This window comes from Paenibacillus sp. MAEPY2, assembly GCF_000499205.1.
GTDB classification, from domain to species: domain Bacteria; phylum Bacillota; class Bacilli; order Paenibacillales; family Paenibacillaceae; genus Paenibacillus; species Paenibacillus vandeheii.
Map to the genome: position 1 here is coordinate 1 of NZ_AWUK01000057.1, position 40,745 is coordinate 40,745.

Annotated in this window: 39 protein-coding genes; 9 read left to right on the forward strand and 30 right to left on the reverse strand. The window is 44.8% G+C overall.

Going from position 1 to position 40,745, the window contains the following annotated elements; genetic code table 11:
* Positions 1–37: 37 nt before the first annotated feature.
* Positions 38–1,078 carry an NAD(P)-dependent alcohol dehydrogenase gene (locus tag P364_RS0131920; RefSeq protein WP_024634063.1) on the reverse strand — a complete coding sequence of 347 codons (1,041 nt, stop codon included), beginning with the start codon at positions 1,076–1,078 and terminating at the stop codon, positions 38–40.
* Between the two features lie 257 nt (positions 1,079–1,335).
* Between P364_RS0131920 and P364_RS0131925 the strand changes: the two genes are divergently transcribed.
* Positions 1,336–1,749: a MerR family transcriptional regulator gene (locus P364_RS0131925; protein WP_024634064.1), complete on the forward strand. Its 414-nt coding sequence runs from the start codon at positions 1,336–1,338 to the stop codon at positions 1,747–1,749.
* Between the two features lie 93 nt (positions 1,750–1,842).
* Here the strand turns inward: P364_RS0131925 and P364_RS0131930 are convergent, their stop codons facing one another.
* The 4 genes from P364_RS0131930 to P364_RS0131945 form a co-directional block, all read right to left on the reverse strand.
* Complete coding sequence (locus P364_RS0131930) at positions 1,843–2,322, reverse strand: DUF6530 family protein (protein ID WP_024634065.1); 480 nt, start codon at positions 2,320–2,322, stop codon at positions 1,843–1,845.
* Between the two features lie 104 nt (positions 2,323–2,426).
* Positions 2,427–2,786: a GIY-YIG nuclease family protein gene (locus tag P364_RS0131935; RefSeq protein WP_024634066.1), complete on the reverse strand. Its 360-nt coding sequence runs from the start codon at positions 2,784–2,786 to the stop codon at positions 2,427–2,429.
* Positions 2,777–3,973 carry an MFS transporter gene (locus P364_RS0131940; RefSeq protein ID WP_024634067.1) on the reverse strand — a complete coding sequence of 399 codons (1,197 nt, stop codon included), beginning with the start codon at positions 3,971–3,973 and terminating at the stop codon, positions 2,777–2,779. The genes P364_RS0131935 and P364_RS0131940 overlap by 10 nt, the downstream gene beginning before the upstream one ends.
* A 364-nt stretch (positions 3,974–4,337) precedes the next feature.
* Positions 4,338–5,564 (reverse strand): MFS transporter, encoded by a 1,227-nt coding sequence (locus tag P364_RS0131945; RefSeq protein WP_024634068.1) that lies wholly within the window; start codon positions 5,562–5,564, stop codon positions 4,338–4,340.
* 233 nt (positions 5,565–5,797) lie between these two features.
* On the opposite strand from P364_RS0131945, the gene P364_RS0131950 reads away from it, so the two are divergent.
* Entirely contained in the window at positions 5,798–6,661 is an 864-nt protein-coding gene (locus P364_RS0131950) for a helix-turn-helix domain-containing protein (protein ID WP_024634069.1), read from the forward strand.
* A gap of 98 nt (positions 6,662–6,759) precedes the next feature.
* On the opposite strand, the gene P364_RS0131955 is transcribed toward P364_RS0131950, so the two are convergent.
* The gene (locus P364_RS0131955) at positions 6,760–7,656 is read right to left on the reverse strand and encodes a cation diffusion facilitator family transporter (protein WP_024634070.1); all 897 of its coding nucleotides are present in this window, start codon (positions 7,654–7,656) and stop codon (positions 6,760–6,762) included.
* Positions 7,657–7,923: 267 nt separating this feature from the next.
* Here P364_RS0131955 and P364_RS0131960 point away from each other — a divergent pair, with 267 nt between their 5' ends.
* Positions 7,924–8,460 (forward strand): GNAT family N-acetyltransferase, encoded by a 537-nt coding sequence (locus P364_RS0131960; RefSeq protein WP_024634071.1) that lies wholly within the window; start codon positions 7,924–7,926, stop codon positions 8,458–8,460.
* Positions 8,461–8,480: 20 nt separating this feature from the next.
* Entirely contained in the window at positions 8,481–9,299 is an 819-nt protein-coding gene (locus P364_RS0131965) for a MerR family transcriptional regulator (protein WP_024634072.1), read from the forward strand.
* Between the two features lie 140 nt (positions 9,300–9,439).
* On the opposite strand, the gene P364_RS0131970 is transcribed toward P364_RS0131965, so the two are convergent.
* Entirely contained in the window at positions 9,440–10,312 is an 873-nt protein-coding gene (locus P364_RS0131970) for a YitT family protein (protein ID WP_024634073.1), read from the reverse strand.
* Between the two features lie 122 nt (positions 10,313–10,434).
* Positions 10,435–10,791, reverse strand: coding sequence for a MerR family transcriptional regulator (locus tag P364_RS0131975; RefSeq protein WP_024634074.1), 357 nt, complete (start codon positions 10,789–10,791; stop codon positions 10,435–10,437).
* Positions 10,792–10,900: 109 nt separating this feature from the next.
* On the opposite strand from P364_RS0131975, the gene P364_RS0131980 reads away from it, so the two are divergent.
* Entirely contained in the window at positions 10,901–11,674 is a 774-nt protein-coding gene (locus tag P364_RS0131980) for an SDR family NAD(P)-dependent oxidoreductase (protein ID WP_024634075.1), read from the forward strand.
* A gap of 94 nt (positions 11,675–11,768) precedes the next feature.
* On the opposite strand, the gene nspC is transcribed toward P364_RS0131980, so the two are convergent.
* Both nspC and P364_RS0131990 read right to left on the reverse strand, forming a co-directional pair.
* Positions 11,769–12,896 carry a carboxynorspermidine decarboxylase gene (gene nspC / locus P364_RS0131985; RefSeq protein ID WP_024634076.1) on the reverse strand — a complete coding sequence of 376 codons (1,128 nt, stop codon included), beginning with the start codon at positions 12,894–12,896 and terminating at the stop codon, positions 11,769–11,771.
* Position 12,897: 1 nt separating this feature from the next.
* Positions 12,898–14,136 carry a saccharopine dehydrogenase family protein gene (locus P364_RS0131990; protein ID WP_024634077.1) on the reverse strand — a complete coding sequence of 413 codons (1,239 nt, stop codon included), beginning with the start codon at positions 14,134–14,136 and terminating at the stop codon, positions 12,898–12,900.
* 934 nt (positions 14,137–15,070) lie between these two features.
* Between P364_RS0131990 and P364_RS0131995 the strand changes: the two genes are divergently transcribed.
* Positions 15,071–15,550, forward strand: a complete 480-nt coding sequence (locus P364_RS0131995) for a hypothetical protein (RefSeq protein ID WP_024634078.1) — start codon at positions 15,071–15,073, stop codon at positions 15,548–15,550.
* Between the two features lie 194 nt (positions 15,551–15,744).
* Here P364_RS0131995 and cydC read toward each other — a convergent pair whose 3' ends face one another.
* The 12 genes from cydC to P364_RS0132060 form a co-directional block, all read right to left on the reverse strand.
* A complete protein-coding gene (cydC, locus tag P364_RS0132000; RefSeq protein ID WP_024634079.1) occupies positions 15,745–17,478 on the reverse strand; it encodes a thiol reductant ABC exporter subunit CydC in 1,734 nt (577 codons plus the stop codon).
* Positions 17,475–19,313: a thiol reductant ABC exporter subunit CydD gene (cydD, locus tag P364_RS0132005; protein WP_024634080.1), complete on the reverse strand. Its 1,839-nt coding sequence runs from the start codon at positions 19,311–19,313 to the stop codon at positions 17,475–17,477. The genes cydC and cydD overlap by 4 nt, the downstream gene beginning before the upstream one ends.
* A 69-nt stretch (positions 19,314–19,382) precedes the next feature.
* On the reverse strand, positions 19,383–20,399 hold the full coding sequence (locus tag P364_RS0132010; RefSeq protein ID WP_036665694.1) for a cytochrome d ubiquinol oxidase subunit II: 1,017 nt from the start codon (positions 20,397–20,399) through the stop codon (positions 19,383–19,385).
* Positions 20,396–21,772, reverse strand: coding sequence for a cytochrome ubiquinol oxidase subunit I (locus tag P364_RS0132015; RefSeq protein WP_024634082.1), 1,377 nt, complete (start codon positions 21,770–21,772; stop codon positions 20,396–20,398). The genes P364_RS0132010 and P364_RS0132015 overlap by 4 nt, the downstream gene beginning before the upstream one ends.
* Before the next feature lie 605 nt (positions 21,773–22,377).
* The gene (locus P364_RS0132025) at positions 22,378–22,929 is read right to left on the reverse strand and encodes a TlpA family protein disulfide reductase (protein WP_236642268.1); all 552 of its coding nucleotides are present in this window, start codon (positions 22,927–22,929) and stop codon (positions 22,378–22,380) included.
* A 26-nt stretch (positions 22,930–22,955) separates the two neighbouring features.
* Positions 22,956–23,669, reverse strand: coding sequence for a heme ABC exporter ATP-binding protein CcmA (gene ccmA, locus P364_RS0132030; RefSeq protein WP_024634085.1), 714 nt, complete (start codon positions 23,667–23,669; stop codon positions 22,956–22,958).
* A complete protein-coding gene (locus P364_RS0132035; protein ID WP_024634086.1) occupies positions 23,662–24,483 on the reverse strand; it encodes an ABC transporter permease in 822 nt (273 codons plus the stop codon). The genes ccmA and P364_RS0132035 overlap by 8 nt, the downstream gene beginning before the upstream one ends.
* 25 nt (positions 24,484–24,508) lie before the next feature.
* Positions 24,509–25,096 (reverse strand): nitrous oxide reductase accessory protein NosL, encoded by a 588-nt coding sequence (locus P364_RS0132040; protein WP_052016853.1) that lies wholly within the window; start codon positions 25,094–25,096, stop codon positions 24,509–24,511.
* A complete protein-coding gene (locus P364_RS0132045) occupies positions 25,093–26,448 on the reverse strand; it encodes a right-handed parallel beta-helix repeat-containing protein (protein WP_236642269.1) in 1,356 nt (451 codons plus the stop codon). The genes P364_RS0132040 and P364_RS0132045 overlap by 4 nt, the downstream gene beginning before the upstream one ends.
* A 184-nt stretch (positions 26,449–26,632) precedes the next feature.
* Complete coding sequence (locus P364_RS0132050; RefSeq protein ID WP_024634089.1) at positions 26,633–27,286, reverse strand: response regulator; 654 nt, start codon at positions 27,284–27,286, stop codon at positions 26,633–26,635.
* Entirely contained in the window at positions 27,283–28,128 is an 846-nt protein-coding gene (locus P364_RS0132055; RefSeq protein WP_024634090.1) for a sensor histidine kinase, read from the reverse strand. Before P364_RS0132055 ends, P364_RS0132050 begins: the two co-directional genes overlap by 4 nt.
* A 28-nt stretch (positions 28,129–28,156) precedes the next feature.
* A complete protein-coding gene (locus P364_RS0132060; RefSeq protein ID WP_052016855.1) occupies positions 28,157–28,885 on the reverse strand; it encodes a response regulator transcription factor in 729 nt (242 codons plus the stop codon).
* Between the two features lie 416 nt (positions 28,886–29,301).
* On the opposite strand from P364_RS0132060, the gene nrdI reads away from it, so the two are divergent.
* From nrdI to nrdF, 3 genes are read left to right on the forward strand one after another with little or no spacing between them, the layout of a single operon-like run.
* A complete protein-coding gene (gene nrdI / locus P364_RS0132065) occupies positions 29,302–29,661 on the forward strand; it encodes a class Ib ribonucleoside-diphosphate reductase assembly flavoprotein NrdI (protein ID WP_024634092.1) in 360 nt (119 codons plus the stop codon).
* A complete protein-coding gene (gene nrdE, locus P364_RS0132070) occupies positions 29,648–31,732 on the forward strand; it encodes a class 1b ribonucleoside-diphosphate reductase subunit alpha (protein WP_024634093.1) in 2,085 nt (694 codons plus the stop codon). Before nrdI ends, nrdE begins: the two co-directional genes overlap by 14 nt.
* Positions 31,733–31,775: 43 nt before the next feature.
* Positions 31,776–32,738, forward strand: a complete 963-nt coding sequence (gene nrdF / locus P364_RS0132075) for a class 1b ribonucleoside-diphosphate reductase subunit beta (protein ID WP_024634094.1) — start codon at positions 31,776–31,778, stop codon at positions 32,736–32,738.
* A gap of 84 nt (positions 32,739–32,822) precedes the next feature.
* On the opposite strand, the gene P364_RS0132080 is transcribed toward nrdF, so the two are convergent.
* The 8 genes from P364_RS0132080 to P364_RS0132115 all read right to left on the reverse strand — a co-directional run bounded on the left by P364_RS0132080 (position 32,823) and on the right by P364_RS0132115 (position 40,526).
* Complete coding sequence (locus P364_RS0132080) at positions 32,823–33,866, reverse strand: hypothetical protein (protein ID WP_024634095.1); 1,044 nt, start codon at positions 33,864–33,866, stop codon at positions 32,823–32,825.
* A 64-nt stretch (positions 33,867–33,930) separates the two neighbouring features.
* The gene (locus P364_RS0132085) at positions 33,931–34,734 is read right to left on the reverse strand and encodes an ABC transporter permease (protein WP_024634096.1); all 804 of its coding nucleotides are present in this window, start codon (positions 34,732–34,734) and stop codon (positions 33,931–33,933) included.
* Positions 34,735–34,746: 12 nt separating this feature from the next.
* Positions 34,747–35,556 carry an ABC transporter permease gene (locus tag P364_RS0132090; protein WP_024634097.1) on the reverse strand — a complete coding sequence of 270 codons (810 nt, stop codon included), beginning with the start codon at positions 35,554–35,556 and terminating at the stop codon, positions 34,747–34,749.
* Positions 35,553–36,536, reverse strand: a complete 984-nt coding sequence (locus tag P364_RS0132095) for an ABC transporter ATP-binding protein (RefSeq protein WP_024634098.1) — start codon at positions 36,534–36,536, stop codon at positions 35,553–35,555. The genes P364_RS0132090 and P364_RS0132095 overlap by 4 nt, the downstream gene beginning before the upstream one ends.
* A 60-nt stretch (positions 36,537–36,596) precedes the next feature.
* Complete coding sequence (locus P364_RS0132100) at positions 36,597–37,772, reverse strand: radical SAM protein (RefSeq protein ID WP_024634099.1); 1,176 nt, start codon at positions 37,770–37,772, stop codon at positions 36,597–36,599.
* Positions 37,744–38,850, reverse strand: coding sequence for a hypothetical protein (locus tag P364_RS0132105; RefSeq protein ID WP_024634100.1), 1,107 nt, complete (start codon positions 38,848–38,850; stop codon positions 37,744–37,746). The genes P364_RS0132100 and P364_RS0132105 overlap by 29 nt, the downstream gene beginning before the upstream one ends.
* Positions 38,851–38,872: 22 nt before the next feature.
* Positions 38,873–40,264, reverse strand: coding sequence for a hypothetical protein (locus P364_RS0132110; protein ID WP_024634101.1), 1,392 nt, complete (start codon positions 40,262–40,264; stop codon positions 38,873–38,875).
* Positions 40,251–40,526: a phosphopantetheine-binding protein gene (locus P364_RS0132115; protein ID WP_024634102.1), complete on the reverse strand. Its 276-nt coding sequence runs from the start codon at positions 40,524–40,526 to the stop codon at positions 40,251–40,253. The genes P364_RS0132110 and P364_RS0132115 overlap by 14 nt, the downstream gene beginning before the upstream one ends.
* Positions 40,527–40,745: the final 219 nt, after the last annotated feature.

Here is a 40,745-nt window from a genome sequence, read left to right on the forward strand (position 1 = left end):
GATTGGATTTTCTTCTTTTACTTATAGTTTAATTGACTTAAATTGTGCTCGTGTCAATGACGAATCTGTATTTCACATCCGATACCAACACACGCTTGTAAGCTTCATCAATTTGGTCGGCTGAGATGACTTCGATCATAGGAACGATACTGTGTTCTGCACAGAAATCCAGCATTTCCTGAGTCTCACGAATGCCTCCGATCAATGAGCCTGCGAACGAACGACGTTGTCCGATGAGCGACATCACGTTTACAGACAACGGCTCCCCTGGAGCACCCACGTTCACCAGAGTACCATCCAGAGTAAGCAGTGAGAAGTAAGCATTGATGTCGATACTCGCACTTACGGTGTTAATAATCAGGTCAAAATACCCTGCAAGTTTGTCGAAAGTTTCCGGTTCGTTTGTCGCGAAATAATGATCTGCCCCGAATTGCAAGCCATCATCCTTTTTCTTCAAAGATTGTGACAGTACAGTTACTTCTGCACCCATGGCATGTGCAATTTTGACAGCCATGTGACCAAGTCCGCCCATACCCACAATCGCTACTTTTTTACCAGGACCAGCTCCCCAACGATTTAGCGGCGAGTATGTTGTAATACCTGCGCAAAGCAGCGGTGCAGCTGCATCAAGCTCGATATTGTCAGGAATCCGGACGATGAAGTCCTCTGTTACGACAATGTGAGTGGAGTACCCGCCTTGTGTGGGTTCGCCATACTTGTCAACGCCCGCGTAGGTAGGAATATTTCCTTTGTGACAGTACTGCTCTTCACCTTGGCGGCAGTTTTCACATTCGCCACAAGAGTCAACCATGCATCCGACCCCTACTCGATCACCAACCTTATACTTTGAAACTTCGGCTCCTACATCTGTGACCAATCCTGCGATCTCATGTCCAGGAACGAGCGGATAGTTTACGGGTCCCCATTCGCCGTGAGCAGTATGAATATCAGAATGGCATATGCCTGCATATTTAATTTCGATCAGGACATCGTGCAAATCAAGATCACGTCGTTTAATCTCGGCTGCCCGGAACAATTGGTCCGGACCGTCAACAGCTCGTGCTTTAGCAGTTATCATCATTAAAAACCTCCTAAGATTGTCATAGTCATTCTGCCAAGAGAGTCACGCTCATAGGGTACAAGTCATGACTTGGCTTTTGAATTCCATTGAATCCAGCCCTGCTTTTTCTCCTGCAATACGATCTTAACCCCTCTAGTTAACTCGAGGTCAAATGTCATTAGAAACTTTGACATCCCACATACAGCATGATAGAATCTCCAAAAGATCCTAGAGTTAGCTCGAAGTCTATACTAGTAAGAAAAGGGGGAAAATAAATGTCATATTCGATTAGCGAAGTTGCTAAAGAATTGAATCTAACCGTATATACTTTGCGTTACTACGACAAGGAAGGACTCATGCCTTTTGTTGAACGAACCCCTGGCGGAGCACGAAACTTTAAAGAATCCGACATCGATTTTTTAAAGATTATTCAATGTCTGAAATCTACCGGAATGCCGATTAAAGATATCAAGGATTTTATTGCATGGTGCTCCGAGGGAGATTCCACCTTACAGGAGCGATATGACATGTTCACAGAACGCAAGGCTAGTGTGGAAGCGCAAATGGAAGAACTTAGAAAGACGATGGAAGTGATTGAACATAAGCGTGATTACTACAGGACTGCCCTTAATGCTGGAACGGAAGAGATTCATAAGAACCATAGAATGGGAAACTTCATCGCCAATTAATTGAATTATGCTCAACATAATAAAGAGACCTAAACGTCTTTAGGCGTTTAGGTCTCTTTATTGATCAATCCAACTTGTGTGTACGTTTTCCTTTTAATAACCCATATCCTTTAATATTTTGGATAATGTGCGTAAACGCTCACCGATCATTTCATCGTCATCACTAAGCGCTTGGCTGAACAGCTTAATGTCTTCATTAATTCTCTCATTGTCCGTACAGATCTCCACAGACATCGCATCTCCTTGCAGGCCAACCCGATCAATGACAGGCTGCTCTGGGTCATACAAATGCTCATATCTATAGGCCTCGCGAAAATGTTCCAGGGACCGACAAATGAGGATGGACAAATCAAGCACGCGATGGAGAGGCAGTTCCTCGGATTGTCTTGACCATTTTTCTCCGGTATACCTCCATACCTTGGCTGAAATATCAACCTTTCCTCTGTCGTTCCACTGAGCCAATCCCAGAGAAAGACCCTTTGCGTCGGTATTCCCAGCCATTCGGCCGTCAACCTTCTCATAATTATCCGACACGATAACCGGTTTATGTTTTAACGTTGTAGGTATTTTCAATTTTATTCCCTCATTCCGTTCACTTATTAACTAATTTACTAAACGACGGTTTCATCTTATCTTGATTTTCATCGTTAGTCAAACCTCATTAACTGCATCATCCTTTAATTCTTAGGAGGTCTATTATAGCCTTTGTCTCCATAGGGCTGTAACTTCTGGAGCCAAGACTTCAGGAGCTGCTTTTGTTCCCAGCGTATATCCGTCACCTTATCGATATCTTTCTGCTCCAGAACCTCATAAGTGAATGCATCTTCTCCAAATTCTCTCCATTCTTTTTGCAGCTGGGGATTTGCAAATCTCCCTTGATCCAGTTGCATTTGCAGAGTAAACCATTTGTTTTTCAAGTTGGGATAGCTATCAATATAGATTTTTCCGTTTATTTTGTTTTTGATTTGGGCTACGCCCATATAAGTCTTGATCTGCTTGTATTCCTCCAGCAGCTCCTTGCGCTTGTTCATATCCATGTCTCTATCTCCTTTTCCTTGACAATAGGGAGCAGTAACAGCGCTCCGATAACCACAAAAACACCACTCGTCATAAATACACTAAGCAAGGAGAAGGTATCCTTGATATATCCGGAGATAAACATGCCAATTACCATCATTCCCATAAAAATCGGCATGATCGCTCCGGATACCCGGCCAATAAATGCCCCCTCCGTGTTTCGCATAAGAAGCGTCTGAATTCCACCTTGGATACAAGGAAAGAACAGACCACTAATCACGAGCAGAACAATTGTTAGCCAAACTTGCTTAGACGCACCCATTCCGACAGTACAGACAGCATTAACAAGTAAACCAACCAAAAGCAATAATTGTGGCTTTACTTTTTTAGAGATTGCGATGATCGCAGCACCACCAACCAACATAGCGCCCCCATTAGCCATCACCAGCCATTGCAAAAAAGGTTTATCCCGTCCCAAATTCTCAATGACAAGGAAAATTTGAAGCGGCTGAGTCAATCCTGATGCTAATCCGACTGCCGAGAAGGTTAATCCCAGTGTTCTCAAGGATTTATTGGCCCCAATATAGCGCAGTCCGTCGGTCATCTCTTTGACGAAGCTGCCGGTATTCCCTGACCCAGCTTCCTCTACATCCCGGGGAAGAGAGGATAATACAAGCGAGGATCCCAGAAACATAGCTGCTGTCAGGATCAGGGATACGTTAATGCCAAACTTAATAAAAATAAAAGTACCAATCACCGGTCCAAGCACCATGAAGACAGCGACCAGCGTTTGGGACATCGCCATAACACCCTGCAATTGTTCGGCTGGTACATGCCGTTTATACAGTTTCATCGCCGAAGGCTGAGAAAATTGCGATAAGCTGGCAGAAACAAATGATCCGATCAGAAGTGCAATCCATCCGCCATTCATAACTGCAAGCAGTACGGCCCCGACAGACAAGCCGGATAACACATCGCTCCAGACCATGGTTCTCTTCGGCCTCCATCGGTCGGCAAAGGTCCCGCCAATCAGGCCAAATATAAAGATCGGTGCAAATTCCGCAACCGAAATCAGTGATATATCAACCGGATTGTTATGTGTCAATTCGGAAACATAAAGAAGTACAGCATAATTCCGAATCCATATTCCCAGTTGTAGCAGTACCCTGGAGAGGATAATGGTTCGAACATATCGATTCGCAAACATTTTCAATTCCCCTTATCCTTTAAGATTTTTACTACCGTGTGCAGCCGATCCCTATTTATTTCATCATTCTGCAAGGCCAGAACTGAACAATTTTCCCCTCCTATCCACAAAGTTTAGATTTACTAATTTACTAAATTACTAATTTACTAAATCACGGCTTCATTTTATACAGGATCACTTCCTTCGTCAACCGTTTTCTTTAATTCCGTCTTTCCTCAGCTCATTCTTACCGTAATTTCCGGGTAAACAATTGATCCGTAAAAACAAAAAAAGCCGCTAGATTAGCGACTTTCATACTCGAACATGTATGATTATGTTGGTTTCACTCAATGAAAAGATACAATCGTGGATCAAAGAGCAGACTTCATGGATCTACTAATGGGTACTTGCTGTAATCCAGTTTAGGAGAAACTGCTTCTTCCGGCTTCAATTGAATGGAACGTTGGCACACCACTGTAATAACAAAGGCTAATAAAGCGAGCACCACAGCTACAGGAGGCACCCACTCTACACCACCCAAATCGACAGCAAGACCCCCGAATCCAGAGCCAAGCGCTATACCCACATTTGCCGCTACGGGCAGTAAGGTGGAAGCAAACGGTCTGGAATTTGGCGCTATCGCTCCGGAGACATCAAACAAATAGAGTTGAGAAGCCGCGCTCATCGAGGATGACAGGCAACCGATCAGGAACAGAAACGCCAAGCCCAGCCATAGATGAGATACGGTGAAACTCAGCCCCAAAAAGATAGCGGCTTGAATAACGAAAAGCCATTTGAGCTTGGGTAAGAAATCTCCCTTTGCTATTTTGGCCCCAATCCAGTTGCTCAGTATGCTGCACGCACCATAGATGAGGAGTACAGCACTAATCCAACCTGCGGGTATGCCCATGGACTGTCCCAGCAACGGAGTAATATACGTAAAGATCACAAAAATACAACTGTTTCCAAGGACCGGAATCAAACAGGCCAGTAGTATGCGAGGCTTCATAAATAGAGCCATCTGGTCGCTGAATGAACCGGCAATGGTCATCGTTTGTCGTGGAAGAATACGGAACATGAATATGAATGGCATCACACCGATGCAGGCCGTAACAACAAACGTCATGGACCAGTTCAGATGCTGTCCGATGAAGGTCCCGAGCGGGACGCCAAGCACATTAGCGATGGAAAACCCGCCCAGTATCCAAGCAATTGCTTCCCCTCTTCGTTCCCGGTTGACTGCATCGCTTGCAATTGAAATCGAAAGCGATATCGTAAGTCCGCAAGCGACAGCCGAGACGATCCGAATAATCATCAGGGAAAAGAATGTTGTTGAGAAGATGGTTAATACATTTAAGGCAAGCACGACTGCAAATCCAATTAAAATGGAGTTTCTCCGGGGAATTTTGGCCAAGAATGCAACGGCAAACGGTGTTCCAATCGCATAGGCAATGGCGAAGCCGGATACGAGCGCACCTGCGGCAGCCAGCGATACTTTCATATAGGTTTCGATTTCCTTCAATACGCCCACAATCACGTATTCGGTTGTTCCCAAAACAAAGCTAACGAATGTAAGTGTTAAAATAAGTAAATTCTCTCTTTTTCTAGTCATGCATAAGCCCTCACAATTCTCTCTAATGTTGCAAGCGTTTCATTTTCTTAAACTAGAATCCATTCCTATCAAATTTTGCTTCCACATCCCTTCCGATCGATATATAGTACATATTATTAATAGTGAAATTGTACTGTCAGACATGCCAAGCGACAATAAAGGTTGTTGTGGTCTTCTTCCAAAACATTATGCATGTTGTCATTTCACCACAGAATCTTGAAGGGAAGACATTAATGAATACACGCCATGAATCCGAACCAATGGATGAAGATCAAGATTGCATCATTATTTATGTTGGGAAGTTGGCAGACAACCCCCATTGGAGTTTTCCAACCCATAAGCATGACGATGTGCATGAGATTATTTACGTGAATGACGGCCGTGGCTCGTTCACGATTGATGGGATCAAGCACTCCGCCCAAAAGGGAGATCTTCTTGTATATAACAAAGGAACACTTCACGAGGAAAAATCGGATCCCGAATTCCCTTTATCCACCTTCTATTGTGGCTTTCGTTTCAAAGAGGGTACTCGCGCCAACAGCGATTGGGTTGTTCCTCCCGGCAGTGAACCAGTTGTTCGTGCCAACCGTTATTCGGAAGAGATCCGTTCGTTAATGCAGACCATGTTTAATGAATTTTCAATCCGGGAAGACGGATACGTCTCTATTTCCCATCATCTGCTGCATGCCATTCTGCTGATTATCGATCGGATGTCGCACCATCAGCGCACAGCAAGTGAGATCGTTCCGAGCAATACCCTCGCCGAAAGCATCAAAGACTATTTGGATACGAACTACCGGCAGCATATTAAGCTGAAGGACTTGGCTGATCAATTCCATATTGATTTCTACTATTTAATTCATATGTATAAGAACTGCTACGGTACCTCCCCCTATCATTACCTCATTCAACGAAGAATGGGAGAAGCGACCCGATTGTTGGTTTCTACCAAGAAAAAAATATGGGAAATCTCCAAGTTGGTCGGGTACGAGAACCCAAACTACTTTACGATTCTTTTTACCAAAACGGTTGGTGAGTCTCCGAGAAGTTTCCGCAAGAAGAATCAAAAGGACATGTTCGGAGACCCTTTGAACTAAAAAAACAGGTAGCCATCGGCTACCTGTTCTGTCTTACATCAAGAAGAGAAAATGATATTCCTGTTTACTGGAAATTCCTTGTAGTTGTCGCTCATGTTTTATAATAAAAGCGCTTCGTTTGGAGCTTCGTCTGGTTCAACGTGAACATGAACAGTGTACACATCATGTTCTCTTAACAATTCGTCTTCTACATTTGTTGAAATATCATGAGCCTTCTGAAGATCCAGATCCGATCGTACAAGAATGACAACATCCACAACAGCATTATTACCGTAACTACGAGCTCTTAAATCTTTAACTGCCTCTACCCCATCAATATTGGCAATCGTGTTTCTGTATACCTTGATTAGTTCTTCGTCAAACCCATCCGTAAGATGGTGTGTAGCTTCCCGAAAAATGTCCCAAGCAGTTTTACATATTAGAAAGCCCACCGCTACAGCTGTTAATGGGTCGAGCCATGGCAGGCCAAATTGAGAACCGATGATGCCGATAACTGTTCCTATACTAACCCAGGCATCCGAAATATTGTCTTTTGCAGCTGCCATAACCGCTTGGCTCTTGATCTTTAAAGCGAGTCTTTTATTATATCGGTAAACCAGATACATCACTGCCGCACAGAAAATGCCTGTCCATGCTGCGAAGATGTCTGGAGATTCGCTTTTCCCCTGGAATACGGATGTGATAGCTTCGTATAACACTTGTAGACCTACCGCCATCATGATAAAAGAAGCAACCAGTGAGGCAACGGTCTCTGCTTTCCAATGTCCATATGTATGATCTTTATCAGCCGGACGTTGAGCAAGTCTCAGACCGATAAGAACCGCGATTGAAGCTATAATATCGGTAGCATTGTTTAACCCATCCGCTTTCAAAGCTTCGGAATTAGACATATAACCGATGACCATTTTAATTGCAGTCAGACAAATATAAGCAATAATACTGATGATTGCTCCCTTTTCTCCCAGTTTTAAGTTGTCGTACTTTATTTGCTCCACTAACATAATCCCCCTGATTCCAACTGTTTTCTAGCACTTTACGATGGTATCATCACGATATTGTGTGGGTCTAGAGAAACGTTTTGAACCAAGTAAAACAATGTCTGTACAATGAAAGAGTTTAATACCGGCCAAAAAAAGTTGTAATAAGTAAACTTACTTCAGGAATTGTGATCTCTGCCATATTGCTTGACTCTGGTATCGTACCAGGGTTTATCGTGAATGTAGCGCAAATATGGGTTTTACAAATTAGGAGTGGTTCAGTTGATGTTGCAAAAACAGTTTGACCAAGTGTTTGAAATTATGAAGCAGTCGTTTCCCGAAGCTGAATATCGGGAATATTCAGAACAGAAGAAGCTGCTGTCCAATTCATGCTATCACCTTCTCACAGAAGAGAACGAGCATAATGAAGTGATTGGCTTTCTCGCAGGCTGGGAGTTCGAGTCGTTCAGATACGTCGAGCATGTCGCTGTTTCCGCGAACATTCGTGGAGGCGGCATAGGCAAGCGCTTAATGGAGCGTTTCATGAACCAGTCCGCCAAGCCGGTTATATTGGAAGTCGAATTGCCAGAAGATGAGCTGAAGCAGAGAAGGATCGGATTTTATGAGCGCCTGGGATTCTACCTGGGAGATCATTCTTATGTTCAACCGCCTCTTCGTGCTGTAAGGCAGCAAAACTTGTCATTACAGATCATGAGTTATCCGGCAAAGTTGACCTCGACACAATTTGAAATGGTTAGAAAATTGCTGTATAAGGAAGTGTATGGCGCGCCTCCAACTTACGCGCACACATATAATAGCTAAGTGCAAATGAGGATAAAACGATGAAAAATGATTATAAAATCAATGAAATTTCGAAGCTTTACGGAATAGGTGTTGACGCACTTCGTTATTACGAAAAATTAGGGCTGCTGCAGCCCCGGCGAGACGGTAACGGTTATCGGCTGTACAGCCTTCAGGATATGTATAAACTGAATATCATCCGGGACCTGCGTCAGTTGGATTTCACTATGCAACAGATCAAAGCGTATTTGGATCAGCAAAGTGTAGAAAATACGCTTGAATTGTTATTCACTGAACAGGAGCTGATTAAGGAACAAATCGCCAAGCTCGAAACTACGCAGCGTATTATCCAGGGCAGAATCAAGGTGTTGACTGACGCAAGCAGCATTCAGACGGGGGTTTACTCTATCAAAACGTATCCTAATCGGCCTTGTCTGCAGCTCAATACACGTATAACGCGGGATGAGGAGATGGATTATGCCATTAAGAAGCTGCATCAAAAGCATAATAGTCACATTCCCGACTTCGGCAACCAATTGTACGGTGCTTCCGTGTCACTTGAGGAATTAAAGCATGGTGTACGGGATGTTTTCAACTCCGTTTTCTTTATCTTTAGTCCTGACGATTCCGGCAAAATTGAATATGATTATTTCCTGCCAGCTGGCGATTACCTGTCATTATTTTATCGGGGTAACTACCGTCAAAGTCATAAAAAAATGCTTGAGGTCGTTGCATATGCCAATGATAAAGGGCTCCGTTTAATGGGAGATCCGTTTGAAATTTATGAAATTGATAATCGGGATACGATCATTACCGAGCAATTCTTGACTGAAATACAGTTACGGATTGCCAAAGTATGATGAACTTCAAAGGGTTGAAGTTATTGGAGGCGACTTTATACCATAACTTCTACCCTTATAACAAAAAAAGCCGCTATATTAGCGACTTTTATGTATGTTAGATCTTTACTCCCCGACATTAACTCCTGCTCATTGTATGATCAGTGAATATCTTTCTTTTTGAAATTGCCGCCCTTAACTTCGGCCACATCGTAAACTACAATAAAAGCATTGGGATCAATTTCGTGAATGATATCCTTGATCTTGCTTTCTTCCATACGGTTGATTACGCAGGTGATTTCTTTGAATTGTTCATTGGAGTAACCCCCGTAAGCATCGGTATAGGTTGCTCCACGACCTAAACGGTCGCGAATCGTTTCGACCATAATCTCAGGTTGATTTGTGATAATTTTAAAGGTTTTGGACCCGCTCAAACCTTCTTCAACAATATGAATCACTTTGGAAGCAATGTAATAAGCAAGTGCAGACAGAATCGCCCCTTGAAGACCAAATACGGTCGAAACAACAATAAATACAAACATGTTCAGGAATAAGATTAAATCACTCGTTCCAAAAGGTAATTTCCGTGAAAGAAGGACAGCCAACATATCTATTCCATCCAATGCCCCGCCATTACGCAGCGCCAAACCCATCCCAAAACCGATGATAATACCACCCACGACGGTAATTAACAATGTATCCCCTTGAATAATCGTTGGTACATGGTGCATAAGGCTTGTACCCACAGCTAACGAGGCAATACCGATGATGGAATAAATAGCGAAGCTTTTACCGATCTGTTTATAACCTAACCAGACAAATGGAATGTTGATAATACCAATCAGCATCCCTAACGGTAAACCAAACAGTTGTGAGCCTACGATACTCAGACCTGTCACACCACCGTCTGATACATTATTTGGAATTAATATGGCTTCCAGACCATATGAGGTAATAAAAGCCCCGATCATAATCAGCAATACTTTGGAGATGATTTTCAGCTTGTTAGACTTTTGCACGTTCCTTTGATTCATTCTTTTTCCCCCTTGATGAACAAACATAAAAAATAGTCTATAACAAAATTCACTATTTTGGCAATAGATCGTCATATATGCAACCACTGAATTCGCTCTGCTCGTTCCTCGATCAGATTACATTATTTCCCGATTAATACTCGATATGCCGTAATTTTATTCTCCAGCATCTGATCTGCTGACTGAAGTGTGTGCATCTGCTGTTGAATCGCCTCTTTGTGCTCTTCCAGCAACTTTAAACGCTCTGCAGCAGTATGCTCACCTTCCTGAAATAAGGATGCGTACTTTTTGATGATAGCGATGGGCATTTGAGTCTCTTTTAGTTTGATTACAAAATGCAACCATTTCAGATGCGATTCGTTGTATCGTCTATCTCCACTAGCATCACGGAACGGTATGATAATCTGCTCCTTCTCATAATAACGCAATGTGTGGGTACTGATACCGAGTAGTTCAGCCACTTCACCGATTGTATGCATGGTGATCCTCCTTCTATATTCCGCTTGACTTAGAGTAAGCTCTAATCAGTATAATCAACACGTAGTCATATCACAATAAATAATGAACTGAAATCCAGGAGGAATATCCATGAAGTATACAGTGATTACCGGTGCCAGTTCGGGCATTGGCTATGAAGCAGCTTTGGCTTTTGCGGCTCGCGGCAAACATTTGATCCTGGCTGCACGCAGAAGCGACGAACTGGAGAAGTTAAAATCGAAAGTAATTGAAATTGATCCTGATCTGGACATCGTCATTCGCACGGTGGATCTGTCCATCGCTGCCAATGTCCATGCATTCTACGAAAGTCTCCATCATTACTCTATCGAAACATGGATTAACAACGCAGGGTTCGGAAATTTTGCTTCGGTTGGTGAACAACATCTACCTAAAATCGAACAGATGCTTCATCTGAACATAGAAGCATTAACCATTCTTTCATCCCTGTATGTACGTGATTATGCAGAGGTAGAGGGCACACAGCTCATTAACATTTCTTCTGGTGGTGGATATACGATCGTGGCGGATGCAGTAACCTACTGTGCAACAAAGTTCTATGTAAGTGCCTTTACGGAAGGCCTTGCACAAGAATTAAAAGGCAATCATGCAGCAATGCAAGCAAAAGTACTCGCGCCTGCTGCAACGGAAACGGAATTTGCAAAACGATCTTTTGATATAGACCAGTTCGAATATGAGGGCCGTGTTCCCCAATTCCATACAGCAGAACAAATGGCTGGATTTTTGCTTGCATTATATGACAGCGAAAGCGTCGTCGGTATTGTAAATGGATTAACCTATGAATTTGAATTGAAAGAACCGATCTTTCCGTATGCGACGAGAGCAGCCTCGAAACCCAACGATTAATCATAAACATAGCAGTTTACCCATCCTATGTTAAACGTCAAAAGGGAACCTGTGATCAGGTTCCCTTTTGCTCTTGCTATATCTGTAAAAAGTATTAAGCCAGTCTCATTTTGAAATCTTGATAGCCAAACTCGCGAACCACTTCGCAATCGCCATCTTTTCTTTTCACTGCAATGGCTGGCAACGGCATGCCGTTAAATGTATTGGTTTTGACCATGGAGTAGATCGCCATGTCCTCAAATACCAATCTGTCACCCGTTTTGAGTGGTTGGTCAAATGAATAATCGCCGATTACATCACCCGAAAGACAAGTTTGCCCACCCAAACGATACAAGTGAGGTTTTTCTCCCGCTTCTCCCGAACCGATAAGCGGTGGGCGATATGGCATTTCCAGCACGTCCGGCATGTGACATGTGGCCGAGGTATCCAGAATGGCAATGTCCATACCGTTCTTGTGGAAATCGAGCACAGAAGTAACCAGGAAGCCCGCGTTTAGAGCAACTGCTTCGCCCGGCTCCAGATACACTTCCAGTCCATATTTCTCCTGCATGCGTTTGATGCAAGCTTCCAGTCTTGGAATGTCGTAATCCTCGCGGGTAATGTGATGCCCACCGCCGAAGTTGATCCATTCCATTTGTGGCAGCCATTGTCCAAACTTCTCTTCTACCGCATTCAGCGTCGTTTCCAGATCGTCTGAATTTTGCTGACACAAGGTATGGAAATGCAGTCCAGAGACACCTTCCAGCAGCTCTGCGCGGAAATCCTCTTGTTTGGCACCAAAACGGGAACCAGGAGCACATGGATCGTAAATCTCATGCCCCTCCTGGGTCGAGCATTCAGGGTTAATACGCAGGCCCACTTTGCGTCCAGCCTGAAGTGCCTTGCCCTTAAATTTCTCCAGTTGGGAGAATGAATTGAAAATAATATGATCGGAAATCGAAAGGATTTCATCGATCTCATCTTCACGATAGGCCGGGGCGAAGACATGGTTCTCTTTACCCATCTCCTCATGACCAAGGCGGGCTTCATACAGCCCGCTTGCCGTTGCACCGCTCAGGTATTCTCCGATGAGCGGATACATCGTGGTCATGGAAAATGCTTTTTGAGCCAGCACGATTTTGGCTCCTGTACGTTGCATGACACCGTTCAGAATTTTGAGATTTCTCTCGATAAGTCCCTCGTCAACAACAAAGCATGGCGTCGGTAATTGCTCAAACCGCATCTTAACGAACGAGCTCCGATTCTTTGGCTTCTTCTGGCAGTTCGTCAACGAGTACCGGGTTGAAATCTTCGACCCATGGGAGACCCCATTTGTTCAACTCTTCCATGAATGGATCTGGGTTGAACTCTTCAACGTTGTATACGCCTGGTTTGTTCCATTTTCCAGTCATCACCATCGCTGCACCAATCATAGCTGGAACGCCTGTTGTGTAAGAAATAGCTTGGGAACCGACTTCTTTGAAGCATTCTTGGTGATCACAGATGTTGTACACGTAGTACGTTTTGTCTTTACCGTCTTTTTTACCTTTGAAAATACAGCCGATGTTCGTTTTGCCCACAGTACGTGGTCCAAGGGACGCCGGATCTGGCAGTACCGCCTTCAGGAATTGCAGCGGAATGATTTGTTTGCCTTCGTACTCGATCGGTTCGATCGATGTCATGCCCACATTTTCAAGGGCTTTCAAGTGCGTAAGGTAGCTTTGACCAAATGTCATGAAGAAACGGATACGTTTCAGACCAGGCATGTTTTTAGCCAGGGACTCCAGTTCTTCATGATAAAGCAGATACATGTCTTTCTCGCCAACTTCCTTAAAGTCGTAGACGCGTTTAATTTCCATTGGTTGAGTTTCGATCCATTCGCCTTTTTCCCAATATCTTCCGTTAGCTGAAACTTCGCGGATGTTGATTTCAGGGTTGAAGTTGGTTGCGAACGGATAGCCGTGATCCCCGCCGTTGCAGTCCAAAATATCAATATACTCAATTTCGTCAAAGTAATGCTTCAGCGCATAAGCAGAGAATACACCCGTAACACCTGGGTCAAATCCACTGCCGAGCAGAGCTGTAATTCCGGCTTTTTCAAAACGTTCTTTGTAATCCCATTGCCATTTGTATTCAAATTTCGCCGTATCTTCCGGCTCATAGTTAGCTGTATCCATGTAATTTGTTTTTGTTGCAAGGCAAGCATCCATGATTGTCAGGTCTTGGTAAGGCAATGCCAGGTTCATGACGATATCCGGTTTAACTTCGTTGATGAGGGCAATCAGTTCGTCAACGTTGTCAGCATCCACTTGAGCCGTTGTAATTTTTGTTTTACCGCCGTCCAGCTTGGCTTTAAGGTCGTCACATTTGGATTTCGTACGACTTGCGATGCAGATCTCCTCGAATACTTCGCTGTTTTGAACGCATTTATGAACTGCTACTGAAGCTACGCCGCCGGCGCCGATGATTAGTGCTTTTCCCATTTTCCATTCTCCTAACCCAATATGAATTTTTTTGAAATTATCTTTAATTATTTTTCTCATTTTTCAACTTTTTGCCCGTTTTGAACCAACAAAAAAAGCAAGGTGAAAAATGCCACAATCGCGCATCATCACACTTGCTTGTCGATATACATCATAAAAAAGACGCAAAGTCTCCATAACTAAAAAAGTTCAAAAGAACTCCTCCAGTGGAAAGCTTCTTCATGTATATCAATATCAGATCAGAGTCTATATAGCAAATAATTCGCCTTTACCACTCTTATTGACCGTTTCACAAGTTGATGTGCAGGTGCACTGGTTGTAAAGTAACCAACTTATAAAATTTGAGCTTTTAACTCAATCAATAAGGCAACATAAGTTGCCAATCGGCGTTTGACCCGGCTGTCCGTATGGCCTTAACTTCCTTTGGAGAAGTGGTCAAAATTATCTGCTGGAAAGACCTGATTTATGTTGATATATCTGCTTTCCAAAATCACAGGTCTTACGATATCAGATACATTAAAAAAAATCAAGTGATCACTAAAAATTTATTTTTTCATCATTTTGGAACTCGCGTTCCACTCTTAGGCATACCTGATTATTGTGGCAAAATCATAGCAGCGTCAACGTTTCGATAGTCCATCGCTTTAATCGGTTACTGCTTTAATGTCTCCGGCTCATACTCAACTCCAAATAGCTGACATGATGCGATGACTATGGGTAACATGGGAATTCAGATTAAGCTTTCACCGGATTGATTCAGATAGAATAACCCTTTCAATTGAAATGTTGAAATTAAGTTGTTAAGCGAAGATTAAAACCAATACAAGTACCTTCAAAAATACTTTCATTCCGCTTGAAATTTTATACATTTTTGATAGATAGATATGATATATTTGGTAGGTAATTTAAAATATATCCCAGAAAAGAGGATGTTATGAAAAAGGCCACTTTACTATTTGCTGCAATTTTCATGTTTTTGCTCTCCATCGCTCCTTCAGCATCTGCGGCTGGAGACCGCCTTATTAACGACATCATGTATAACAACTCGATTCCACTCGTATCCAACAACATCAGGTTTTCTCTGCAATACAGCGTCTACGGCGACCTGCAGCTCTGGGATAACCGCACACGCACGATGTTATGGAACACCAAGACCAGTGACACCAGAATAAATCATTTCAAGATTGATTATTGGAGTGGAAAGCTAGTTCTCCAGGATCCTCAAAACACACCTTACTGGACGTCAGACAACAAGGCATGGTCTACAGCGTACTATGGAGCGGACAATGTGCCACCCAACCTTAGAGGTAACGTGCTCATCGTTCAAAACGACGGCAATTTAGTGCTGTACAATACAGAAACCCCGAGTGCAGGCTGGTATCCTGTCTGGGCTTCCAATACAGGAGGCCATTAAGGTCTATTGTATTGGAGCACAAACTGTTTAATCGAAGCTTCATTGGATTGTTGCTTGCCTTCATTCTTTTGGGGTTTTAAACTAAAAATACACTCCACACAGCGTAAACGTGTGCGAGTGTATTTTCAGTATGACGAATGTTAAAACTGCGATGAAGTACACTCTTTCATTTGCATCAGTGCATATCTTGCTCTTTACACTCCTGATACTCCGATCATTTGCCGCTCAATCATCTTCATTTCATAAAAATAGCCTTTTCGCTCCATTAACTCCCCATAGGAGCCTGCCTCCACTACCCTTCCCTGTTCCATGACCACAATCCGATCCATCTCTTCCAGACCCGTAAGGCGATGACAGATCATTAGAAGCGTATCCTCTGCCGCTTGTGCATAGAGGTGTTTCATCACACGTTCTTCTGTAACATAATCCAGTGAGGAAGTAGGTTCGTCGAGAAGCCACAACCGTCCCTTGCGAAGCATCGCCCGTGCCAGAGCCAGCCTCTGCTTCTCGCCGTCCGACAGGTTTTCCCCTTTTTCATAGACTACATCGGTCAATGATGTATTGGGTAGCTGTACTTTTTCTAACACATCTACCAGTTGTTCATCCGAATGTTCTTCATCGCTCAACAGCAGGTTATCCCGGATCGTTCCCCTGAAGAAATGACTTTGCTGCAGCACGACATTAGCCCATTGCCAAATGCTTGTCTCATCCAGTTCATTCACCGAAATGTCGTTTAAACGGATCTCCCCGGTCGTGGGTGTTCGCAGTTTAAGCAGTAATTCAATAATCGTTGATTTTCCTGATCCGCTCGGTCCGACAATTGCCGTTTTGGAGCCCGGTAAAATATGCAGCGAAATGTCCTTTAGTGCCGGTCTCCACTCCCCTTCGTATTGAAACGTAACACTGGAGAGCTCAAGCGATACCGCCTGATTACCAGATAACGCTCCGTCGGGCTGCCCAGACTCAGACTGTACATCAGAGGTCTGTATGGTTTCCGTCAGTCTTTTCGCAGCATGTTCGCTATCCTGCTTATAATAGGGTAATGTAGCCATTGCTGCAGCTTCTTCGAAAACGGTTAGTGAGGCCATAACCAGCATTGCAAGAAACACGCCAGCTAGCGCTCCGTCAATAATAAGATAGGCTCCAAGCGTCAACACGCCCCAGGAAATAAGAAACGTAACCAATGTGTGCATGGATTGCCCGCGCAGCAAGTGTCCGGCAGCCCGCTGCTGCTGAACCGTCAACGCCGCAGAAGCCTGCTGAAGCTGTTGCTCCCGCTGTGCCAGTTGTCCGTACACTTTCAAATCCCGAAATCCATACAATACTTCGGTGACTTCCGTGGAAAGCAGCGCCCGTTGCTCGCGAACACGTCCATGTATTTTCCGCTGCCCAAGCAAAACCACTCCCGGTACAACCAATGCCGTTGTGAGCATGCCTAATACAAACAGACCCGCAATCCAGAATGAAAAGACTGAAGTAAACAACACCGTAGCCAAAAAGACCATGACCACAATGATCGGTGGATAAGCAACACGCAAAAAATAATGCTGTAGACTCTCCACATCCCCAACGATTCGGGCAAGCAAATCCCCGCTTCTCTTTTTGTTCAATATACCCGGCGTTAAAGGAATGAGTCGGGCAAAGAAGGATGTACGCAAACGGCTAAGCATGGAGAACGTTGCCCTGTGGGAATACAAGCGCTCCCCGTAACGACTCGCCGCCCGAAGCAGGCCAAGCAGCTTGACCATTGAGGTGAGTACAATTAAGGTGTAGAGCGGTGGAGCAAAGACTGTTTGCGAAATCAAATACCCACTCGCGGAAAAGAGGGCCACTCCTGCTATGCCGGCAATAAACCCAGCTAGAATCGAAAGGATAATATCCTTTCGCTCCTGAATCAATGCTTTGGATAAAATCGCTAGCTCGTTCATGCTAAGCCCCCTTTTCGTTGAACATCAATCATCTCCGCATACGCTGGCAGGCGCTTCAGAAGCTCTTCATGGCGTCCCGTATCCATTAAGACACCGTGGTCCATAAACAATATGCGGTCAGCATGTTGAATGGTATATAGCCGATGAGCCACCGTAATCATCGTCGCCCTTTTTGCCAATGCGGCAATGGAGCGTTGCAGGATCTGCTCTGTGTGCAGATCCAGACCCACCGTGGGTTCATCAAACAATATGATGGAAGGCCGCTTCAAAAAAGCACGTGCCAAGGCAAGTCGCTGTTTTTCCCCACCAGACAGACCTCGGCCACCTTCACCAACCAAGGTGTCAAAGCCCTGCTCCAATTGAGCAGCCACTGCGGCAAGCCCGGCATCCTCTGCAGCCTGCTCAATTTCAGTTCTGGACACGTTCCGACCTGCACCAATCGCAATGTTCTCCGCAAATGTACCTGCAAAAATATACGGATGCTGTGTAATGTAGCTGACCTGTTCGAACCATGCAGCCTCATCATACTCGGATAGCGGTTGTCCATTGACCAGAACCTCTCCTGATGCTGGTTTCAGCAAACCCGCAATGAGATGCAGTAATGTCGTTTTCCCTGAACCGCTTTTGCCGACAATGGCAATATGTTCTCCCGGCTCAAGCTTGACCCGGCCAGTTTCAAGCTCAAATGATTCTGGCGCGTATCGAAATCGGAGATGGTCCAATATCATGGATGGTGGCATGGAACTGTCATTGGAAATGTCCATTTGCAATGTCCCTATCCCGTTCTCCCTTTCCATCCGATCCATGCTGTCGACCTCGTCGATTCCATCGGATGTGCCTGCTCCTCCTTTTCCATCTATTGACTTGCTCTCTCCAGCCGTTGTCTCGAGCATCTGCTCTACCTTACGAACCGCTCCCATACTTGTTCGCCCGCTATGAAAGGCGGTTCCCGTATTTTTCAACAGACTGTAAAATTCGGGAACGAGCAGCAACACGAGAAACGCGGTATGGAACGACATCGATTTAAATACAAGCAGCTGGATTGCCAGTTCGAGAGCAACGATACCGATACTTAGCATAACGATCGATTCCAGCATAAAGGTATTTGTAAATGCAATCCGCAAAATGGCCATCGTAGCATCACGATAATCCAGACTGCTGCGTTCAATTTTCTTCTGCTGGCGATGTGCCCGTCCGAATATCTTCAACGTAACCAGCCCTTGAAGTGAATCCAGGAATGTACCGGAGAACTCGGCCAGCTGCGCATATTTTTCCTCTGATTTGTTTTTCGTTTTTATTCCCACCAAAATCATGAACAAGGGAATAAACGGGGCCGTAAACAGCATAATGAAGCCTGAATTGGCATGCTGCATAAACGTTACAATTAAAATCAGAATCGGAATGATGGCAGCCTCCATCATACGCGGCATATACAGACTGAAATAACTGTCAGCCTCATCCACAGCATCTAGAGCAACACTGACCTTTCCCCCTGTTTGCCCACGAAGGGTTGATGGCATCGACGCATGGGTCAAATGTTGCAGCACGGCTGCCCGCATATTCGTCTTGGCACTGGCAGCCATATGCAAACCAACCTTCCCGTTCCCATAAGACAACCCTGTGCGTACGACCATGGCAGCTAGAAGCAACCCGAGCAGCATGACAACCGACGAGAGGGAAGCTTTCTCCACGAAAATCCGTTGAACTGCTTCAGCAAGCAGTGCGGCCTGACTCACAATGGCTATACCGAGTGCGAGTGAAATAACAGCCATGAGCACGAGACGTTTTCGCTGGCCAGACATTTGTTGAGCAAGCAGACTTGTTTTCCTCTTCATGCAAACGCTCCTCCTTTCTATGAACCTATGAGGCAGGCTACTCCCTCACTTTGCATAAATAAATTCACTCTATTTTTTTCCCTTTACATAGTCCGCATCAAACAGAAACAGTCTGAAGACCAGGATCAGGGAAGGAATTAACATACACATGCCACCGATAAACACAACAACCAGTGCAAAGCCCATCGCTGGTGAGGTGACGCTGTTTTGAATCGTAATGTACGGATCGAGGATATAAGGATATTGACCAATTCCGTAAGCGAAAAAGGCACAGAAAAATTGCAGCATGATACATATAAACGCTAATCCGTAACGGCGTCCGTTGTATAACAGCCACATCGCAATCATGAAAAATGCAACGGAAAGCGCAAGCAGCCACCATAAATCCATCATATTTTGAAAATGTCGCTCATTGTGCTGTCCCAAATATATAAATGCAGTCAGTGCGATAATAATCGTCGGTGTACTCCAAAACAGGGCATAGTTCCGCACCAGCTTCAACGCAGAGTGATCCTCTGCCCGAGATGCATAAAAGGCCAAAAATGAGCTGCTTATGAACAAAACGGACACTATCGCCAGTCCAACGATGCTCCATGATAACGGATTGGTAAACAGCGTCCAGTAATCCAGAGAAACTGTCGAACCCTCCTTCACGATAAAGCCGCCTTCAGACAGTGTTAGCGCCACTGACAACGAAGCAGGAATAAGCAGACCTGACGCCCCGTATAGAAACAGATACACGATATTAGTTTTGGAGCCATAGTTCTCAAAGGCATAAAACGAACCACGAATGGCGAGCAAAATGACCGCAATGCTTCCCGGTACGAGCAGTGCTGACCCGTAATAATAAGCCGTGTCCGGAAAGAATCCAACGATTCCAATATAGAAAAAAACAAAAAATACATTCGTAATCTCCCATACCGGGGATAAATAACGGGAGATCAGACGATTAATCAGATGATCCTGTTTCGTCAAGCGTGCATAAAAGGCAAAGAAGCCCGCCCCGAAATCAATGGAGGCTACAATTAAATAGCCATACAAGAACAGCCAGAGCACCGAGATGCCAATCAACTCGTAACTCATCATGCATCTTCACCCTTTTCTGTAGTCGGATTGCTCTTCTCCTTCTCCTTTTCCCTCATCCATTTCTCCATCTCGACTTCTGCCGGATTATTGTTGAACAAACGTCTTAGCACAAGAACACACATGACTCCCAGAACGATGTAGAGAAGCAGGAAGAAGAAAAAGATCATTCTTATGTTGGGTGATGAAGTGGCGGCTTCCTCTACACGCATATATCCCCGGATAATCCACGGCTGTCGTCCAAGTTCAGCATAGAACCAGCCCAGCTCAACCCCGAGAAAAGCCATTGGTGCGCCCAGGGCAATGATTCCAAGTAGCCACTTGTTCAGTTCATTGCGCTTTTTCCAGAACACAAACAGGAAATACAGAACCGAGATCGCCAGCAGAGTAAATCCGATTCCAGCCATCAAATCAAATAAGTAGTGAACGAGCAGCGGCGGCCATTCGTCCTTCGGAAACTCCTCCAGTCCAGTTACCTCGGCATTAAAGTCACTAAAGGCCAGGAAGCTGAGCAGTTTTGGCAGGTGAAGAGCTCCTATAATTTCATGCTCTGCATTCAGCCAGCCTAATAAAATCAAATCCGCGCCACTTTCCGTCTCAAAATGCCATTCTGCCGCAGCAAGCTTCTCCGGCTGATGCTCTGCCAAGAACTTGGCGGACACATCTCCGGCTAACGTGTTCAGCACGCCAAACAGCAGCACCACCGCCATCATGAGGTTCAAGGCTTTTTTGTGGTATGCGGATACCCCTTTTCTCAGCATTGCAAAGGCTGCAATTCCGGCTAACAGGGCAGCTCCTGTCAAATAGGCCGAGCTTAATACATGGAACACCTTGGAGAACGTCGCCGTATTCAGCATCGCCTGTATCGGGTCAACCGCTGTGAACTGGCCTGCCTCCATGACAAAGCCCCCAGGCTGGTTCATGAAGCCGTTCACCGTCGTAATAAAGACGGCAGACATACCTGCCCCGGCAACAATCGGAATCGTCAGCAGCCAGTGAATGTACGGATTTTTGAATCGATCCCACGTATACAAATAAATGCCCAAGAAGATCGCTTCAAAAAAGAACGCGAACACTTCCATAAATAGCGGAAGTGCAATGACGTTCCCTGCCAATTTCATAAAATTCGGCCATACCAGGGCCAGTTGCAGTGATATCGCTGTACCGGTCACAACACCTACCGCCACAGAAATGACAAACCCTCGTGACCACCTCTTCGCCATTAGTGTGTAGTGAGGATCTTTTTTACGGATCCCCATGAACTCTGCAATAGCGATCATTAGGGGCACACCGACTCCAAGTGTCGCAAAAATAACGTGGAACCCTAGCGTCATGCCTGTCACCAGCTTGCTCCACATCACCGTATCAATTCCCATTCTTTACTGCCTCCTTTCAAACTCTGTTCGATTTTTGCAATGATTTGATGCTTTGAATCATTAGGTCAGTCAGCCCTTGAACTACTTTCAATATCAGGATTGGGCGGCTACGCCATTGGTTCAGAGTTAGTTATAAAGCGCTCCTTCAATGTTGTATGTAGAAAGAGAATTTTTTCACAAAGTCAGAGACGAGGGAGTCTTTGCCCAACCATCATTACATGCTGCCAAGCTTTATTACTGGATAAGCATCCGTTAGCGAGCCTGTTTTTCCTGAGAATACAAGGCCAAAGTTCTGAACGAGACCTAATAGTTAAAATTATTATATCTTTGTGAATGAGCAATTCAATCACTGACACGTCTTCGTCCCTAAATGTTCAAGAAAGGATCAACTCTTTCCGACAACTCGGTGAAAAGAGTAAAAAGTACCCAAAGGGGCTATTGATTCATTGGGCAGAACCGTGGTATTACATTTCATTTCCACTATGGGTGAAAGGTGTTTTCGAAACCCAACCGTTTGCAGTTGTTCTGGCTCTTGTAGCTTACAAAAAAAAACAAAAGAAGCCGCTCATATAGCGGCTTCTTTTGTTCTTAAATCTTGCAAGGCTTCAATTCTTTTGTTGGACGGTGTTCTCCAGCCATTGCTGCAAGGGAATATCCTTGGTCAACTCACCGAGCAGAATGTGACGGAATATGCCTTCCTGATCTATGATCATCGTCGCTGGCAGCCCGGTGATGCGATACAGACCGGAGACTTTTCCGGTCACATCAATGATTACAGGGAAATCGAATTGCTGTTTATTCATAAATTCACGAATGGTCCCCTTCGCTTCCCCTACGTTGACAAACAGGGTCTGCACGTCTTCTTGATATGTCTGAGCGATCTGATTAATCATCGGCATCTCCCTCACACAGGGGGTACACCAGGAAGCCCAAAAGTTAATCATGACAACTTTGCCCCGATAATCGGAGAGCTTCACCTGTTCTCCGGCTGAATTAACGGCAGTGAATTCAGGAGCAATTGCACCGGTTTCAATAACACCGATTCTCTGGGACTCTGATGATAAATTCCCTTGGTAAATTGCCCACGCGGCTGTCAGCAAAGCAGCGATTCCAATCAGGATTGTGATGAAACGTCTTATTTTCGCACTGATTCTCACACTCTTTTTTCCCAATTGATTCACCTTCATTTCAAGCCGAGACTATGATGAAAAGCAGCATGAAGTGACCCAAACTGTTGACGAAAGTCCTCCGTTGGGCCATCTCCCACATTACGTCCATGGTTCATAAAAACAATATGATCTGCAACATCATCTGCAATCTCAAGCTGATGGGTGGAGAACACAACCATATGTCCCTCCTCCTTGATTTGTTTAATGAGATTTGCAAATTCCTGCATCCAGAAGGGGTCCAGTCCATTCGTCGGCTCATCCATGATTAGCAGCGGGGGCTTGGCCAACAGAGCCTGGGCAAATAACACACGCTGCCGCATGCCTTTGGAAAAGGTCGTGACCCGCTTGTTTTTTTGCTCGGCCAAGCCTACCAGGGTTAGCACTTCCGATACTCGCTCTTTGGGGACCTTTCTTAGCGCCGCCCAGAACCGGAGCACTTCCTCTGCGGTCAGACCCTGATTGAAATGATAATCATCCGGCATATATCCGATCTGTTCCGAATACCGCTTTCGTTCTTTGGACCAGCGCATTTTGTTTACAATGATTTCACCCGAGGTAGGTTGAAGAATACCTGCCATCATACGCAGCACAGTACTCTTTCCGGCCCCATTTCCTCCACATAAGGCAAGCACATGACCAGAAGAAACGCGAAAGGATATATCTTCAACAATCTGTTGTTTTTTGATGGATTTGCACAGTCCAACAATCTCTGCTTCCACGTTATCCATGAGAACGCCCCCTCTCCCAGATCCCGTAGACTGCTACGATAGAACATGCAATCCACAGCAGGCACATCCCCGTAAAAATCCAGCTTCCGCTGGATGGTTGTACCCAATCAACCCACTGATAATATTCAGGACCCAGTATGGAGCCGCCGCCAAGTTTGATCACAACAAACAAACGTACCAGCTCAGCCGGATTGATAACGGTTAGAACGGTGAGTAAGGGTTTTACCCACTGATAAGGCATGAGTCCCAGTACGGAGATTAGAAACGTCGGCCATCCGATCACAGCGAAAAACCAAACGGATACGGATATCGTTAACGCTTGCCACCGATTTTTGGATAACGAACCGATGAACAATGCAATCGTCAGAAATAGCAGCACCAGTCCGCAGGAGAATACCAGAAACAAAAGGTACGTCATCACATCTAAAGGGCTGCCCACCCATCCACTAAGAAGTCCCATCAATCCATATCCGAATGTAACTATAGTCATTAATACAACCGAGAGACCCAGATATTTTCCAACGATAAAAGACATCGTGCCGATGGGGTATGTGGACAACAGCTGCCAGCTGCCCTCTTCCTTTTCAGAAGTCAACGAGAACGAACCCAGAAAGAGAGTCATCAGCGGCAAAAGATAAAGAATAAGATTTAACATGGAACCTGTCGTGCCAGAGTATCCTTCTATAAAATTCTGAGAGTTAATGATCAGCAAACTCAGGCTAAATACGCAGAAAAGAATCAAAAATGAATAGGCCCAAGGATTGCGAAACCCCATTTTCATTTCTCGTCGAACGACTTGCAACATATCTCCCATCATGGATCACCATCTTTATTAGCCATTACTTGTGGCCTGAATCTTCCGTGGATTCGCTCTCTTCATGTGTACCTTCATGCATGCCTTCACCCATTCCCTCTACGGAATGGCCATGCTCACCCATCATATCCATCATCTCTGTGTTTTGTTTCCAGTCGTGGGAGGCGAGGTCTTCAGCGGTCATGATCGTTCCCACACCCTGCTCAGTAACAAAAGCTTCGGCAGATTGTTTATCCTTAAAATTCAGGATGCCATAGGCCATGGGTGTACGCAGTGAAGCATCGTATACATAAGTAGCTTTGCTGTATTCAATCCATTCCTTGTCATTATAGTCACGAACAAAATCCATCCCAATGTTCTCTGTTCCGTTCTCTTCTTTCCACTGCTGCATGCAACCGATGTCATCAAATTTATAATTTTTACCGTCTTTCGTGGTAAGCTGCGTGGCATAGGCATCATCCTTCACCTGCATTTTGCAAATGGCACAGATATCCACGTCTTCATTAATGGGCATCGCCTCGTATTTTTTTCCGCAAGCTGTTAATAACAGCACCCCAAAGAGAAGCACCATGACTGCTTTCAAACTTGTTTTTGTTTTCGCTCTCATTTTCATTTTCGTAATCCCCCCATATAGATCATAATAAAAGTTGCCATGCCCAGCAGGATACATCCGATGATCCAAACCTCAGTCGTCTCTTTCACCGCTTGTGCACCTGTTTCCGTTGTCAGTGATTCCGCTTTCATGCTCATTAACGGTGATCTGTCGGTTGTCCACTCTTCCTTGCCTTCCGTAAACAAGCTGCTCATAAAGAGCATGCCTGGAGATTGAAAGAAAAGCTGATAAGCCGAATTCCGGTTGACCACTTGCTCATAGAAAGGATTAATCTCATAGGAAAGTTCACTGATCCCATCATCGTTCAGGTCAAGACCCTGAAAGGAATCCCAGTAATTCTCCTTCATCTCATTGTTCCGGCTGTCCATCGCTGAAGCTTCAATCACATTCGAAACAAATTGGTTTCTGGTAAACTGGTTGTCCTCTGCCAGAACGAGCTGGATACCAATGAAATTGCGAAGCACTGCATTGCTACGAATTTCATTTCCTGAGGATTCGGCAATGTTCATGCCCACACGATTACCTTCCACAACATTGTTATGAATTGAGGATCGCTGTACGTCATACAATAAAATCCCTTGTGAATGCACATTTTCGCTCTGTTTACGAAAGGAATTTCCGGATACAACTGTATTCTTGACACCCATCACCATGGCCCCTGTACTGTTGTTCTCTCCCACATTGTCCACAACAGAAGAACCATCGATATACATACAATGAATACCGTACCTGGTATGCAGCAGCGTGTTACCCTTAACCGTAAGATTGCGACTGTTCTCCAAATAGATTCCATCCCGCATGCCCGTAATTTGGTTCTCTTCGATGGTGTTACGATGGGAATTGTACAAGTCAATGCCATTCCCTTTTTGACCACTGGAAGCCGATTCTGATCCAGCCCATGAAATATTATTGCTATGTACGAGCCCATCGCGGGAACCCCGCAGCACTATTCCGAAACTTTGACTCTGAATATCAAGGTCCCTGATCTCTGCACGATCTCCTTCAACCTGAATCGCCGCAGTGGGTTCATTCGTTAAGTGCTGAATCGTGAACCCCTGTAATGTCACTCCATCTGAACGAATGGTGATCGTGGACTCAGCTTCTGTATTCAATACTGTTACGGATGAGTCTCCTCGAATGAATATACTCTTGTTTATACTTACGGGACCAGCATAAGTACCAGGCTCAAGTACAAGCACTTCACCAGGTTTAGAACCATCAATGAGTGGCTGGAGTGGAATAGCGTCTTTTGTTCCAGAAGCAGCGTTTGCAGCATCAAGCGGATAAGGTAATAGGATCGCCAGTATACCCATAATGAGTAATATTCCTAGGACAATCCGTTTGTTCAACATCGTAACCTCCTTCATGAAACACACTGCCCATAGTGTACATAAAAACAAATTTTTACCATATAGCTCAATCTGGCTATAGAACTGGAATTTTTGTGTCCAATTTGTGAGGTCATTGGAGTTAAAAGCAAAAAGAATGACATCCTACTACACAGAAAGAACGCCTAGATATAGTAAAAAAAGCTTATTACAGACGATTATGGTCTGTAATAAGCCCTTGTTCCAGTGCATAACGTGTCAACTGAACACGATTTTGAACCTGCAGTTTTTGCAAAATGTTTTTCAAGTGATTCTTGACGGTATACTCTGAAATTGTATAATTCGCAGCGATTTCTTTATTGGTCCATCCTGCAGCCACACCATAGAGAATATCCTTTTCTCTTGTGGTTAATGGAACATCAGGCTCCTTTTTCTCCGTTAGTGAGACGTCCTTCAGGATTTGATAAGCCACCTCACGGCTCAAAGGAGCTTCTTCTGTAACGATGGAATGAAGATATTCCAGCCACATGGACGGTTCAAGGTTTTTGAGAAGATAGCCCTGAGCTCCCCGCTTCAACGCCTCCAAAAGGTGGAGTACATCATCCGAGACGGTAATCATGACAATCTTCACATAAGGAAAGGCTAATTTGATCCGTTGTGTTGCTTCAAGACCGTTCAGGATCGGCATCTGAATGTCCATAAGGATCAGATCGGGAAGCCACTGTTCTGTATAATCAATCGCCTGCTGACCGTCCGATACGACGCCAATCACTTCGAAGCTGGGATCCATGGATAAAATTTCACATATGGCTTCTCTCGCATGAGCGTGATCGTCCACAACAAGTACGCGAGTATGGCTCATTGCATCTCACCATCCTTTGAAAATTCGACAACGGTATGCTCCTCTTCCCTTCGGAATTGCATATTAAAGTTCAGTTCATTCATCCGCTCTCGCATGATTTTTAATCCATATCGATCCTTTCGTTCAAAAGGATTCATCTCAAACCCTTTTCCATTATCTCGAATCGTGATATTCCAGCACTGCTTATGTCCCTTTCCCTGAATCCATGCTTGGGATGCTGATGCATGCTTTTGAATATTAAAAAGAGCCTCCCGAATACAAGCGAGCAGTTCTACTCTCTCTTTGTCAGTAAATGCATCCTCCGGGATGCTCCAGTCCAGTTCAATTCGGACAGGGATATCTTTGGAAACCCTTCGAATTTGACCAATCCATGTGACCGATTCGTTCATAGTCAAGGCTTGATCAGCGTTAAGATCATAACGCAAATCTGCAATGGCCTGACGCACATAACGATTGACTTCATGAACCGTTTTTTTGATCGAATACAAATCGTCCAGCTGTTGATCCTGCTTGGCTTGCTCCTCCAGACGTCCGACTTTCACCGATAATAAAAAAAGGGATTGCGCAATTCCATCATGAAGTTCTTTGGCCATCTTTTCCCGAGATTCAAATGCGGCTTTGACTTCACGCTCATGCTCCAGCTCTTTTTGGATACGTTCCAACATGAGAAACAACCGAGTTAACAACGTTATGCTCACAACATATACAATGACAGGCGTCAGCCAGTTGCCCAGATCCATTGATATATAGGGGAGCAAAAACTGATGTCGTACATATTCCCAGAGTCCAACGGTCAAGGTAGGAATGAGCAGAATCATCCACTTGATTTGTTTGTAAGACATATTCTCCTCCTACATATCAAGATAAGAATCAGTGAGGCAAACGAAGAATATAACCAAATCCCCACAGGGTTTGAATCAACTCTTCCCGATTCGGCACATGCTCGGATAGTTTGTCACGCAGCCGTTTCACATGAGTATCTACAGTTCGATAATCCAAATCTTCCTCATGCTCCACTTTCCAAACAATCCTCAGCAGGTCCTGCCTGGAGAAAGCTATTTCCGAGTGTGTCGCCAGATGATAAAGCAAATCAAATTCTTTGGGCGTCATATGAATTTCCTCATCTTCTATTGTGACCCTTCGGGACGCTGGATTGATTAAAATGGAGGAAATCAGCACCTCGCTCGCTGAATGATCTTTTGGCGCAGGCTCAACCACACCGGTATAACGAGCCATTATGGTTTTGATACGGAGCACCACTTCCCTCGGACTGAATGGTTTCATCACAAAGTCATCCGCCCCTGCTTTGAAAGCTTCAAGCCGATTCCCTTCTTCTGACTTGGCTGTCAGAAACATGACGGGTATGCTGAAGTTTGTCCTCAGGTAATGGCATATTTCAATTCCCTTAACATCGGGAAGAATCCAATCCAGAATGATCATGGCATACGACTCCTGATGAAGCTTACTTAAGGCTTGCCAGCCCAACGAAGCCTCTTCGATGATAAATTGTTCTTTCTCCAAATACATTCGAAGAAGTCTTCGGACCCGTTCATCATCATCTACAATTAATATTCTATGTTGCGGCAGGGTCCCGTTCATGGTTTACCTCCACTTCTTTGTGATATGTAATCAGCATACCTTCATCATACTTAAAAGGCATGACTCCATAGAGCCATGCCTTTTGATAATCTACTTTCGAATTGTAGACAATGTATGAACGATTATGTTTAGGCTATTTCTTGCCGGTGACGGCTGTTACGACATCGTCAGCAACCTTAACCATTCTCAATGTCAATCCCAATTCTCACATGCACCAATTATCATGGCTTCGAATATGGATATCTACTAAGCCCCAAATTTTTTAAACCTAGTAATAGAGCCCATTCATCAGGTTTTTCACAAAATCGATACCGAAATGCATTTGACAAAGCTATATATTGATATAAAATTAAGAATATAATCTATATATAGTGTTTGTTTTTGATCACCTTTCATTTGTCAAGGAGGATATGATAGTGCTAATTGTGTATGATTCGATAACCGGGAATGTTAAGAGGTTTATTTCCAAGCTTCAACTGCCGGCTGTTCAGATTCAGAATCAAATGACGATTGATGAACCGTACGTACTTGTGACATATACAACAGGTTTTGGACAGATACCTGATAAGGTGTCTTCTTTTTTGCAAAAAAACTCTGAATACCTGATTGGCGTGGCCGCCAGTGGTAACCGTAACTGGGGTGAGCGTTTTGCCAAAAGTGCAGATCTGATATCTGCTTCTTACAACGTCCCGGTTATCAGTAAATTTGAATTATCTGGTTCCAAAAGAGATGTGGAGTATTTTGAACAGGAGGTGAGCCGCATTGCGTCATATTGAATTGAATAACATGCTATTAAAGCGCGACTCTGATGGCTTCTTCCAGTTACATAAGGATCAAGAGGCTGTAGAGGAGTTTATGAAAGAAATCAAAGATAAAAGTATGGCGTTCGCCAACATTGATGAACAAGTCCAATTCATGATTGATCATGATTATTACGAGGATTTCTATGCTTCCTATACAACCGACGAAGTTAGAACCGTATTCGAAATTACACGCAGCTATCAGTATAAGTTTCCTTCCTATATGGCAGCGTCCAAGTTCTACACCGATTATGCGTTGAGAACATATGACCGAAAAACATACCTTGAGCAATATGCGGATCGAGTCGCAGCCGTAGCACTTCATCTGGGTCAAGGACATTTTGATACGGCTTGTTTGCTGTCTCGTTCTATGATGGAGCAGCGTCTTCAACCCGCGACCCCCACTTTTCTGAATGCGGGAAAAAGTCGGCGCGGTGAACTGGTTTCTTGCTTCCTGCTTGAAATGGATGATTCACTGAACTCCATAAACTATGTACTGAACACTTGTATGCAGTTATCCAAAATCGGTGGTGGAGTGGCTGTCAACCTGTCGAAGTTGCGTGCTCGCGGAGAAGTCATTAAAGGTGTCGAAGGTGCTGCTAAAGGCATTACGCCTGTTCTCAAGCTGATGGAGGATGGTTTCTCCTACGCCGATCAGATGGGTCAACGGAAGGGTTCTGGCGCAGCATATTATAATATTTTCGGTTGGGACGTTATGGAACTGCTGGACAGTAAAAAGATCAATGCGGACGAGAAAATCCGTCTGAAAACTCTCTCTATCGGACTTATTGTCCCTAATCGTTTTTATAAGCTGGCTCAAGATAATGAGCCCCTGTATCTCTTCGCACCTTATAGTGTCTATAAGGCGTATGGAACACATTTGGATGATATGGATCTGGATGTGATGTATGATACCTTGCTGGCTGACGACCGTGTGAAGAAGAAAAAATCGTTGAGTGCACGGGATATGCTGACCAAAATAGCGATGATTCAACTTGAATCCGGCTATCCCTATATCATTAATAAAACCAATGCCAATCAAGCACATGCCTTAAAAAACGTAGGACAAGTCAAAATGTCCAATCTCTGCACAGAGATCTTCCAACTTCAGGAGACTTCTGAAATTACAGACTATGGTCAACCGGATATTATCCGCAAAGATATTAGCTGCAACCTGGCCTCCCTCAATATTGTTAATGTTATGGAGAGCGGCAAGATCAAGGAATCCGTTCATGAAGGAATGATCGCACTGACCTCCGTTAGCGATATGACGCATGTTGCCAATGCTCCAGGTGTAGCCAAAGCCAATTCCGAAATGCATTCCGTTGGTTTGGGTGCGATGAATCTGCACGGTTATTTAGCCAAAAACAGAATTGCTTATGAGAGCTCGGAAGCCAAGGATTTTGTACGTACCTTCTTTATGACCATGAATTATCATTCTCTGGAGAAAAGTATGGAGTTTGCAATGCAAACCGGCCAACGGTTCCATGGATTTGATGAGTCCGACTATGCGACTGGTGTATATTTTGATCGTTATCTGACCACGGATTACCGTCCCAACACATCGAAAGTACAACAATTGTTTAACGGAATTGATGTTCCTTCGCCCGATGATTGGAAACAACTTAAATCTAAAGTGATGGAAAATGGCCTCTATCATGCTTATCGCATGGCTATTGCTCCAACAGCAAGCATCTCTTATATCCAAAATGCAACATCCAGTGTAATGCCCATCGTAGAACAAATTGAGACACGAACCTATGCCAATTCTACCACGTATTATCCGATGCCCTATTTGCAAAAGGATAACGTCTTCTATTACAAATCAGCGTATCAGATGGATCAATTCAAAGTGATCGATTTGATTGCGGAAATTCAGCCGCATGTGGACCAAGGAATCTCCACAATTCTTCATGTAAACAGCGATGTATCCACTCGAGAATTAGCTCGCTGCTACCTGTATGCTGCTCATAAAGGGTTGAAATCTCTGTATTATACAAGAACCAACAAGCTTACGATGGAAGAATGCATTGCTTGCTCAATATAAACAAATTTCCCTTTTGGGTATTACGATTGGAGTTTGATATAACATGCCGGCAATTCAAGCTGTGAACTGGAATCGGGCAGATGATGATTTCACTCTCATGTTCTGGAATCAGAATATTATGCAATTTTGGACCGATGACGAGATTCCTTTATCCGATGATAAAAAGACCTGGGGCATGCTCAGTGATACAGAAAAAGACGCTTATATGAAAGTTTTGGGAGGCCTAACCCTTCTGGATACCATTCAGGGCGGTGTAGGTATGCCGCAGATTATGGAGCATGTGGATGGACTGCAACGCAAGGCTGTACTGAGCTTTATGGCGATGATGGAACAGATTCATGCGAAATCCTACAGCAGTATTTTTACCACATTGGCATCAACCGAAGAAATTGACAGTGTATTTAAATGGGTGGAAGAAAATCCATATCTGCAAACCAAAGCGACGGTTATACGTCAGTATTATATGAACATTGAAACTTCAAAAGATTTGTATATGGCGATGGCCGCCTCCGTACTTTTGGAAAGTTATTTGTTTTACAGCGGATTCTTCTATCCACTCTATTTAGCTGGACAAGGTAAACTCACCTGCAGTGGTGAGATCATTGATCTGATTCTGCGGGATGAAAGTATTCATGGTGTATATGTGGGTGTGTTGGCCCAGGAAATATACGCGAGCTTTGATGAAACGCAGCGGAATGATGTGTACCAAAGTTTGGTTGATTTAATACAGCGTCTTCATCAAAATGAGTTGCAATATACGCAGGAATTATATACACCTATTCATTTGACTGAAGAAGTGGAAACCTTCCTTCGTTATAACGCTAACAAAGCGATGATGAACCTCGGTTTTGAGCCATTATTTGAAGACGAGGAAGTTAACCCGATTGTGTTAAATGGAATCAGTACACATACGAAGCAGCATGACTTTTTCTCTAAAAAAGGCAACGGCTATATTCGCACACTGAATGTGGAACCCCTGACGGATGATGATTTCAAGTTTGAATAAGCCATTACATGATTACAATGACTACGTGTAGCCAATGAATATAAATAAAGAAGGCTGTTCCCACAGAGGAACAGCCTTCTTTATTTAATCTTCGAGAAATGAAATCAGTCTTTGCAGGAGAACAGGCTCTTCCTTTCGAAATTGCTCCAATCGGAGCCTTACCTTTGCAAATATTTCATTGTCTTTACGTATTTCATGTCGGATGTATTGATCCCTTAACTTCATTGCCCTTGTAGCTATATCCTGATAACCATTCACAAGTTGTTCGTCGTAAGGGATGATCCCCTCATCGACCAAGTAGCCAATCCGCTCGCTCATCATTTTTTTGTGCTCCCAGAGTACATGAAGATGTCTCACATCGTTACGTTCACCAAGCCGGGGATCATTGCTCTCTACGGCATCATAATACATCTGCAAATAGTCATAGACATCAAGGCCAAAAGCCTGTTCTTCGTCAGGATTGTAATTAATGCGGTTTAGATGGGTCTCTCCGTTCAGATAATCATGCAGCTGGTCGAGCGCTACGATTCGATCAAAAGGATAGGGGGAATGCGGCTCGTATTTGTAAAAATACGTGTGGTGATCTGCGGTGAGCCCCTCTCTCAACAGATGTCTCATCGAATGGATAGCATCCTGGAAGTCTGTGAACGAAATCTGCAAATTGCGGTAAACTCCTGTATGATCGAACATGGAAGCATCAAAAACACGTTTGTCCCAATCAAAACCGTATAAAAAAAGATGATGAGGAAACGGTTCTTTCTGATAGGCCGCCGCTGGCGGTAGCTGAGCTTCATCCAAAAACACGACGCAATAATAACCGCTGCGAATCTGATCCGCGAAAAATTGAGGCCAAGCGTCCCGCGCCAAATGCTCCAGAATCGTATAATTCACAGAGCATGTCAGTAGAAATGGATTGTTGAAATTCAATTCGTTGGGCTTGCCCCGGAAGAAATCAATATAAAACTGTCTGCCATCCTCCAGAAAGGTTTTCTTGCAGGATAACTGAATGAAATTGCTGTAATACCAAGGAATCGTTTCCTCATGTGCACTGGTAATTGAAAGTGTGTAAGCCCACCGCAGAAATCCTTTAAGCGGCGGGTTTAACACGGGTAGCTGAACAGCATCCATTCTTCCTCCCCCTTCCGAGTTCTGAGACGTTACCCGGCTACTCTACCTCATGTTGAGAATCCGCTTAACTGCTTGCACTACTATATCCCTTCACGGCCTGTTTCCAGAGCAATCGTACAGCTGTGAAAAGTATAAGTGAACCGACCAGCGCCAGTACTGTATAGAGCCAGCTCAGCTGTCCCAGCAGGAACATCGGTCCGAAATTGGTAATCAGGAACAGCGGTATGACAAAGGTACCGATTCGACGGACCCAAGTCGGGTATATCGCCATCGGAAAGTTGTTGGCATCCCACGCGGAATGGGCGATCTCCGATGCAGAACCCGTCTGAACGAACCGAAATGACAGCAACGCAGGGATAATCATTAGACAGTATGTGATGATAACGGAGACGAATAACAGCAGCATAAACCCGGCAAGCTGGAGAAATGTCAGGGGTATGTCCATGGCATGCCAGCCAATACCTATCATGACGAAACCAACCAAAATATCAGGGATTGGCAGCGCCAGATCGACATAACGCAAGGAAGCCATAAATTGAAGAGAAACCGGCTTCGTTAGCATTAGATCAAGCGAGCCGTCCTTAATATATTCCGGGATTTTCGTGAAATTTGTGAAAAACAGCCCCACGTAAATTCCTGTCACCACGGTGTGCATGCCTATAAATAAAAGCAGCCCTTCAGGCGGTATGCCGTCTACGTGAAGATCGGTGCGGAACACGACGAGCACATATAACAGTTTGGCGAGCAGGTAGACGGATTCCACCAGCAGGCTCATCATGAAATTGCCCCGAAACTCCATCTGGGCAATGAGACAATTTTTGATGAACATGCCGTACAAATGTGCGTATTTTCTCATCGTTCTAAACATATGGAATGCCCGCTACCCCCCAACCGCCGAATATTTCTTCATGGATATCCGCCACGTAAGACGGGATAGCCATAAGAACAGGAGTATCCACCCGCACTGGATGAGCAATCCCTGATACATGGCCGCCATTTCCGTTTTGCCGCTGAGGACATTAACTGGAAAATAAATAGTATATGGAAATGGCGTGTACTGAAGTGCCTCCACAATTGAATCCCCGAAAATCTCCAACGGGAACATGCCTCCACTCAAAATATTGATGAGCAGACTCGTAATGACGAAAAAGTAAGAGATTTCATTCAGATAAAAAGCGCTTGCGCAGATGCAGTAGGAGATTAAGAAATTGAGCAAAAGTGCCCCAGACAGTGTGACGACGAAGAGGATCAGCCGTATGACCTGGAACTCAAGCACGCCCCCGGCAGATGCGAGCCAGATAATTCCAACGAGCAGCACAGCTGTAACTCCGTAATAAATCGCCTTCTGTCCGAAAAAGGATACTAGCCGATACCCGAAGTAGCTGACTGGTTTGATCAAATACTTGTTGAGACCGCCGTTTTTGATATCATCGACAATCTGGTGCTCGAACTGGGTAGCGATCAGCTTGGATACCAAGCCCGCCAAGATGGTATACAATATAATTTGATTGTATGAATACGAGAACAGCGCTGCTTCGCCAGAATGTTGGTACACCGCTGTCCATATAAAATACTGAACAAGAATCGGAAACGCGGCTCCGAGAAGACCGAGAAAGAAGTGAAATCGGTATTCCATCGATTGCTGCACACCCATCGAAAAAACAGCCGTATACAATTTGCGTCCATTCATCCGACGGATTCCTTTTGATAGAGCATGGAGATACTCTCCTCGATCGGCACGTCCTCAATCGTCCAGTCAACAATCGGGAACGAATCGAGCACAGCCCGCGACACTTCTTTTAAGCGATGTTTGGGCAGCTCCAGAACAACGCTATATTCGTCTGCGCTGATTACTTTTCCGAATTTGACCAACCGCTGCTCGGCAACTGGCTCCGAGAATCGCAATTTCACAATTTTGTGCTCACCAAACAGATCATTAATCTTGTGAAGATCTCCGTCATACAGAAGACTTCCTTCGTTAATGATAATCGTCCGCTTGCATAGGTCCTCCACATCCTTCATGTAGTGGCTCGTCAACAGGATTGTCGCGCCAAACTGCTCATTATAGTATTTCAGAAACTCCCGCACCCTCTTCTGCGAGGGGAAATCCAGACCAATCGTCGGCTCGTCGAGATACAGCAGCTTCGGTCGGTGGATCAGAGCAGCGATCAGCTCCATTTTCATACGTTCACCCAAGGACAGCCTGCGTACCTGCACATCCAGGAGATCTTGCACATCAAGCATTTCCGACAGTTCGGCAAGACTTCGACGGTAGAGTTCATCCTCCACGTCATATATACATTTGTTCAAATAAATCGAGTCACTGGCGGGAAGATCCCACCAAAGCTGATTTTTCTGGCCCATTACAATGGAGAAAAGACGTTTGAACTCGTTCTTTCGCTCCCAAGGTACAAAGCCAAGTACGTCGGCTTTTCCGCTTGTAGGATATAGAATGCCTGACAACATTTTGAGCGTTGTGGTTTTCCCTGCTCCGTTTGGCCCCAGAAATCCAACACACTCTCCGGGGCCGATATCAAAGGAAACGGATTTAACCGCTTCCTTCACAAGTGATTTGCGAGCAAACAAGTTTTTCAGTGAATGTTTGAGTCCAGCTTCTTTCCGGTAATATACGAACGATTTGTGCAGTTCCCGCACACGGATAAAGTCCATCCCCGCTCCTCCTGAATGATTGCATGTTTTCCCTTATTGGGCGGCTGAAAGTTAAAGCGATTAAACTCCGTTGTTATACAGAAGCACGCATTTCGAACAAATCGGTGTCAGACCACAGGCCAGAATCTCCCGCTGTTTTCGCAAATCCTCACCGTGGAAAATATCTGCCACACTTTCTTCGTACAAATTACCGACACTGAATTCCGGAAAAAATTTGCATGGATTGACTTTACCGTCTGGCATTACATCCATCCGGTTCGAAATCGAGAAACACTTGGTCCGATTCATCGCCGGCTTTTCACTACCGCGAATAAATCCTTCTACCTCTTCGGGCTCCAGCGCAGGCTGATAGCGGATACGTACATTCCACACACGTGAATTGACTCGTTTAAATTCCTCGATTAACGTGTCGAAACGGTCAGGCGAGATGTGAAACGTGAAAGAGTGCCAGCTGTTCTTATGGTCGCTTGCAAAGCGGGAGGCAAGGTGCGGGAAGTGGGCATCAAAGTAGGTGTCCATTTTTTCAGCCGTATCCGAAGGGATATACCATGGGAAGCAGAAGTAAACGGAATCCACGCCCATCTCTTCAAAGAATTCCATCAAGTTATAAAGCTGGTCGACCATCTGGTCATTTACAGTCAGAGCTACGGACACTTTACCTTTGTACAAGCCCTGCTTTTGCAGATCCAACAGCAGCTGTATGGCGTGAATCACTTTCTTGAACGTGCCTTTGCCCCGGATCGCGTCATTCTCCTTCTCGAAACCTTCCAGGCTGACGAGCATGACCAAATTCTTTGACATTTTCAAAATGGAATCCAGCTTTTGTTCAATGAGAATTGCGTTCGTACAAATGGTCGTGTGCCGATCTTCTTTAGCCAGCAGTTCTGCCAGTTCATCGAACTTGGAGTAGAATAGCGGTTCTCCGCCCCACAGGAATACACGTGATTTGCGTTCTCTCGTTTCGGCCAATAGTTTCTCCACGACGGGAATTTCAATCTCGTCTCTCTTCACTTCACTGGCAAAGCCGTGATGGAAACCATCCGGGTTCCATTCAAAACAATGCTTGCAGCGCAGGTTACAACCGTTATTAAGCTTGATTCCGATCTCATAGGGCACGGGTGCGGCATATGTCGGGTCTTCCCGGCGCTTCCTTCCCGTTTCTGCTAAGGGAACGAGGGTCCTTTTCATATTTTGGAATGTCTGCTGGTCAAACGTAACTGCTGTTTTCGGCTGCATGCGTTTTCCTCCCCAAATGGATAATTTTTGATCGCTGTTCCAACAAACGTCTGTACATTTCCTCCAGATGTTGTCCCGAGTAATCTAGGGATTTCCATTCCGCAAATCGGATACCAAAACCGCAGGACTCCCAATAGTTTGAATTCTGAAGCTCATGCTCGCCAAACGGCTCTAACATGACAAAAGGGATCCCGTAAGACAGCGAGTCGTTCAGTGACGCTCCTCCCGGCTTGCTGATTATTGCAGCGCAATTACGCATCAGGTCCGTGTAAACAGAGTAATCTCGGAGCGGAATGGCCCGGAGAATGCCATCTTCACGCACATATCGGTTCATTGGCGGAAACGAATGCTTTCCCTGAGCATCTCTGCTCCACGGGTTCCATGAAGCATCTGTTCCGAAGTAGAGTGTGCTCCCATCGTCCTCTTCCACCTCGGAAGGATCATACACGATTACATCCAACGGGTAACCGCGTTGACGAAGCTCTGAGATCGTTGCTGTGTACGTCCCGATCCCCCAGCCGCCGCCATGGATCAGAATGCGTCCCGAACGCTGTGCGTAAGGCAGGAGTTCCATATCATCTGAAGCAATATAGCCGTCTGGAGATAGCCTCGAAGCGTCGTAAAGCCAGACGTTATTGTAGTCGGGATACAAGGACTTGTGTACCTTAAACGATGGTGTATCGCATGCATCCAACCGGATCAGTTGAATATCCAGAGGTGTCTGCGCCATCGTTTTGTAACGCTCCAGGATCGGGAGCCAAAAACCGGTAAACACAGCAAAGCGGCATACACCGTCGCGTATCCAGGTGTCCAACAATAGCTGGACTTCCGCCTCATTCAATGAGGCGTCAACAGGCTTGGCCAGTTTATGACCCATAAGGGCAACAGAAAAATCGGCATGAAATGCTTTTTTGGTGGCATGAATCTTGCGCCTGATTTCTTCATGGTACAGGTTCTCCAGAACGTGAACGTCTGTCCTGACACCTCTACCTTGCAGGTACGTGTGCAGATGCATAGCCGGAATGTATGCGCCAAGGGAATTGCCCGACGCAAGCAGGGTAACCGAAGATGAATTCATGCGCAGCCTCCGCATTCCAGATTTAGTTGTACACTTTAATAGACAAGTCGGCGAGTACCTGCCTCAGGCTCACAATCAGCTCACTGCGATGTTCGTCATTACGGCCCACCACCGAGAAATAAAGACGTCCCTTTGGCATGCCCCGCTTACTCAGAACTCCCTCAGTTATACGTCTAGAGGTCAGGATATCATTCACCATTACGGTGTTAGATGAAAGAGGAACAATTCCGTACGCACCTTGACCTGTGAATAGAAGACCGGATATATGCAGAGCGTCCAGCAGCCTTCCGAACGCAAAGCCTTCAGGTAGACCAAGAGACAAGAAGGTAAGCAGACCGGTATGGCCGTATGTTTCCCAGCCTTTATCGAGATAAGCATTAATGAGACCCATCGACATGCGGGCGTTAATCTCCACAATGGGTACGACATCCCCGCTCTCCAGAATCATGGAGTCGAAGCAAACGAAACCGTGATATCCGTCCTCGGCCAATATCCGAAGTGCCTTTTCCATCGTGTCAAAATAACCCTCGTTCCTCAGTAAAAGGATCATAGCCTCATCCGCTCTGATGGACCCGCCGTAATTCTGCTGTTGGTTCAGCATGCGCTGAACGGATATGAAATCGGTCTCACCACTCTCTCGAATGAACCAGTGTGAGCTGAAATCAGTCTCTTTCCTCAGAAGAGGTTCCAGCAGGAATTGCGAGCGCAATCCCCTTCTCTCCTGCTTTTCCAGGTGCTCTGCTATCCTTCGTTGCATGGCTTCATTTTCAATGAGCATGTTGCCCTTGCCGGAAACCCCGAATGGATCTTTAAGTAAATATGCCCCTCGCTTCAGCAGCGTATTTCCGACAGCCTGCACTTCTAGTGCGCTGTTCACTTCCGTGCCATAGCACTTCTCTCCGATCCTGGAGAGGAGTCGGTTGGAATAGAATTTGGAGTTTACACGTTTAACCGTCTCATGATCCGGCAAAGAACCCAACATTCCGGCCGCATGTAGGTACTCCTCCGTATCAGCCGTAATCGCATAAGGAGAGAGATGTTTTACGTTGTGAATTAATATCTCTTCACGCTGTTGACCGTCTAATGCAAGACTGAACATACACTGCTTGAAAAGGTTCGGTTCGGGTAGGGACCTCTCCGCATCGCTCAAATCAAAGTGATGACGGCTACGAAAATAAAAACCTAACCCGTTCAGATATTCATACAGTCCTGGATCGATTTTGCAGCGGCTGTAGAGAATAGCGTCTGGTCCGCAAAATGGAAATAACAGCTCGTCCATACATAAAACAATGGATACCCGATCCTTATCAGGCATAGCGGGTAATTTCGCTAAATTCAGATCCCTCCATCGCGTTTCCGGATCAAACGTCCCCATAACAATCGTTGGAGTCACCCCGGCTTCACTTCTGGACATCTACGTACAATGATTGCTCTTGAGGCTGGCAGCTTTTCAGAAATGTCATAAACGTGTCGATCGACTGGAGGTGTTCATAATCAAATTCGTCATAGTCAATAATTACGTTTAATTGATCCTCGACTTTGAGCATAAACTGGATCATTTGCAGAGAATCGAGACCAATATCGTTATTCAGTTCCGTTGCTGGGGACAGGGATTGGCGTAGTTCCGGTTGGTCTTCTTTAATAGCGCACAAAATATCTACAATTTGATCGTACATAACTACACTCCTTTAAAGTGATAATTGTGTGAGGGTACAACCGAAATTATTACGCTTACAGATGCCATTCAAATCAAACCTGATTTCGGCTTTTTTTCTCCTCCCTCTTCCAAAGTTACAATTATTATCTTTATAATGACATTTTATGTCAAGGGATAAAAACCTGTGATATTACACTCACAACAATGCTTTTAGCAACTAAAAACCCCGCCATTTTGG

Coding starts and splice junctions, on each gene's coding strand:
- P364_RS0131925 (WP_024634064.1), top strand. CDS start 1,336: ATGTCATATTCGATTAGCGAAGTTGCTAAAGAATTGAATCTAACCGTA.
- P364_RS0131975 (WP_024634074.1), bottom strand. CDS start 10,791: ATGCATACAATCGGTGAAGTGGCTGAACTACTCGGTATCAGTACCCAC.
- P364_RS0131935 (WP_024634066.1), bottom strand. CDS start 2,786: ATGGATATGAACAAGCGCAAGGAGCTGCTGGAGGAATACAAGCAGATC.
- P364_RS0132115 (WP_024634102.1), bottom strand. CDS start 40,526: ATGTACGATCAAATTGTAGATATTTTGTGCGCTATTAAAGAAGACCAA.
- P364_RS0132105 (WP_024634100.1), bottom strand. CDS start 38,850: ATGAATTCATCTTCGGTTACCCTGCTTGCGTCGGGCAATTCCCTTGGC.
- P364_RS0132060 (WP_052016855.1), bottom strand. CDS start 28,885: ATGAACGGGACCCTGCCGCAACATAGAATATTAATTGTAGATGATGAT.
- P364_RS0132100 (WP_024634099.1), bottom strand. CDS start 37,772: ATGCAGCCGAAAACAGCAGTTACGTTTGACCAGCAGACATTCCAAAAT.
- ccmA (WP_024634085.1), bottom strand. CDS start 23,669: ATGGATAACGTGGAAGCAGAGATTGTTGGACTGTGCAAATCCATCAAA.
- P364_RS0132110 (WP_024634101.1), bottom strand. CDS start 40,264: ATGTCCAGAAGTGAAGCCGGGGTGACTCCAACGATTGTTATGGGGACG.
- P364_RS0131965 (WP_024634072.1), top strand. CDS start 8,481: ATGAAAAATGATTATAAAATCAATGAAATTTCGAAGCTTTACGGAATA.
- P364_RS0131940 (WP_024634067.1), bottom strand. CDS start 3,973: ATGTTTGCGAATCGATATGTTCGAACCATTATCCTCTCCAGGGTACTG.
- P364_RS0131920 (WP_024634063.1), bottom strand. CDS start 1,078: ATGATAACTGCTAAAGCACGAGCTGTTGACGGTCCGGACCAATTGTTC.
- P364_RS0131980 (WP_024634075.1), top strand. CDS start 10,901: ATGAAGTATACAGTGATTACCGGTGCCAGTTCGGGCATTGGCTATGAA.
- P364_RS0132045 (WP_236642269.1), bottom strand. CDS start 26,448: ATGTTGAACAAACGGATTGTCCTAGGAATATTACTCATTATGGGTATA.
- P364_RS0132040 (WP_052016853.1), bottom strand. CDS start 25,096: ATGAAAATGAGAGCGAAAACAAAAACAAGTTTGAAAGCAGTCATGGTG.
- P364_RS0132095 (WP_024634098.1), bottom strand. CDS start 36,536: ATGGACTTTATCCGTGTGCGGGAACTGCACAAATCGTTCGTATATTAC.
- P364_RS0132080 (WP_024634095.1), bottom strand. CDS start 33,866: ATGGATGCTGTTCAGCTACCCGTGTTAAACCCGCCGCTTAAAGGATTT.
- P364_RS0132035 (WP_024634086.1), bottom strand. CDS start 24,483: ATGGGAGATATGTTGCAAGTCGTTCGACGAGAAATGAAAATGGGGTTT.
- P364_RS0131970 (WP_024634073.1), bottom strand. CDS start 10,312: ATGAATCAAAGGAACGTGCAAAAGTCTAACAAGCTGAAAATCATCTCC.
- P364_RS0131995 (WP_024634078.1), top strand. CDS start 15,071: ATGAAAAAGGCCACTTTACTATTTGCTGCAATTTTCATGTTTTTGCTC.
- nrdF (WP_024634094.1), top strand. CDS start 31,776: ATGCCGGCAATTCAAGCTGTGAACTGGAATCGGGCAGATGATGATTTC.
- P364_RS0131990 (WP_024634077.1), bottom strand. CDS start 14,136: ATGGGAAAAGCACTAATCATCGGCGCCGGCGGCGTAGCTTCAGTAGCA.
- P364_RS0132055 (WP_024634090.1), bottom strand. CDS start 28,128: ATGTCTTACAAACAAATCAAGTGGATGATTCTGCTCATTCCTACCTTG.
- cydD (WP_024634080.1), bottom strand. CDS start 19,313: ATGAAGAGGAAAACAAGTCTGCTTGCTCAACAAATGTCTGGCCAGCGA.
- P364_RS0132090 (WP_024634097.1), bottom strand. CDS start 35,556: ATGAATGGACGCAAATTGTATACGGCTGTTTTTTCGATGGGTGTGCAG.
- P364_RS0131960 (WP_024634071.1), top strand. CDS start 7,924: ATGTTGCAAAAACAGTTTGACCAAGTGTTTGAAATTATGAAGCAGTCG.
- P364_RS0131950 (WP_024634069.1), top strand. CDS start 5,798: ATGAATACACGCCATGAATCCGAACCAATGGATGAAGATCAAGATTGC.
- P364_RS0131945 (WP_024634068.1), bottom strand. CDS start 5,564: ATGACTAGAAAAAGAGAGAATTTACTTATTTTAACACTTACATTCGTT.
- P364_RS0132015 (WP_024634082.1), bottom strand. CDS start 21,772: ATGGGAATTGATACGGTGATGTGGAGCAAGCTGGTGACAGGCATGACG.
- P364_RS0132050 (WP_024634089.1), bottom strand. CDS start 27,286: ATGAGCCATACTCGCGTACTTGTTGTGGACGATCACGCTCATGCGAGA.
- P364_RS0132010 (WP_036665694.1), bottom strand. CDS start 20,399: ATGATGAGTTACGAGTTGATTGGCATCTCGGTGCTCTGGCTGTTCTTG.
- cydC (WP_024634079.1), bottom strand. CDS start 17,478: ATGAACGAGCTAGCGATTTTATCCAAAGCATTGATTCAGGAGCGAAAG.
- nspC (WP_024634076.1), bottom strand. CDS start 12,896: ATGCGGTTTGAGCAATTACCGACGCCATGCTTTGTTGTTGACGAGGGA.
- P364_RS0132085 (WP_024634096.1), bottom strand. CDS start 34,734: ATGTTTAGAACGATGAGAAAATACGCACATTTGTACGGCATGTTCATC.